The organism is Microbulbifer sp. SH-1, assembly GCF_011326135.1.
In the GTDB taxonomy this organism is placed as follows: domain Bacteria; phylum Pseudomonadota; class Gammaproteobacteria; order Pseudomonadales; family Cellvibrionaceae; genus Microbulbifer; species Microbulbifer harenosus.
In genome coordinates, this window is the sequence record NZ_CP046948.1 from 2,470,449 (window position 1) to 2,528,119 (window position 57,671).

41 protein-coding genes (2 of these 41 cut by a window edge) are annotated in these 57,671 nt (G+C 57.1%); 15 read left to right on the plus strand and 26 right to left on the minus strand.

What is annotated here, in order from left to right:
- The 6 genes from GNX18_RS10395 to ectA form a co-directional block, all read right to left on the minus strand.
- A protein-coding gene (locus GNX18_RS10395) for a sodium/proline symporter (protein WP_166217756.1) crosses the window boundary here: on the minus strand, positions 1–1,028 show its 5' portion. It extends 391 nt beyond the left edge of the window; the window shows 1,028 of its 1,419 coding nt (coding positions 1–1,028); its start codon is at positions 1,026–1,028; its stop codon lies beyond the left edge, outside the window.
- Between the two features lie 164 nt (positions 1,029–1,192).
- The gene (locus GNX18_RS10400) at positions 1,193–2,149 is read right to left on the minus strand and encodes a tetratricopeptide repeat protein (RefSeq protein WP_240913963.1); all 957 of its coding nucleotides are present in this window, start codon (positions 2,147–2,149) and stop codon (positions 1,193–1,195) included.
- 53 nt (positions 2,150–2,202) lie between these two features.
- On the minus strand, positions 2,203–3,648 hold the full coding sequence (locus GNX18_RS10405; RefSeq protein ID WP_138237015.1) for an aspartate kinase: 1,446 nt from the start codon (positions 3,646–3,648) through the stop codon (positions 2,203–2,205).
- A 103-nt stretch (positions 3,649–3,751) separates the two neighbouring features.
- The gene (locus GNX18_RS10410) at positions 3,752–4,156 is read right to left on the minus strand and encodes an ectoine synthase (RefSeq protein WP_166217759.1); all 405 of its coding nucleotides are present in this window, start codon (positions 4,154–4,156) and stop codon (positions 3,752–3,754) included.
- A 53-nt stretch (positions 4,157–4,209) separates the two neighbouring features.
- Positions 4,210–5,541, minus strand: coding sequence for a diaminobutyrate--2-oxoglutarate transaminase (gene ectB, locus GNX18_RS10415; RefSeq protein WP_166217762.1), 1,332 nt, complete (start codon positions 5,539–5,541; stop codon positions 4,210–4,212).
- 80 nt (positions 5,542–5,621) lie between these two features.
- Positions 5,622–6,221: a diaminobutyrate acetyltransferase gene (gene ectA / locus GNX18_RS10420; RefSeq protein WP_166217765.1), complete on the minus strand. Its 600-nt coding sequence runs from the start codon at positions 6,219–6,221 to the stop codon at positions 5,622–5,624.
- 470 nt (positions 6,222–6,691) lie between these two features.
- Here ectA and GNX18_RS10425 point away from each other — a divergent pair, with 470 nt between their 5' ends.
- The 4 genes from GNX18_RS10425 to GNX18_RS10440 all read left to right on the plus strand — a co-directional run bounded on the left by GNX18_RS10425 (position 6,692) and on the right by GNX18_RS10440 (position 14,153).
- Positions 6,692–7,225, plus strand: a complete 534-nt coding sequence (locus GNX18_RS10425; protein ID WP_166220547.1) for a MarR family winged helix-turn-helix transcriptional regulator — start codon at positions 6,692–6,694, stop codon at positions 7,223–7,225.
- A gap of 490 nt (positions 7,226–7,715) precedes the next feature.
- Entirely contained in the window at positions 7,716–8,717 is a 1,002-nt protein-coding gene (locus GNX18_RS10430; RefSeq protein WP_166217768.1) for an FHA domain-containing protein, read from the plus strand.
- Between the two features lie 98 nt (positions 8,718–8,815).
- Positions 8,816–11,470 carry a serine/threonine-protein kinase gene (locus GNX18_RS10435; protein WP_166217771.1) on the plus strand — a complete coding sequence of 885 codons (2,655 nt, stop codon included), beginning with the start codon at positions 8,816–8,818 and terminating at the stop codon, positions 11,468–11,470.
- An 82-nt stretch (positions 11,471–11,552) separates the two neighbouring features.
- On the plus strand, positions 11,553–14,153 hold the full coding sequence (locus GNX18_RS10440) for a serine/threonine-protein kinase (protein WP_166217774.1): 2,601 nt from the start codon (positions 11,553–11,555) through the stop codon (positions 14,151–14,153).
- Here the strand turns inward: GNX18_RS10440 and GNX18_RS10445 are convergent, their stop codons facing one another.
- Positions 14,154–14,651, minus strand: a complete 498-nt coding sequence (locus GNX18_RS10445; protein ID WP_166217777.1) for a hypothetical protein — start codon at positions 14,649–14,651, stop codon at positions 14,154–14,156.
- Between the two features lie 570 nt (positions 14,652–15,221).
- On the opposite strand from GNX18_RS10445, the gene GNX18_RS19640 reads away from it, so the two are divergent.
- From GNX18_RS19640 to GNX18_RS10475, 6 genes are all read left to right on the plus strand, one after another.
- Positions 15,222–17,258, plus strand: a complete 2,037-nt coding sequence (locus tag GNX18_RS19640) for a hypothetical protein (protein ID WP_240913964.1) — start codon at positions 15,222–15,224, stop codon at positions 17,256–17,258.
- Positions 17,255–17,809: a hypothetical protein gene (locus tag GNX18_RS10455; RefSeq protein WP_166217780.1), complete on the plus strand. Its 555-nt coding sequence runs from the start codon at positions 17,255–17,257 to the stop codon at positions 17,807–17,809. The genes GNX18_RS19640 and GNX18_RS10455 overlap by 4 nt, the downstream gene beginning before the upstream one ends.
- A 52-nt stretch (positions 17,810–17,861) precedes the next feature.
- Positions 17,862–18,815, plus strand: coding sequence for a hypothetical protein (locus GNX18_RS19645; RefSeq protein WP_240913965.1), 954 nt, complete (start codon positions 17,862–17,864; stop codon positions 18,813–18,815).
- Entirely contained in the window at positions 18,812–19,363 is a 552-nt protein-coding gene (locus GNX18_RS10465) for a hypothetical protein (protein ID WP_166217783.1), read from the plus strand. The genes GNX18_RS19645 and GNX18_RS10465 overlap by 4 nt, the downstream gene beginning before the upstream one ends.
- 88 nt (positions 19,364–19,451) lie before the next feature.
- Entirely contained in the window at positions 19,452–20,369 is a 918-nt protein-coding gene (locus GNX18_RS19650) for a hypothetical protein (protein ID WP_240913966.1), read from the plus strand.
- On the plus strand, positions 20,366–20,920 hold the full coding sequence (locus GNX18_RS10475) for a hypothetical protein (RefSeq protein WP_166217786.1): 555 nt from the start codon (positions 20,366–20,368) through the stop codon (positions 20,918–20,920). Before GNX18_RS19650 ends, GNX18_RS10475 begins: the two co-directional genes overlap by 4 nt.
- A gap of 289 nt (positions 20,921–21,209) precedes the next feature.
- On the opposite strand, the gene GNX18_RS10480 is transcribed toward GNX18_RS10475, so the two are convergent.
- Positions 21,210–24,884 carry a S8 family serine peptidase gene (locus GNX18_RS10480; protein ID WP_166217788.1) on the minus strand — a complete coding sequence of 1,225 codons (3,675 nt, stop codon included), beginning with the start codon at positions 24,882–24,884 and terminating at the stop codon, positions 21,210–21,212.
- Between the two features lie 1,515 nt (positions 24,885–26,399).
- On the opposite strand from GNX18_RS10480, the gene GNX18_RS10485 reads away from it, so the two are divergent.
- From GNX18_RS10485 to hisC, 3 genes are all read left to right on the plus strand, one after another.
- Complete coding sequence (locus tag GNX18_RS10485) at positions 26,400–27,761, plus strand: S1C family serine protease (RefSeq protein ID WP_240913967.1); 1,362 nt, start codon at positions 26,400–26,402, stop codon at positions 27,759–27,761.
- Entirely contained in the window at positions 27,752–28,804 is a 1,053-nt protein-coding gene (locus GNX18_RS10490; protein WP_166217791.1) for an FHA domain-containing protein, read from the plus strand. Before GNX18_RS10485 ends, GNX18_RS10490 begins: the two co-directional genes overlap by 10 nt.
- Before the next feature lie 87 nt (positions 28,805–28,891).
- A complete protein-coding gene (hisC, locus tag GNX18_RS10495) occupies positions 28,892–29,986 on the plus strand; it encodes a histidinol-phosphate transaminase (protein WP_166217794.1) in 1,095 nt (364 codons plus the stop codon).
- Between the two features lie 10 nt (positions 29,987–29,996).
- On the opposite strand, the gene GNX18_RS10500 is transcribed toward hisC, so the two are convergent.
- From GNX18_RS10500 to GNX18_RS10570, 15 genes are all read right to left on the minus strand, one after another.
- On the minus strand, positions 29,997–30,929 hold the full coding sequence (locus GNX18_RS10500; protein WP_138236761.1) for an SDR family oxidoreductase: 933 nt from the start codon (positions 30,927–30,929) through the stop codon (positions 29,997–29,999).
- A 49-nt stretch (positions 30,930–30,978) separates the two neighbouring features.
- Entirely contained in the window at positions 30,979–31,365 is a 387-nt protein-coding gene (locus GNX18_RS10505) for a VOC family protein (protein ID WP_166217796.1), read from the minus strand.
- A 100-nt stretch (positions 31,366–31,465) separates the two neighbouring features.
- On the minus strand, positions 31,466–31,834 hold the full coding sequence (locus GNX18_RS10510; RefSeq protein WP_138236763.1) for a DUF2750 domain-containing protein: 369 nt from the start codon (positions 31,832–31,834) through the stop codon (positions 31,466–31,468).
- 446 nt (positions 31,835–32,280) lie between these two features.
- Positions 32,281–32,985 (minus strand): M48 family metallopeptidase, encoded by a 705-nt coding sequence (locus GNX18_RS10515; RefSeq protein WP_166217799.1) that lies wholly within the window; start codon positions 32,983–32,985, stop codon positions 32,281–32,283.
- Between the two features lie 20 nt (positions 32,986–33,005).
- Positions 33,006–33,437: a hotdog fold thioesterase gene (locus GNX18_RS10520; RefSeq protein WP_166217802.1), complete on the minus strand. Its 432-nt coding sequence runs from the start codon at positions 33,435–33,437 to the stop codon at positions 33,006–33,008.
- Between the two features lie 38 nt (positions 33,438–33,475).
- The gene (locus GNX18_RS10525; RefSeq protein ID WP_240913968.1) at positions 33,476–34,057 is read right to left on the minus strand and encodes a DUF2799 domain-containing protein; all 582 of its coding nucleotides are present in this window, start codon (positions 34,055–34,057) and stop codon (positions 33,476–33,478) included.
- Between the two features lie 59 nt (positions 34,058–34,116).
- Positions 34,117–34,767, minus strand: coding sequence for an MBL fold metallo-hydrolase (locus GNX18_RS10530; RefSeq protein ID WP_166217808.1), 651 nt, complete (start codon positions 34,765–34,767; stop codon positions 34,117–34,119).
- A 238-nt stretch (positions 34,768–35,005) separates the two neighbouring features.
- On the minus strand, positions 35,006–35,893 hold the full coding sequence (locus GNX18_RS10535) for a hypothetical protein (protein ID WP_166217811.1): 888 nt from the start codon (positions 35,891–35,893) through the stop codon (positions 35,006–35,008).
- Between the two features lie 413 nt (positions 35,894–36,306).
- On the minus strand, positions 36,307–37,356 hold the full coding sequence (locus GNX18_RS10540; protein ID WP_205827856.1) for a LacI family DNA-binding transcriptional regulator: 1,050 nt from the start codon (positions 37,354–37,356) through the stop codon (positions 36,307–36,309).
- 131 nt (positions 37,357–37,487) lie between these two features.
- Positions 37,488–38,183 (minus strand): DUF6445 family protein, encoded by a 696-nt coding sequence (locus GNX18_RS10545; protein WP_166217817.1) that lies wholly within the window; start codon positions 38,181–38,183, stop codon positions 37,488–37,490.
- On the minus strand, positions 38,180–39,691 hold the full coding sequence (locus GNX18_RS10550) for a tryptophan halogenase family protein (protein WP_166217820.1): 1,512 nt from the start codon (positions 39,689–39,691) through the stop codon (positions 38,180–38,182). The genes GNX18_RS10545 and GNX18_RS10550 overlap by 4 nt, the downstream gene beginning before the upstream one ends.
- 4 nt (positions 39,692–39,695) lie before the next feature.
- The gene (locus GNX18_RS10555) at positions 39,696–40,724 is read right to left on the minus strand and encodes a cupin-like domain-containing protein (RefSeq protein ID WP_166217823.1); all 1,029 of its coding nucleotides are present in this window, start codon (positions 40,722–40,724) and stop codon (positions 39,696–39,698) included.
- A 21-nt stretch (positions 40,725–40,745) separates the two neighbouring features.
- Entirely contained in the window at positions 40,746–41,495 is a 750-nt protein-coding gene (locus GNX18_RS10560; protein WP_138236866.1) for a SapC family protein, read from the minus strand.
- 241 nt (positions 41,496–41,736) lie between these two features.
- A complete protein-coding gene (locus tag GNX18_RS10565; RefSeq protein WP_166217826.1) occupies positions 41,737–44,808 on the minus strand; it encodes a TonB-dependent receptor in 3,072 nt (1,023 codons plus the stop codon).
- Positions 44,809–45,156: 348 nt separating this feature from the next.
- Positions 45,157–47,328 (minus strand): alpha-glucuronidase family glycosyl hydrolase, encoded by a 2,172-nt coding sequence (locus GNX18_RS10570; protein ID WP_166217829.1) that lies wholly within the window; start codon positions 47,326–47,328, stop codon positions 45,157–45,159.
- 187 nt (positions 47,329–47,515) lie between these two features.
- Here GNX18_RS10570 and manD point away from each other — a divergent pair, with 187 nt between their 5' ends.
- Positions 47,516–48,727: a D-mannonate dehydratase ManD gene (manD, locus tag GNX18_RS10575; protein ID WP_166217832.1), complete on the plus strand. Its 1,212-nt coding sequence runs from the start codon at positions 47,516–47,518 to the stop codon at positions 48,725–48,727.
- A 74-nt stretch (positions 48,728–48,801) separates the two neighbouring features.
- Here the strand turns inward: manD and GNX18_RS10580 are convergent, their stop codons facing one another.
- From GNX18_RS10580 to GNX18_RS10590, 3 genes are all read right to left on the minus strand, one after another.
- Positions 48,802–49,974 carry a lytic polysaccharide monooxygenase gene (locus GNX18_RS10580; RefSeq protein ID WP_166217835.1) on the minus strand — a complete coding sequence of 391 codons (1,173 nt, stop codon included), beginning with the start codon at positions 49,972–49,974 and terminating at the stop codon, positions 48,802–48,804.
- A gap of 130 nt (positions 49,975–50,104) precedes the next feature.
- A complete protein-coding gene (locus GNX18_RS10585) occupies positions 50,105–51,604 on the minus strand; it encodes a tryptophan halogenase family protein (protein ID WP_166217837.1) in 1,500 nt (499 codons plus the stop codon).
- Between the two features lie 132 nt (positions 51,605–51,736).
- Positions 51,737–54,955 carry a TonB-dependent receptor gene (locus GNX18_RS10590; protein ID WP_240913969.1) on the minus strand — a complete coding sequence of 1,073 codons (3,219 nt, stop codon included), beginning with the start codon at positions 54,953–54,955 and terminating at the stop codon, positions 51,737–51,739.
- A 533-nt stretch (positions 54,956–55,488) separates the two neighbouring features.
- Here GNX18_RS10590 and GNX18_RS10595 point away from each other — a divergent pair.
- On the plus strand, positions 55,489–57,671 hold the 5' portion of the coding sequence (locus tag GNX18_RS10595; protein ID WP_166217840.1) for an endo-1,4-beta-xylanase. The gene runs 463 nt beyond the window's last position; 2,183 of the gene's 2,646 nt are visible here — the first part of the coding sequence; the start codon lies at positions 55,489–55,491; its stop codon lies off the right edge, out of view.

Here is a 57,671-nt window from a genome sequence, read left to right on the forward strand (position 1 = left end):
CTGAGGACCAGAGAATCCGCCGTGGACATGGTTGCGGCAAAAATACCGGCGAGGACCAAGCCCACCATTATCGGCGACAGCAGCTCCATCGCCATCATCGGCAGCGCCAGCTCCGCATCAAACGAGCCGGGATCATTCAACAGGATGCGCGACAACATACCCACCGCCGTCGCCATAAAATAGAAAATCGTAAACCACAGGTAATACCAGCAGCGCGCCTGCACCATGCGCTTCGAATCGTTCAACGCCATAAAGCGCACCATCACATGGGGCTGACCCACCACAGAAATACCGGCAAACAGCCAGCTCAGTGCAAACAGAATGCCACCGGCCACGCCCGGCAGTAACAGATCCTGCGGATACCAGTTCAGGAAGCCTTCCACCTGCTCCATCGCCTGCCACGCCGCTGCCAGCCCACCAACGGATTGTGTGGCCACAAACAGCAGCGAGCCCATCGCCACCACCATCACCAGCGACTGCGCCGCATCGGTCCAGATGGACGCGCGGATGCCGCCGGCAAGGCAGTAGGCCGCAACAATCACACCGCCAATCACCGCACCGCTCCACAAAGGAAGATCCAGCACCACATGCAACGCCTTACTGCCCGCCACCAACTGCGCGCTGGCGTAAGCCAGCAGGAACAACAGTGAAAGCACGCCTGCGAGTTTCTGCCAGGCGCCGAAACGGGTTCCCTGCCAGCAGGCGAGTACGCCGGCGTAGCTGGATTCACCGCTGCGTTTGGCCGCCTCCCGCAGGTTTTTGTGTATCCACAGAGAGCCAAGGAAATCCCCCAGAATCCAGCCCAACATCAGCCAGATGGATGCGAGGCCGGTGGCGTAGGTGTAACCAATGACACCGATGAACATGTAGCCGCTGTTATTCGTGGCCACCGCCGACAGGCCCACCAGCATGGGGGAAACATCCTGGCTGGCGAGGTAGTAGTCTTTTTTGGTGCCGCGGCTCTTGCGATAGGAGCTGATGCCGACGGCGGCAAATAAGCTGAGGAAAAAAAGAAAACTGAGCAGCATGGCTGGCCCCCGTATTTTTATAGATTTTTACGGTCGTCATTCCCGCGAATGCGGGAATCCAGTTCTCCTGCAACTGGACCCCCGCCTTCGCGGGGGTGACGAGAACGGATTTTTTAGAGGTACGGTAACGAAAAGGACTCAATGAGCCGCTATCCGCCAACCTGTTATTCGTTATCTTTCGGCTTTGGCTTATCCGACTGGATGCCCATCAACTGGGCGAACTCCTTGCGCTCGTACAGCGCATTGAACGCGGGATCTTCCAACGCCTCGTCGCGATAGGTGGGAGAAATGGCCAGCGCTTTTTTCAGATAATTGATGGCCTCTTCCCACTGCTCAAGGTAGGCATAAGCACAGGCGAGCTGGTAGTAGGCGTTGCCGTTTTCGCCGTCGATCTGCAACGCCTGCAAACACAGGTTGATGGCCCATTGGGGCTCGTCCAGTTCCAGTACCGCATCGGCCTTGTAGGTAAGCGCTTCGCCGTCGTCCTGGCGCAAATTCAGGATCTGGTCGTAAACCGCTATTTTCCCTGTTGGTGTCTGTTCGCGGCCGGCGCGCAGCCACAGGGAGTGAATCTCACGGGTGAGTTCAATTTCATCCCGGTTGCTCTCGATATGCTGGGTCTTTTCCGACAACTGCTCCTCGATACTGCGCAGGCGCGCCTCGTACTGCTCCACCAGTTTGGAAATTTCCTGATTGGCAAGGGTGTGCACTTTTTCTTTCACATCGCGAATGGAAGTCCAGCCCATAATCACCAACAGGGAACTGAAGCCGGCAATCAGATAAAAGAAATAAGTAATGGTATCGGTGGCGTAGGTGATGGCCTTGTCGGCGGCGCTCAGCTGGCGGTCGACGATGTTCTCCGTCAGCGAGACTTTCTGCGCGGCCATATCGATGCGCAGCTGCTTCAGCTCGTCGAGCACATAGCGCTCGATAAACGCCGAGTAGAGCGGTTTGTCGAGGTTTTCCACCGCTTCGGCAACCTTCTCCAGCTCCTGCTGTTTTTGCTGGTTTTGCGCCTTCTCTTCACTGGTGACTTCCGGCGGAGATGGCACTTCGGTTTGATCCTGAACCTGGGATTGAGCGGCAGTGGGGCGAGTGAAAAAAAGCAGTACCCAGGCCACAACGCAAACTGCCGCCAGCAAAGCCGGCGGCAGCAGGGAGCGCCTAAACGGAATCAGGCGGCGCATATGGCGTCGCCGTGCTCGTGCACTTCCACCAGCGCCGCGTGCAGACTTTTGACGGCGCTCTCGTAGTCGCTCTCGTCGATGATGAACTGCATGTCCACCTGCCGCATGGACTGGTGCACCGCAAGAATGCTGATGCCGGAGCTGGCCAGAGCGCTGACCGCACGCGACAGCATACCGGATACTTTCATGTCACTGCCGATGGCGGAAACCACCGCCACCTTGCGTACCTGAATATCGCAATCGGGAAAGCGCTCGTTGATCGCGCTCTTTATCCGTTTGACGGTTTTCAGGGTGATCGCGAGGTAGTGCGTGATCGTATTGGCGTTGATGTCCTTCGTCACCACGGCGCCCTTGAAGCGCGCGATGATTTCGTTGATCGCCCGGTCGTAACTGGTCATGCTGCCCATCATGTCCTGATCGAAACATTCAACAGCATAGATGTTTTTACGCCCCGCAATGATCTCCACCCGCGGTGTGTCGCTTACATAGTCGCCTGTAACCAGCGTGCCGCGATGCTCGGGCTCGAAGGTGTTCATCACCCGCAGCGGAATGGCATTCTGGCGCAGGCCTTTTGCCGCGCGTGGGTGAATGGCTTCCATGCCGAGATTGGCGAGTTGGTCCGCCACATCGTAATTGGTGCGGCCAATGGGCACCGCCTGCTCCTCGCCAACGAGACGCGGATCGGCACTGCTCAAGTGATATTCCTTGTGGATGATTGCCTCGCTGGCGCCGGTCATCACCGCAATGCGGCTGAACGTCATTTCACTGTAACCGCGCGCGAAGGTTTTCATCAGACCATCGGCGGTGTGGGCGTAGCCGGTGGCGATGGGCAGCTCGCGGGCGAAATCCACGTCCGCAAACGCCTGTTCAATGCGTTCGTCCAGCGACTTGTGTTCGCCATCGCGCCAGCCGGTAAGATCCACAAAGCGGGCATTCACGCCCTCCTGCTTCAACAGCTGCACGGTATTCCACGCGCTGTGCGCCTCGCCGAGACTGGCGAGCATTTCACTCACCACGTCAAGGTGTCCTTCCAGCGCGAAGTGACCGTGCTGGCATACCCGTTCGAGGTCCGCGAGACAGCGTGCGGCATCGTCCAGGCGTTCGCCGATGAAAGCGTTGGCCTTGGCGAGGGTCACGTCGTCCTGGAACAGCGATGCATTGATTTCTTGCATGCGCTGGCGCACGCCGCCCATGGCATCGGACCACTCGCGCTCGTCATCGGCGCCGGCGAACAACGCGAACACACCCGGACGGCCGGATTTCTTGTGCTCCAGCAGCATGTCGGTCATGCCGCCATAGGCGGAGACCACAAACACGCGCTGGTACAGCCCCTCACCTTTCGCCCTGCCATTTTTGAAAACAATATTGTCGCGAACTGCGCGATAGTCGCTCATGGACGTACCGCCGATTTTTTCTACCGTATGTGTCTTCATGGAATCCCTGCGTTGACCATCTGCGGATGTCGATTGCGCGGTTGCGGCGAAATAGGCACGGCTTGTGCCCCAGAAATCCGCCGCTGCGTTGAACATGGCCACCTTATTTTTCGTCCTGCACCTCTTCGGCTTCCAGCTCGTAGGCACCTTCGGCGTTGTGCACTTCCTTGCCGTGCAGCGGCGGGTTGAATACACAGGCCATTTTCATTTCTGTTTTGCCTTTGAGTACGTGCTTGTCATGCTGATCTAGCAGGTAGATGGTGCCCGGTGTGATTTCATGTACCACGCCATCCGCCTCGGCCATCACCGAACCCTCACCGGAAATGCAGTACACCGCTTCCAGGTGGTTCTGGTAATGCAGATGCAGCTCGGCCCCCTCGTAAATAGTGGTGATATGGAAGGAGAAGCCCATGTTGTCGTTCTTCAGCGCCAGGCGGGTGCTCTCCCAGCCCTCGGATACGATACGACGGTTGCCTTTTTCGGCGTCTTGCAATTTTCTTACGATCATCGGTTCACTCTTTTCGTCAATTCATCGGGTTCACAGGGGACACAGCAGAGAAATCAGGCAGCACCCGCGAGGCTTTTTACCGCCGGCTCTTCCTCGCTGCTGGCGAAGAAATCGTGTTCCTCCGGTACATCTTCCCCCTTCAATACCTTCGCCACGGCCGCTTCGACGATGTCCAGTGCTTTTTTCAGGTTGTCGTCGCTGATGGTCAGCGGGCACAGGGTTTTCACCACATGGTCGTCGGCACCACTGGTTTCAATCACCAGCCCGTTGCGGAAGGCTTCACTGGTGATCTTGTCGGCCAGCTCGCCGCTCACGCAGTTGAGGCCGCGGAACATGCCGCGCCCGCGGGTGGTCATATTGCCGTCGCCGTATTTCTCGACAATGCGATCCAGGCGCTGGCCGATGTATTCGCCCTTGCGCAGTACTTCCTTGGCGAAGGTGTCGTCGCTCCAGTAGTGATTGATCGCCGCAGTAGCGGTGACGAAGGCCAGGTTGTTGCCGCGGAAGGTGCCGTTGTGCTCGCCGGGCTTCCACTGGTCCAGCTCCGGTTTCATCAGCACCACCGCGAACGGCAGGCCGTAACCGCTCAGGGATTTGGACAGGGTGACGATGTCCGGCTCAATGCCAGCTTCCTCAAAACTGAAGTAGCTGCCGGTACGGCCACAGCCCGCCTGAATATCGTCGACGATCAACAGCACATCGTGCTTGCGGCATACGTCCTGCAGGTTACGCAACCATTCCACGCTAGCAGCGTTGATACCGCCCTCGCCTTGTACGGTTTCCACCAGTACCGCGGCGGGGTGATCGACACCACTGGATGAATCGCTCAATACTTTGTCGAGGTAAGCAGTGGTGTCGATGTCATCACCGAGATAGTTTTCGTAGGGCATGCGGGTAACACCGCTCATGCTCACACCGGATGCGCCGCGGTGGTGAGAGTTACCGGTGGCGGCGAGCGCACCCAGGCTGCAGCCGTGGAAGCCGTTGGTGAAGGAGATGATGTTTTCGCGGCCCTTGTACTTGCGCGCGATTTTCAGCGCCGCTTCCACCGCGTTGGTACCGGTGGGGCCGGTAAACTGCATGACATAGCTCATGTCGCGCGGCTTGAGAATTTTCTCGTAAAAGGTCTCCAGGAATTCCCGCTTGGCCTTGGTGTGCAGATCGAGGCCGTGGGTAATGCCATCCTGCTGGATGTATTCCAGCAGCGCCTCTTTAAATAGCGGATTGTTGTGGCCGTAATTCAGGGTGCCGGCACCGGCGAGGAAATCCAGGTACTGGTTGCCTTCCTCGTCGTACAGGTACTCGCCCTGCGCCTTGTTGAACACCCGCGGAAAAGCGCGGGCGTAGCTCATTACTTCTGATTCAATCTCGTCAAATACTTTCATGTCGACAATCCCTATGTGGTGATTGATTGAGTGCCTGGTGTTCAGGTAAAGCGGTGAAACTCAGGACAACGGAATGCGTATCAGCTGGCGGCAAACGGCCCGATGCGCAGCAGCATTTCGCTATCGTGCTGGCCGTTGAAGTGGCGCTCGCGGTCGAACAGCACCGAGTCGCAACAGTTCGCGTCGAGTTTGCGCGCGAGGCTGCGAAACAGCGCCCAGGAGGCGTCGTTGTCCGGGGTGATGGTGGTTTCCAGGTGACGCACCTGCGTGCACGCGGGGCGGTCGAGAATCTCGCGCAGCATGCGGCCGGCAAGCCCCATGCCGCGGCCCTGCTCCGCCACGGCAACCTGCCAGATGAACAGGGTGTCGGGGCGTTCAGGGATCAGGTAGCCGGAGATAAAACCCACCAGTCTGCCATCCAGTTCCGCCGCCACGCTGGTCGCGGAGAAGTGGCTGGCCTGCAGCAGGTTGCAATAGAGGGAGTTGGTGTCCAGGGGAGGACAATTGCCGATCAGCCGATGCACGGCGGCACCATCTTCACTGACCGGGCGGCGCAGCAGAACCTGGGAAGCTTCGCGCTTGATCACCCGGATCTTTCCCTGCTGCGCCTCGTTTACCTTGTCGTCAATAGAATCTTCTTTTAGTTCGCTGTTGGCACTCAAACCAATACCTTTAGTCATCAAAATGTTAAATCAGTGTCAGATTTCAGTAACAAGTGGATTGATACCAGACAACCCAATCAAGGCGCCGATTAGCACTCAGTTGGCGTTGAAAATTTGACCTGACCCGCAAAAAATTATTTACTGCTCTAAATATTTAAATCCATAGTACTCTAAACATTGCGGAGGGTTCAAGACCAAGACTCATGCAACATGACCAGAATGCGATCAATCGCGACGCCCCCATCGGCGCTCGATCCCACCGCGAATCCAGCAACCACGGGGCTTCACGCACCACCGGAGGTCTGCGAACGCCAAGTCCCGGCAAAGAGAAAAAAGAGACGCGGGAATCCACCCGAGGGGACGGTCAGGATCCGGCCGCCGCGCCAGGCAACGCCGCGGGTGGCACAGGATTTGACAAAAATGGTGCAGCACCTAAAGTCGGGCGCGGGCATATCTGCCACCGCGAAGAAATTGAGACCCTGCTGCTGATGGACAAGATCGAAGAAGTACTAACGACCCTGCGCCGCCTGATCCGCGCCACCGACCTGCATTCCCGCCAACTGGTCAAAACCGCCGGGCTCACCGCGCCGCAGCTACTGCTGTTGCAGGCCATCCGCGAGCACGGAGAAGTCACCATCGGCGCATTGGCGAAGGAGATCAGCCTCAGCCAGGCCACCGTCACCACCATCCTCGATCGCCTGGAGAAACGCGGCCTGGTGTTCCGCGAGCGCTCCGCAGAAGACAAGCGCAAGGTGCACGCCTACCTGACAGAGAAAGGAATGGAAATCATCCGCGACGCACCCACACCACTGCAGGACCACTTCGTCAAACAATTCCGCGACCTGCGCGAGTGGGAGCAGTCCATGATCATCTCCTCCCTGCAGCGGGTGGCGCTGATGATGGACGCCGAGCATATCGACGCCTCACCAGTGCTGGATGTGGGCGACCTGGACCGAAAGGACGAACGCAACCTGCCCGATGACAACGCCCCGGACGACCACGAAAGCGGCAACAACCACTGACGCCATTTGCCACACACTAGGTAGACTCACGCGCCAAAGGGTGGTGAAGGAAGCACGCGGGGACATTTGCTAACAATTCGCATCTGATCATTGCATTCGGCCCTCAGTCCGGTATAAATGGAGCGGCAACACTATAGTGGACGCTCGCCTATTGGTTAGCGCCTACTGACTCAAGACAGCGGCGCAAAGCTCTGTCGCGGCAACAAAAATGAGAAATGGCGCACATTATCGTTCGCGGTAAATGATGTAGCTATTCCACACCGCGACCGCGCCCCGGCGAAAATTGAATGTGTCAGTGAAAGCCCGCATCAGAACGGGCTTCCGTCATGCAATAAGGCACGATCCCTGACAGCTTGCCGCGCACACGGCTGTGCCTGGCGAGCGCCAATCCGGCCGCCCTGTCTTGATAACTTCTGCATCCGATGTCGCACGCCGATCCTATAGCATCAGCGGCCTTTCCGGATGGAGCATTTTGGGGAAGGGACTGAACATGGCCTGCTTGCAACATCCCGACCGGGATCAACCCGTCTATCTGATGGCGCACCACACCGTTGGGCGTCGCCAGGGGGTGGCCGACACACGTATCACTCTGCCGGAAATTTCCGGCATTCACGCTGCTATTCAATGGACCGGAAGCCACTGGATCATTCGCGATATCAGCCGCAATGGCACCTGGGTAAATGGTCAGCAACTGATCCCTGCCAAGAACCAGCAATTACAGATCGGCGACAGAATCACCTTCGGCCGCGCCACCAACCCGGTATGGAAGGTGGAGAATCTCGACGCGCCGGAAAACCTGCTCATCGACATACACAGCGGCGAGGCCACCTCACTCGAGTCCTACCATCTGTTGCCGGACGAACACGACCCGATTGCCAGCCTGCACTTCAATCCGGTGAATGGGGTGTGGATTTACGAGTTGCTCGACGGCTCTGAAAACAGCAGCACCGCCAGGGTTGTGAGGCACGGTGATCGCATCGACTGCGCGCGCCACAGCTGGGAGCTTTTTCTCGGCAACAGCCAGAGCACCACCACCGAGCTCTCATTCAAGAACCTGTGCGTATCGGATTTCCGCCTGCGCTTTTCCGTCAGTCACCACGAAGAGCATATCCAGCTGCAGCTCGCCCGGGACGACATGCGCCTCGACTTGCCGGCGCGCACCCACAATTACCTGCTGCTATACCTCGCGCGTGCGCGCATTCGCGATATCCAGCGAGGCATCGACCACGCGGATCAGGGCTGGATACCTGCCGACCTCGCCACCCGCGAGCTGGGTATTACCGTCAATCATCTGAACACGCAGATTTTCCGCGCGCGCAAACAGATTGCCGACAGCCTGCCGGACGCTATCGACACCTCGCGCCTGGTGGAACGCCGCTCTTACGAGATGCGCCTGGGCTGTTACCTGCTGGACATTTTCAAGGGTTCACAGAAAGAAGAGCTCGAAGCCAGCACCGGGGAATACCAGATAGCAGACGTCGAGACGGTTTAACCAGAAACCGTTTCGACCAAAAGCCGACTCTGCAGGGAACGGAACTTCATCCACGGACGGCGGTTTATCCGTAAAAATCAGTTACCGCAGTCACCAGCATGCAACCAGAGCAGTTACCTTTTTACATCGGCCGCTATCGCGCCACCGTCCGCCTGGGCTCCGGCGGTATGGGCGTGGTGTACCTGGCCACCGATGAACGCCTGAACCGCCTGGTTGCCATCAAGAAGCTGCTGCGCAATCCCAACAGCAGTAACGCCGGCGAGCGTATCCGCCGCGAAGCCCTGTTGCTCGCGCAACTCAACCACAACAATATCGTGCAGCTGTACGACGTTGTGGAGGGTAACGACGGCATCGCGCTGGTGATGGAATACGTAGACGGCTGCAGCCTGGACCGCTGGCAGAAAGAGCGCAGCCCCGGCCTGCCGCAGAAATTGCAGCTGCTGAAGCAGATCTGTGCCGGCCTCACCCGCGCCCACAGCGCCGGTATCATTCACCGCGACCTCAAGGCCGAAAACATCCTGGTGGACAGCGGTGGCAACATCAAGATTACCGATTTCGGTATCGCCAAGAACTGGCAGGAAGACAGCGACCTCACCCGCGAGCAGCATATTGCCGGCAGCTGGGGCGCAATGTCACCGGAACAGGCCCAGGGCAAGCCACTCGACAACCGCAGCGACCTGTTTGCTCTCGGGGTACTCGCCTACCGCCTACTGTGCGGACAGAACCCCTTCGGTGACAACAGCAGTCCTTACGTAATCGTCGATCGCATCGTGAAAAGCCCGCACCCGCCAGCGGCGCGGCTGGCACCGGAACTGCCTCAAGCACTGTGCGCCCTGCTCGACCGCCTGTTGGCAAAAAATCCGCAACAGCGCCCCCTGACGGCCGCCGCCGTCGCCGACGAGCTGGAAACCCTGCTGCTGCAGATTCAGGGTAGCGGCTCCAGCGTTACCCGCACCCATAGCGCGACCGAAACCGTCACGGCCGAGAGCTACTATCACCAGAGTTCCGGCAGCCGCAAGTGGTTGCGGCGCACCGCGGTTGCCGCCCTCGCCCTGTGTACCGCGGGCGCGGCGGCATTTATAGCAATCCGCGAAGTTACCGCGCCACCATCACCGGCTGAGAGCAAATACATCGCCGTGCTGGAACCGCAGGAAGTGGGCTACTCGCAAGATGCCTCAATCGCTCGCGCCCAGCGCCTGCTCGGCAACAATGTGCAAAGTGCCCTGAAGCAGGGCCTCTCGGGGCGGCGGGGACTGCACCTGGTGTCATTTTCTGAGTCCCGCCGGTTGCAGGGACAGCCGCTGCGCGCCCAGGCCGCATCGTTGAACGCCGACCTGCTGCTGATCCCCTCCATCGACTGCGACACTCGCAGCTGCGAACTGTCACTGGAGCTGCTCGACAGCAGCACCCTCGCCGTCATTAACAGCCGCAGCACCCGCCTGGCGATGGAAGAAGGACTTGAAAGCCGCGCCCGCACACTGCACCAGCTGGATGGCCTGCTCGCGGATTTCCCGGCCCGGAACACAGAACACAGCGCACAAATCAGCGCCGAGGATTACCTCACCTACCTGGAGATTTACGAGCGCCGGCATGACTACCTGCATCTCGGCGAGCTGCTGGATCGGCTGGACGCCCTGCAAGAGCGCGCCAGCCACTTCGCGCCACTGTACGATCTCTACGGTGAAATGGTGATGGACCAGGAGTTCAACACCCGCGCCGCCGAGGCAGACGCGCGCCTGGCCAAACTGCTGGAGCGGGCGCCGGCCAGCCTGGCGGACACGCCGGAAATTCTGATCAATGAACTGCGCCTCGCCGTGCTGCGCAACGAACCGGGCCAGGCAGAAGCACTGCTGGCGCGACTGGAGCTGACCCTGCCGGACCAGGCCAGCTACCACCAGCTGCGCGCCTTCTACCACCATCTGCGCGGCGACTACGCGCTGGCGCTGGAGCATATCGACAGCGCACTGGCCCTGCGTACCAGCTATGCCTATCTGTCGCAGAAGGCCCTCACCCTGACATTGAGAGGCGACATGGACGCCGCCAACGACGTGCTGCGGCAGGCCATTGCACTCAATGCCGAGTCCATCGACGCCATCTCCCTGCTCGCCGCCAATATGCTCGACAGCGGCAATGTCGGGGAGACCATCCGCATCCTCAGTGACGCAGGCCTCGACCGCATCGGCCCCATGGATACCTACAATCTGTGCCTCGCTTATTACATCGAGAAAAAGTACGTGGAGTCCCGCTCCTGCTTTGAGCGCGTATCCAGCCTCGCACCCAAAGACGCCGACCCGCTGCTGTACCGCGCGGAAATCGCCCGCGAGCTGGAGCAGCCCGATGTCGCACTGGACATGGCGCGCCGCGCCCTGGAGCTCACCTCCGAGCGCACCGACTGGGAAGGCCTGTTGATGCAGGCCCGCGCCTACGCAGAACTGGGCGAGGCGGAAAAAGCCGTGGAAAACCTGCTCAGGATCCGCCGCGACGCCCCGGACGACCTCTACACCAACTACGCCCGCGCCCAGGTGTACATCAGCACCGGCGACCTGCTCTCCGCCAAGGTGCATATACGCAAAACATTGGAACAAGGGATCTCCCCGATCTGGTATTGCACCGCGCGCTTTGTCAAAATCTGCGGCATCCCCGCCTTTGACGACCTGCGACAGCAATATCCAGGTCTCTGCGGCAGCGGCGATACAAACAATGCGGGCAATTCCCAGATTGCCCGCAACAGCGAATCCAGTGAGAAGCTGTAAGTAATCGGCTTCAAGCGCGATTCGTTGCAACGGGACCCTGGGGTGGCGGGTCCGGGCTCAACCAGAACAAGAATATAAGCAGATGGACATTGCAGATTCCGAGGTTGGACGGCACGCCAGCGCGCCCAATAAATTGGTCGTCGACAGCGACCGCTACGTTATCCACAGCACCCTTGGTGCCGGCGGCATGGGCATCGTCTACCTGGCGGAAGACCTGAAGCTGCACCGCCAGGTAGCCATCAAGAAACTGAAAGACGACGCCGCCAGCCAGAACGCCCGCGACCGCATCCAGCAGGAAGCCCGCCTCCTCGCCCAGCTCAACCACCCCAATATCGTCGCCCTGTACGACGTACTCGAAGAAAACGGCAGCGTCGCGCTGGTAATGGAATATATCGAGGGCGCGTCCCTACGCGCCTGGATGCGCGAGCGCACACCCAGCCTGCAACAGAAACTCAGCCTGCTGATGCAGATCAGCCTCGGACTGCAGCAGGCCCACGACCTCGACATCATTCACCGGGACCTGAAGCCCGACAACATCCTCATCACCGAAAACGCCAAAGGCCAGCCCACCGCCAAGATCACCGACTTCGGCATCGCCAAATCCCAGATGCTCGACGAAAAAACCCTCACCGCGGAAAACCAGCTCGCCGGCACCGTCACCGCCATGTCACCGGAGCAGATCCTCGGCAAACCCCTGGATGCCCGCAGCGACCTGTTCAGCCTCGGCACCATTGCATTTGAATTGCTATGCGGCAGCCGCCCGTTCGACAAGCACGAAGCCGGCGCACTGGCCATGGCCAACCGCATCACCAACGAACCGCATCTGCCACCACAGCAGGCGTGGCCGAGCATCCCCGAACCACTGGCCATACTGCTGGACAAACTGCTCGCCAAAGATCCCGCTCAACGCCCCGAAAGCGCACTAATCGTGCACCAGGGATTCGCACTGTTGCACAAACAGGGGCTCGACACCGAGACCGAAGATTACACCGCAACCCTCACCGACCTGTTCACCCGCCAGCAGGTAAAAAGCCGTCGCCGCTGGCAGCGTGTTGTGGCCGGCATCGCCGCCGCGCTGGTTGTCGGCGCGGGCGGTTACTGGGGCTGGAAGGAAATTACCCGGCTAGAACCGCAATATATTGCGGTGATGCCGGTGGAGATTAACGGCGAAATCCACGGTGAGGAAAATGCCGTGGCGCTGACCCGCACCATGGTACGGCAGGCGCTGATGAATTCGGTTTCACAGCTGAAGGCGAGTGCGCTGGTGAGTTTTGAGCCGAAGGAGGGGATGGATTTTGAGGCGCAGTTGCAGGCGTTGCGGAATAAGGGGGTTACGGATGCGTTGTTTGCGCGGTTGGAGTGTGCGGAGGTGCGTTGTGAGATTGAACTGCAGCGGTTAAATCCGAACAATAGCCAGGTTCAAAAGCAAAGTGGCTTTGCCTTTCTTGCGGACAAGCGGCAGGAGGCAGAGCATAGAATTACGAGCGGCAGTATCGATCTCTTTGCAGAGAGCTACTCCAAGTATATTGCGGCACATGAAACAATGACAGAGCAGGATTACAGCGATTACCTGAACATTCTCAGCCGCCAAGAAAGCAAGGACATCTCTGCAGATGACGTGGAGACACTTAAAAAATTCATTGGTAGTTACCCGCAAAACCCCAACTTATATCGCGCATATACTCAGGTTGCCACAGACTTATTTGTCCTTACGGATAACAAGTCTCACCTTCAGGCCGGATTGGACATGCTGGAACGTGCCAAAACGCATGATATATCTGCAAGCTTGATTCTTGAGCTAGAGCTTTGGCTACAGACATACAATGCCAACAAACCAACACTTGACAAATTAATTGAAAAAATAAATCAACAAGAAGCCCCCTCAGCAGAACTGTTAGCTAAGTTGTCCCGATATCTATTTACGCAGGGCGACTACAAATCCGGTCTGAAATACGCGCGAAAAGCCGCAGCATTAAATCCATCTGCGGACAATCTCTACCTAGTTGCACTAAATCAAATTTCAACCGGAAATTATTCTGATGCGCGCATAACACTACATCAACTGACAAGCAACGCACCTGAACATTGGCCCTCCTATTCCGCACTTGGAGTTATAGAATTGGAAAGCGGAAACTATTCTGCAGCGGAACTAGCCATCGGCTCTATCCCTGAAGACTCGAGAAGCTGGCGCACAAAACAAAATCTCGGCGTAATTTATTTTTTGCAAGGAAAATATCCTGAATCACTTAAAATAAGCCAGCAAATCCTCTCTGTCACGCCTGAAAACATTCCCGTAACTGAGCAAATTGCTGAAATTTATTTACTAACGGGCGACACCGAGATGGCCAAAGTATATTTCTTCAGGCTTCTTGACCTAACAAAAAACAAATCAGGGTTACTTGAACGGCAATATCATGCCCTAGCCCTAGCCAACACCAACCAGCAAGATGTTGCAATACCTCTAGCACATGAGTTACTCAAGGATGCATCAGACGATACGTACGTAAAGCATACTGTCGCTCAAATTTATGCATTAGCCAGTGAATGGCGATCGGCAAATTACTATATTGAGCAACTTCTGACACAAGGCATGAGCGCAGAGTGGTTTAATCTACCGGGATTTCAAAAACTCTGCACTCAGCCAGAGACATCCGAAAAAGTAAAAGTAGCTATCTGTAACTGATTACTGTGGATCGAGCAATGCTCTAGGGTCTCCAGACACAAAATGCGCATCCGCCGAAGGGCTGTAGCAAAACCACAGGAACGCAAATTCATCCGGCACCATATCTTCATCCCGGATACGGATTTTCAGTGTGCGTTTATCCGCAGAAACTACCCGCGAATGGAACTGGTGTCTGAAGCCCCTGGTCAGAGGTATAACGCCATCCGCCTGCAACAAACCCGGGAAATCAAAGAACTGCAGATCGTCAATACCAAACTCGGAAGGGTCCAGTGTGACATTCAAAGTCAGAAACCCCTTGCCGCATTTGAATTTAAAATTCATGTTCCCGTAAGCTTCCGCCTCTCCGGGGTTGCCAGCTTCGTTCAGCTGCCAATAGCTGGGAATACCCTGCTCATTCGCCGGCTTCGGCTTCAGTATCAGATTGATCTCCCGCCCATCTTCCGGAAAGCTCCACTCAAGGACTTTCATGTCCGCACACTTTTGCTCAGTGCTATCCATTTTCCACTCCTGTAATTTTCCGATGCCTTCCCTGCAAACCACCCGGGGGCACTGTTAGGTTTTCAAGATTGATATGCGCGACCTTCGTCCGAAAACCGCACGGCTAGGGTAAAGCAAGGCAATAACGGAATTCCATCACATTATTGACATTTAATTAGGAATCGCTCCAAAGTCAGCTTCTAGCGCGACAAAAATAACAAAATGTCACGTTAGGGAGAACCCTGCGCACAAACTGTGCCGACCTAAATCATTATCCAGGAGACCATCTTTATATCTGGACATGCGCAAAATCCGGATCAGTATATGCACCGGATTGTCATTCCGACCCTTCAGAGAGTGATGAACTTTGCAGGGATCTCTAAATATCGTCATTCCCGCGAAGGCGGGAATCTAGAAAGCCGGTGGCTACTTGCCGCCCGCCCTCGCGGGGGTGACGGGGGAAACGAATTTTTAGAAGTGTTTTTAAGTATTTCTCTACAAAACTTTGGGAAATTTTCCCTCCCCCGCTGCCATGATTCGTGTTAGTTTCTCGCGCTCAAAATTTATCATTTCACGGAATATGACACGGATATGTCGTTCTGCATCCTTACGGATAATTTAGGAAATACGTACCAAATCACCTCCGGTGATCGAATAGAATCCCTGGCCACTACCGATTACTTCACCGCTATAGAAACGCTCGGCCGCATTGACTACCACCAGTTATCGGCCGCTGAAGATCAATTGTTCCGCATCTATGGTGGAGACGTCGAGCGAAGCCTCTTCTGCCAACCGGGGTCCGGCTGGCAGGATATGAATTCCGTTGGGATTTTCAGTACCCAAGCGCACCATCCCCATATCGGCATCGGGTTTTTACCCGGCCGCTGGCCGAGGATTCTCGATGCCATACATCAGGGAAACCTCCGGTTTATCCATACCGGCAGCGCGAAAAAAACCAAGGAAGAACAGCCGCACGATACCCGCAATCTGCTGCGAGTGAAGATTCGCCAGGCGCTGCTTGCGATTGTTGCGGCCGAAAGAGCCGAAGCCGCGCAGCACGCCAGACACCTGCGGCAGGAAACGTCGGTTAATCGCGGGCTGATTTATACCGGCGCCTTCCTCACCGGCCTATGGCAGGCGGGTTCGGGCCTTGCGCAGTGGCTGAAAGACGTCAACGATGTAGTGAGCCCACTGCAACGCAGCCTGCGGGGCGTACAAGCCGCCTACCGGGCATCGCAGCGCAGCGATAACGGCGAAAACCTGATGGCTGCCTATCAGGATGAAATTCTAACCGCGGAAAAGCGTGAGATCGTACAGGTACTCGGCTTCGATCCCACCGCCATTACCCGCGAACAGTTCCAACACGCCACGGAACTCGCCGATCTGATCTGGGAAGACCCAGCCCTGCAGGCCGACCTCCGACGGTTCGTCAAAGACTATGTCAAAGCCCAGCACGCCATTGAAATCACTGAATTCTCCGGTGCCGCGGCGTTTGAAGTCCTGTTCACCATACTCCTCGCGGCGGTCACCGGCGGCGCCGGCCTCGCCGCCAGCGCCGCAAGCCTGGCCCGGCACTTTGCCAAGTTCCGCAAGGTCGGGCAGTTGCTGTTGGAGTTTGGAGAACAGATCAAACAAGCCAGAATGCTCAGGGATCGCCATGCCCCGGCCAAGCAAACACCCAGCTTCGAGGACTTTGAAAGTCTCGGCGAGGTGGAAATTCCCAAGCCTGCCGACGTCGCCTCCGATACCCGGAAGAAGAAGCCAAAACCTCGTGAGAAAACCGATTTCAGCCAACGCAAAGGCATCCCACCCACGTCTCTCGAGGATGCCGTTAGCCGCCTGAACTCTATGGCGGACGAAATTGCCCGCAACGGCTACCACCCCAAATACACAGACGCCGAGCTGAAAGCCCTGGCCGAAACCGGCGATATCTCGAAGGAACGTTATCAGGTCCGCTTTATGGAAAGCCGATATCTGACAAACAACGGCGCACCGGGCATGCTTGGTGCGCCCATGCGAGGCGTCAGCGGCAACGGCGCCAAGTACTGGTCCACCAGCTTCGATCAGTTGGAAGACGCGGATACCAATGCGCGCCTGATTTCGGAAAAGCTTGGCCTCGACTACGACCCCGACGCCGAGTACACATTGATCGTCATCGACACCGAAAAGGCCGAGCCTCTCACCGGTGTGAAAAGCGTGCCGGCCACCTTCGACAAGGTCAGCGAGTTTGCCAACCGCGAGTTGCCGAAGAAATTTCCCAAGCAGTTTACCGACACGGTTATGACGCCCGAGTTTCAGGATCAGTATGGCTGGCATTACCAGGAGGCGGTAGACAGTGGTGCGCTGGAAAATAAATGGTCCACGAAAGTCAATGATTTTGAGGACTATCTGGATACCACTGATCTTTCTGAAACTGAGAAAAAGTTACTGAAACAACGCATGCAAATGCAGGACAAGGTGGGCAACAACCAATACTACGAGGGGAATGGCCTGACCCGGGACAAGATCGCCGGGTCCGGCAACCACTACGGTGCAGTGGAAACGCTGAACTTCGAGCGGCAACCGGTCAATCTGCAACAACTGGAAGAGGTGGGCGCTATTGCCTATGTTTCCAAGGGGTTTAAATGAATTGGTTTCAAAAACCGGAATACCCGGTCAAAGCGCAACTACCCAGAATCGAACACCATGAACAGCTGCCGGAGGGCGCTGTTGAGTTGGCAAGAATAGCTGACCCCAACAGTGAAAGGTACACCATTTTTTTCGTGCGGCAGGGAAAATACCTGAGTGTATTGGAGGCTGGCAGCTGGTTGCTTAAAGATGGCACGCCCCGCTACCGATGCTCACAAGTGGATTTTCCCCTCGGTGTATTACCCTGGTTCGCCGATGCACTTACAGAGTTTCGCAAGCCACCGGCACAGGGCGGCCTGCACGCCGGCGCCATGACCAGCGCCGACGAGGACGTGGAAGGGGAAATGCTGTGTATTGAACGCGCCATGAACGCAGGCCGCGGCGTGGGTGGTTATACAATCGTTAACTGGTCTAGAACCGACCATGGCAAATTGTGGAAGAACGATTATCACCCACAGGAAATCACCTTCGCCGACAACTTCCTCTACGACGCCGGCTTGCTGGATCTGATCAAAGACCTGGGAGAAAAGTATCGCCGTGGCGAGCTGTAAAGACTCAAGAGCGAAGCAGCTGTAGCGGGACAAAAAGCGTGAAATCGTACAGGTGCTCGGCCTCGAGCACTTTGAAAGCCTCGGCGAGGTGGAGGTTGCCAAACCAGCCGAGGTCGTCCCCGATACCCGGAAGAAGAAGCCAAAACCTCGTGAGAAAACCGATTTCAGCCAACGCAAAGGCATCCCGCCCACGTCTCTCGAGGATGCCGTTAGCCGCCTGAACTCTATGGCGGACGAAATTGCCCGCAACGGCTACCACCCCAAATACACAGACGCCGAGCTGAAAGCCCTGGCCGAAACCGGCGATATCTCGAAGGAACGCTATCAGGTCCGCTTTATGGAAAGCCGCCACCTGACCAACAACGGTGCACCGGGCATGCTAGGTGCGCCCATGCGAGGAGTCAGTGGCAACGGCGCCAAGTACTGGTCCACCAGCTTCGATCAGTTGGAAGACGCGGATACCAATGCGCGCCTGATTTCGGAGAAGCTTGGCCTCGACTACGACCCCAACGCCGAGTACACACTGATTGTCATCGACACCGAAAAGGCAGTGCCTCTCACCGGCGTGAAAAGCGTGCCGGCGGCATTCGACAAGGTCAGTGAGTTTGCCAACCGCGAGTTGCCGGAGGAATTTCCCAAGCGGTTTACCGATACTGTTATGACGCCCGAGTTTCAGGACCAGTATGGGTGGCACTACCAGGAGGCGGTGGATAGAAAATTCCTGAAGAGTAAATGGTCTACCAATACGGAGGCGTTCGAGAGATATTTGGATACCACCGATCTTTCCGAAGCAGAGAAAAGCCTCCTTAAGCAGCGCATGGAAATGCAAGGCACCGTGGGCAACAACCAGTACTACGAGGGCAATGGCCTGACCCGGGACAAGATCGCCGGGTCCGGCAATCACTACGGCGCGGTGGAAACGCTGAACTTCGAGCGGCAGCCGGTCAATCTGCAACAACTGGAAGAGGCCAGCGCCATTGCCTATGTCTCTAAGGGGTTTAAATGAATTGGTTCCAAAAACCGAAATACCCGGTTAAAGAGCAACTACCCAGAATCGAGCACCACGAAAAACTGCCAGAGGGTGCCGTGGAGTTGGCGAGAACAACGGACCCTAACGAGGGTGATACCGTTGTCTTTGTACAGCAGAGAGATCACCTGAGCATATTGAAGGCTGACAGCTGGCTACTTAAGGACGGCACTCTCAATTACGTATGCTCGCAGGCCGATTTCCCCCTCGGGGTATTGCCTTGGTTCGCCGATACCCTCACCGAGTTCCGCAAGCCACCGGCACAGGGCGGCCTGCATGCCGGCGCCATGACCAGCGCCGACGAGGACGTGGAGGGCGAGATGCTCTGCATTCAGCGTGCCATGAACGCGGGCCGCGGTGTGGGTGGCTATATAATCATCAATCGCTCCAGAAAAGACCACTCAGCGCGCTTAGAAGAACATTTTTCGCCCCACAGAATCACCTTCGCCGACAACTTCCTCTACGACGCCGGCTTGCTGGATCTGATCAAAGACCTGGGAGAAAAGAATCGCCGTGGCGAGCTGTAAAGAATCGGGAACGAAGCACCTGTAGCGGAACAAAAAGCGTGAAATCGTTCAGGCGTTCGGCTTCGAGGACTTTGAAGGTCTCGTTAAGGTGGAAATTCCCAAGCCTGCCGACGTCGCCCCCGATACCCGGAAGAAGAAGCCGAAACCCCGTGAGAAAACCGATTTCAGCCAACGCAAAGGCATCCCGCCCACGTCTCTCGAGGATGCCGTCAGCCGCCTGAACTCTATGGCGGACGAAATTGCCCGCAACGGCTACCACCCCAAATACACAAACGCCGAGCTGAAAGCTCTGGCCGAAACCGGCGATATCTCGAAGGAACGCTATCAGGTCCGCTTTATGGAAAGCCGCCACCTGACCAACAACGGCGCACCGGGCATGCTTGGTGCGCCCATGCGAGGCGTCAGCGGCAACGGTGCCAAGTACTGGTCCACCAGTTTCGATCAGTTGGAGGATGCCGATACCAATGCGCGTCTGATTTCGGACAAGCTTGGCCTCGACTACGATCCCAACGCGGAGTACACACTGATTGTCATCGACACCGAAAAGGCAGCGCCTCTCACCGGTGTAAAAAGCGTGCCGGCCACCTTTGCCAAGGTCAGCGAGTTTGCCAACCGGGAGTTGCCGAAGGAATTCCCTAAGGAATTTACCGACACGGTTATGACGCCCGAGTTTCAGGATCAATATGGGTGGCACTACCAGGAGGCGGTAGACAGTGGTGCGCTGGAAAATAAATGGTCCACGAAAGTCAATGATTTTGAGGACTATCTGGATACCACCGATCTTTCTGAAACTGAGAAAAAGTTACTGAAACAACGCATGCAAATGCAGGACAAGGTGGGCAACAACCAATACTACGAGGGGAATGGCCTGACCCGGGACAAGATCGCCGGGTCCGGCAATCACTACGGCGTGGTGGAAACGCTGAACTTCGAGCGGCAACCGGTCAATCTGCAACAACTGGAAGAGGTGGGCGCTATTGCCTATGTCTCCAAGGGGTTTAAATGAATTGGTTCCAAAAACCGGAATACCCGGTCAAAGCGCAACTACCCAGAATCGAACACCATGAACAGCTGCCGGAGGACGCTGTTGAGTTGGCAAGAATAGCTGACCCCAACAGTGAAAGGTACACCATTTTTTTCGTGCGGCAGGGAAAATACCTGAGTGTATTGGAGGCTGGCAGCTGGTTACTTAAAGATGGCACACCCCGCTACCGATGCTCACAAGTGGATTTTCCCCTCGGCGTATTACCCTGGTTCGCCGATGCACTTACAGAGTTTCGCAAGCCACCGGCACAGGGCGGCCTGCATGCCGGTGCTATGACCAGCGCGGACGAGGATGTGGAGGGCGAGATGCTCTGCATTCAACGTTCTATGAATGCTGGTCGCGGTGTGGGCGGCTACGCAATCGTCAATCGCTCGAGAAGCGACCATGGCAAATTGTGGAAGAACGATTATCACCCGCAGGAAATCACCTTCGCCGATAACTTCCTCTACGACGCCGGCTTGCTGGATCTGATCAAAGACCTGGGAGAAAAGTATCGCCGTGGCGAGCTGTAAAGACTCGGGAGCGAATCACCCGTAGCGAGACAAAAAGCGTGAAATCGTGCAGGTACTCGACTTTGCCCCACCGCCATTACCCGCGAAAAGCTCCAGCCCGCCACGGAACTCGCCGATCTGCCCTGATACCTCCGTATGTACTTAAGGCTCGCGCGCTAGAAACCGCCTTACGTTGGCCGTAGTATCAACATGTGAGTTGGAGGATTTCCTGACGATACGGAGTAACCCGGGGGGTATTCTTGTTAAGAATTCCCCCCCGGGCCGTATCGCGCTCCGAAACTGGAGTTAATTACAGGTCTTCAATTGTTACTGGTGCGCTTTCGCCCAGGCGGAAAGCATTCAGTTTGCCACATTGTGCGAAATGGTTGCCGGAGTCCCACGGACGGCCGGGTTGATCGACGTCGGCTTCCCAGCCGGGTCCGCCAGAAATATAAGATTTTACTTCAAACCAGCCGTTGACCGTTTTCGAGCAATCCATCTCTACATCCAACATCCAGTAATGTTGCCCCCAACGGTTCAGCGGGGTCTCACCAAATCCGTCTACGCTTACTGTGCGCTTGGTGCCCCAGCTATCCGGCCACAGGTTAGTGGTCCAATCCAAAGGCGTACCCATTGCTTGGGTACTTTGCGCGGGCTCGGGCCCATACCAGTCGAGATAATTGTCGCCTGATTTCCACGGGGCGGTAGTAGCATTCAATAGATTTAAGTGCCGAATAGGAATCGAGCACTCGAAGTTACTGGTATCACAGTTTCTTCCCAGTACAGTGTTGGCATAATTGTGATCTATGCCGCCGAGAACAAACATATCCTGGCCGGATTGAGTGTCACCGTAAATAAATACCACCGTACGCTGCCATGGGTTTATTTCCACATCAGTGGGAATCACGTTTGTGCGCTGGTTGTCACCCCAGAGGGTTGGCCACTCCGTAGGTTCTTCAACACCGCTTGGTGTATCCAGCTCCCATATGTATACACGTCCGTCCAACGCATTTATGCCTACCTCCAGGCGACCGTCGTTATCCAGGTCCGAAACCGCTGGGGAGCTGAATCCTGTGTCCACATCCTTATACAGGTCGACAATTTCATTACCAAGGTTATCGTAAAAATGCAGACCTCCCTCCCAGTACGTACCGTTACCTATAAGGACGGTTCCGGAAGAATCTGCGATATTGGCGGAGATAAACTCAGTGGGAAATCCTTTGTTGACAACATCCGTGGGAAAGCCATTCACCATAGATCCGTCGGTCTCGAACGCCATCATAGTATTGCGACCTACAACTTCGACAATCTCCAGTTGTGGGTCACCATCCAGATTTACGGCTATGGTTCCATTCTGCGTATCCACAATATCCGGATAGCCCACTGGCCAACCGGGCAGGAGATTGCCATTTCGGTCTATCAGGTAGCCTTGGGTAGAGGATTCGTCGGAGGTGGTACGCCGCACACTGGCGGAAAAGAAAATTTCGTAATTTCCGTCACGAGTAAAGTCGGCAACTTGGAAGTCGCGGAAATGAAATACTTTATCATCGAACGTGAATTCGCGTTTCACGTTACCATTTACATCGTAGTAACGTAAGTAACGGTAAGCGCTGAAGCCGGTCTGGCTTGGAGGTGAATTGACACCTACGATAATTCCCTTCTTACCATCATGGTCCATATCCACCGCACTCATGTGCACAATATCATAGCTATGGTATTCGTCCATAAGTAGTGGATAGCCGGATTTGGAGCTTCCATCGGCATTCAGGACGCCAAGCCAGTGCTGCCCTTTGCGATTAAGGTCCGGGTCTTGCTGCTGGAATTTTATGTTGTAAATTAATTCTATCTGACCATCGCCGTCGAGATCAGAGGCGATAACCGGGGCCTGATTAAATAGCTCTGTTGGTGCCTGATTCTGTGCCGGGCGGCCCGCTGGGAAACCAGGCGCGATACTGCCATCGTGTTGGAACGCCCACACTGGGCCGGCCTGTGAGGCGTCCGTCCAAACACTGACCACAATTTCTTTAAAGCCATCGTTATTGAGATCTGTAATAGTAGGGCCGGCAAGCACTGGGGTAGGTAATGTGACCGGGAAACCGGGACGCGGTTGACCGCTGGCATTCCACACATTTACCGTGAAATCTCCGAATGTAATGACTTCTTTGGTTCCATCATTATCCAGATCTTCGAAGGCAATAGCTCGGTTAATTCTGTACCCAAAGCTGTGGCCGTTTTCGGATATGACTTGAGCCCAGCCAGGTTTTAGTTGATTGTCTACACGCACCATCACGCGCGACTCATTGAATCGGCCATCGGTATTGAAGGCGCGCAAGCGGAGGATATAAAGGGCGCTTGGCAGACTGGAGATGTCCCACTGGCTCAGTAATTGGTCTTCTCCCTCCGCCGTACCTGAGGTGATAGTTACAAATGCCAGCTGATGATCTGGCGTGTAGTGAGCGTACGCCAATTCATAGTGAGAAACGTTGGTTCCTACAATAGTGCCCCGCACTTCTTGACTATGGCCCTTGGCGGACCAGGGTTCGGGGGAGGTAATCTGAACGAGAATATCCGGAGGAGCACCCACATAATTCAAGGCTGACTCCGCGTTAACACGACCATGACCAGACATTGCATCCCAGCCAGGATTCATTACGTCGTCAGCGGTTTGAGTAATGATATGCCGCACTTGCTCTTGATTGAGTGACGGGTTCTGTGCAAGCAACAAGGCTGCAAGACCGCTTACATGGGGTGCAGCCATTGAGGTTCCGTCGATTTCCAGGTAGTTCTGACCTACCACGCGATTTCCACTTTGGGAAAACCCAGAGTCGGCGGCAAGCAGAGAGAGTATGCTTGTTCCGGGAGCGCCAACGTCAATTTTTGCTCCCCAATTGGAAAAGCCAGCCCTGACGTCACTTTGATCAACGGCGGCCACGGAGATCACCAGTGGATGGTTGGACGGGTGAGGCCATGCTGCAGGCCTGTCTTCATTCCCCGCCGCTGCAATCAATACAGAGCCTTGCCCATAAGCGTATTCGAGAGCGTCATGAATTAAGCTGGAATCTCCGTACCCGCCCCAGCTGTTATTAATTACCTGTGCGCCATTATCTGCGGCATAAATCAATGCGTTTGCGAGGCTGGTTGCCACGCCGCTGCCGCTGTCATCCAATCCTTTGACCACCATGATTTTGGCTTCGGGGGCAACGCCGATAACGCCCGCACCATTATTGCCGGTAGCTGATATGGTTCCGGAAACATGTGTGCCATGGCCATGACCATCGGTGGGATCATTATCAGGATTGGCGCCGGGGTTTAATGGGCTCGATATGCTTTCCCCGATGAAGTCGTACCCATAGACATCATCAATATAGCCATTGTTATCGTCATCTATGCCATTGGATGCGATTTCGTCGCTGTTAATCCAAATCTGCCCCTGAATATCCGGGTGATTAAAGTCCAACCCAGTATCAATTACCGCGGTGACAACCCCATTGCCTTGAGAATTATCCCAGGCATTCTCCATGGACATTTTTTTCAGCCCATATAGATCGTCGAAACCTTGCCCCCAGGAGTTGAAGGAGCCAAAGTAAGGGTCATTGGGAGTATAGCTTGTAGTATAGATATAGTTCGGTTCGGCGTAATCAACGTTCGACTCTGTACGCAGGGTATCAACAATCTCTCTCACGTCGGTGTCAGACGAAAATTTGAGAATGAATACATTTTCCAGCGCCGACTTTGCTGATCTGGAGGCGGATGTTACTCGCGATGCATTGCCTGGCAAGTTTTTAAACACTTTTTCATTGCTCTTCGCTTTGTACTTACGCGAAAGCTCGCCAATGGCTGAATTACTCCTCAGTGATGGAGACTGTGCTCCATTTTTGTTCGGTTCACCTTTTAGCCGAACAATTACCTGGTTAGGAACGAACTGCAGTTCATCCCCCAACGGGCTTTGGACGTTTTGTGCAAAGGCGGCCGGAAATGCAAGCATACCGACAATCCCCGTAGCCAAAGCTTTGGATCCAATCCGGAACCGACACCTAGAAAACATAAATCCCCTCTAAGAAGTGAAGTCTCTTTCAAAAAAAGTAATTTTTGGTAGAAATGAAATAATTCTTACAAAAGCGTTTCAAAAATATTAATAGCCAGATGTCTTTAATATTTTGAATATACTTTTTTCAGGATGACAAAGATGGGATTGACTTCCATGCCTACTGCTTGACTACTACTCCTTCAGAGAAGGGAGTAGAGGTAAAAAGGGCGGTTGTGAATACCCAAGCTGCTGATGCAGTTTGCGTAGCCATAGAAGCATCCATTCAAAATCTAACCTGCTACCGGGTCGAGACTCTGACACTCATGCCAAGGGGGTGCCTCCTCCCCTCTTGGGGGCGGAGAGTGAAATATGAAGCATTCCTCATTTCTCGGAGACAACTTGCTTGAGCCACGTAGTTTCGGCTGAGTTGGCTCGCTAATAACACGAGCTTTCGAATTGAGCTGGAGGTAGAGCGTCGATGGCTTTCAGAGCATCCCTGCCCACATTGCTGATATGTATGAGATGGAGCTGTTCGTTGGTGTGATCGCGGATAATTTACCGCGCCTCCGCGGATATAAAAAAAACCGGCAGTAAGCATCCTTACTGCCGGTATGAATCAGATGGTCCCAGCCATCTACGGTTACAACAACACTATCAAGAGCGAAATGAGGCATCCGTGCCTCTGCCAGGCCCTCCCACATTCCCGGCTTCCTAGGCTCTGTGGTTACCGGGCGGCCTGACTGTTCAGCTTGCGCCGAAGTCTTCCTGATCTGTTGCCTGCATTCCCTATTGGCTCTGTGGGAAATAGGCAACTACCAATCCTTTGGCAAACTGGCTGAAGGGCGCTGTGCTGTTGCCGGTGAGGGAAGCAGTTCCGTCGCTTCCCTTGTTTGTTCCACCTTCCATGATGGACACCGGTAACAGGGTGACTGCAATCCACCTTGCCGCGACTCCTGTGACGGCCGGGCATCGCGTCCCCTTCAACCTTGAAGCTCAATTTACGCAGAAGTCCATTACAGGTCGATCACACGCCATTACACGCCATTACACGGAGGTTGCTATGGCGCCGGCTCTACTCGTCATCCCGGCGAATGCCGGGATCCAGGTGCTGGAGTCTGGATGCCGGATCAAGTCCGGCATGACGGGAGATGCGGGAGCTGGATGTTGGATCAAGTCCGGCATGACGGGTGTTGCGGGGGCTGGATGCCGGATCAAGTCCGGTATGACGGGAGATGCGGGAGCTGGATGTCGGATCAGGTCCGGCATGATGGGAGATGCGGGAGCCGGATATCGAATCAGACCCGGTATGGCGGCGCGACGCGATGCTTGGGCTTTCACTACACTTTAAAATTGGTGCTTAACTTACCGCGGCTGGTTTATGTGCTGGCCGCCATTTGCTTGTTGGGCCGCAGCCGATCCCGTAATATCGGCGGCCGTTTCGTCCATAAATTAAACAGCGCTGACCTATCCACAATGTCGAGAATTTATACGCGCCCCAATTACCGCGCCATTATGTCGGTTATCGCGCTACTTTTTATCGCGAGTTTTGCCAATGCGCAAAGCTATGAGCAACTTTACAGCGATTACCGCGGCAGTCTGTACCAGATCCGCCTGATCGAAAAGTCCTCCAATTCCAAGGCGGGTCTGGGCTCAGGTTTCCAAATTTCTGCTGATGGACTGATTGTCACCAATTACCACGTCGTGTCGGAAGCGGTGCACGACCCGGAACGATACATTCTTAGATACCTGTCGGTGGATGGAAAAAAAGGGGATCTCGAGCTGCTGGATGTAGACGTGATCAACGATCTGGCGATCCTGCGTCAAAAGGGCGAGCCGGGACCGGATTCCCTGCGCCTTGCGCAGAATCCACCGAGCAGAGGAGAAACCATCGTTTCCATGGGCAACCCGCTGGATCTCGGCATGACCATTGTGCCGGGCACCTACAACGGTATTGCTACCGGCAGCTTTTACGACCGCATCCATTTTTCCGGTTCCATCAATCCGGGCATGAGCGGCGGCCCGGTGGTCAATCGCAATGGGGAAGTGGTGGGGATCAATGTGGCCACGGCAGGCAATCAGATCAGTTTCCTGGTGCCAGTGGACAAGTTGGTTGCGCTGCTCGCGGATTTCCGCAAAGAAATGACTGCGGGTAATGGTCCCATCGCCCTGCAGCCAGTGATTAACCGCCAGTTACACAACAATCAGCAGCGCATCATCGACCAGATTCTGAACGCCGATTGGCAACTGCGTCCTCTGGGCGATGCGCTGGTAGTGGGTGAAATCGTGCCGGCGATACAATGCTGGGGAAACTCCACCGACGATGAGGACGAACCCATCCAGCAGGTCGCCAAGGGCTGTACCGGCCAGGACGTGGTGTACCTGTCGGAGACCTTTGATACCGGGAGGGTGGAGTATGAATTTTTCTGGCTGGAGTCCGACGACACACTGGCCTCTTCACGTTTTTACAGCGCCTATGAAGACGAGATGAGCGGCTTCTACCCGGGTAACAGTGCCGGCGAAGACGATGTGACCGAATTCAATTGCAAGCAGCAGTTCACCACTCACCCGCGCAATGGTGCGGACCAGAGCACCGATGACAGCAGTGCACAGAAGCCGCCCAGGGCCAATGGCAACACGAAGCCCGCCATCGCGCGCACGTCTTTTTGCGTGCGTCGCTATAAGGAATTTCCGGATCTCTACGATGTGTTTTACGTAAGCCTTACCGTGGACCAGGCCAACCGCGCGCTGGTAAGCCACTTTACCCTGTCCGGATTCACCAAAGAGTCTGCCAATGCGTTTACCGACAAGTTTGTGAGCGAGATTCAATGGCACTGATTATCGAAGAAATCAATCGTGCCCACCGGGTAAGTGCCCGCTATCGCATGGATGGTGACCGGGCCACCATCGGGCGCTGTTACGACAACGCGGTGATGCTGGAGGACCCCCACGTGGATCCAGTACACGCGGAAGTGGTGAGGGATGAAGACGGCTGTTATGTGCTGCGGGATCTGTCCAGCCTGAATGGCCTGCGCCTGGTGCGTAATTTTCGCGACAAATCCATCAAGCCTGCGGCAATCCGCGAGCGCCAGATACGCTGCGGCGACGAAATCCAACTCGGCAAGAGCCGGGTGCGTTTTATCGATACCGACATGAGTGTGGCACCGGCCGTCCCCCTGCATTCGGCGGAAACCGTGTTCGACCGCCTGGCAACGCCGCTTGTGGCAGCGACACTGTGCCTGTTGGTGGCGGGCCTCAGTCTCTGGCTCGCGTGGCTCGGCACCAGCAGCGCGTTGGAGTGGACCGGCGCGGTCAAGGTGCTCACCGATGCAGTCATCGGTCTGCTGATATACGCCGCCGCCTGGGCCTTTATCGGCAAGGTGGTGAAGCACGAGGCGCATTTCCTCGCGCATCTTTCCATCGCGGCTGCTGCAGCCCTCATCTATGCGGGCTGGCAGTGGTTCGGCACTCTGCTCAACTTCAATTTCAACCTGAGTCAGGTACTGCCACTGCTCAATATCCTCGCGCTGGCGGTGTTGTTGCCGGTGATGCTGTGGTGTGCCACCTATCTGGCGCTGAATGTCGCCCCACACTGGCGGCTACTGGGCTCGGTGCTGCTGCCTTGGAGCTTCCTCGGCTTCGCCGCGGCAGTAGAGGTCGGCAATATGGATGAATTCAGCGAATCACCGCAGGTGTCCACGGAGCTGAAATCGAAAGACTGGCTGTTCCGTACGCCGGTACCACTGGAGAAATTCCTCGCCGACGCGCCGGAGCTGTTCGACATACCGATAGAGAAGTCGGACGACAAGAAAGGCAAGAAAAGCGCAAACAAGGATTCCACGGAAGAAGATCCGCACGACGAGGAAATTCGCGGCGAATAGCCATCGCAGTCTGCGCGCACACGGCATAAAATCTCCGCCCGCCGATCCAGCAACGCAATGATCCTCGGCGCCCAAGGAGTGAATGCCATGACCGAGCCCACCAATGATCAGATCCCCGGCCACCCGTACTGGAGCCCGGCGGTAGCCCGGCTCCACCCCTATGTGCCGGGTGAGCAGCCGAAAACTACCGCACGCCTGATCAAGCTCAATACCAATGAGAGCCCCTACCCGCCCTCGCCCAAGGCCCAGGCGGTGCTGCAGGACCCGCAGTTGCCACAGCGCCTGCGCCTGTATCCCGATCCGGAATCCACCGAGCTGCGCGAGACCATCGCCGCGCAGTTTGGCCTGGCGCCGGCGCAGGTATTTGTGGGCAACGGCTCCGACGAGGTGCTGGCGCACGCGTTCTACAGCTTCTTTCAGCGCCCGGAAGCGCTGCTGTTTCCAGACATCACCTACAGCTTTTATCCGGTGTATTGCGAGCTCTATGGCATCGAGGCGCGCACCCTGCCGCTGCGGGAGGATTTTTCCATCGCGGTGGAGGATTACGCGATCGACAATGCTGGCGGCGTGATCCTCCCCAATCCGAACGCGCCCACAGGGCGCTACCTGCCGCTGGCGAAGATCGAAAAACTGCTGGCACTGCACCCCGGGCGCGTGGTGGTGATCGACGAGGCCTACATTGATTTCGGTGGCGACAGCGCGGTTTCCCTGATTGAGCGCTACCCCAACCTGCTGGTGGTGCACACGCTATCCAAGTCCCACGCGCTGGCGGGCCTGCGGGTTGGCTATGCCCTCGGCCAGGAGCACCTGATCGAGGGGCTGAACCGGGCGAAGAATTCCTTCAACTCCTACCCCATCGACGGCATCGCGCAGAAGGTGGCGACGGCGGCGATTGCGGATCGCGAGTGGCTCGCAGACAACTGCGCAAAAGTGATCGCCACGCGCGAGCACACCTGCGCACAGTTGCTCGAGCTGGGATTCGAGATTATTCCCTCCACGGCCAACTTTATCTTTGCCAAGCCGCCGAAAATTTCCGCGGAAGCGCTGTTTCTGGCCCTGCGCGAGCGCAACATTATCGTGCGCTATTTCAACAAGCCGCGCATCAGCGAGTACCTGCGGATCAGTATCGGCACGGATGAGGAGATGACGGCGCTGGTGGAGGCCTGCCGGGAAGTACTGTAAGTGGCCGCGCTTACGGATTGGTGAGCTGCAGCCGCTTCAGCCCAAAGCGTTTGGACAGGATGCGGTCGCGCAGCCAGCGCGGTAGCCAGCGCGCCATCCACGGCAGCAGGCTGCTCTTGTTGCCGATCCTGAGCAGGGTGGACGGACGCTTGCGCAGCAGCTCGGCCGCCAGGCGCTTGGCCAGATCCCGCGCCAGGGTGGCGTTCTGCTGGGATTCCAAGGCGCGGGCGCGCACATGGTCTTCACTGCGTTTGTACCAGGAGTCCGGCGCCAGCAGGCCTCGCAGCGAAGTCTCGGCGTGACGGCCAAATTCCGACGCGATGGCCCCCGGCTGCACCGTGACCACACGGATGCCGAAGGGTTTCAGCTCCAGACGCAGTACATCGGACAAAGTGTGCAGAGCGGATTTGGACGCGCAGTAGGCGCCGGAGAAGGGTGTCGGCATCACCCCGGACACGGAGCCGATATTGCAGATCACACCGTGGCGGCGGGATTTCAGCAGCGGCGCACAGGCCCGCGCCAGCGCCATCGGCGCGAATACATTCGTGCGGAACTGGGCTTCCAATGCGCGGGTATCCAGCTCCAGCAGCGGCCCCATCTGGCCGTAGCCGGCGTTATTGACGAGGATATCCAAGCGCCCGTAGGCGGTCTTGATGGCGTGCACCACGCGGTTGATGTCCGCCTGATTGTTCACGTCCAGCGCCTCGGTGGCGATGCCCACATCCGCCAGTTCCTGCAGGGCCTCGGCGCGGCGGGCGGTGGCGATGACGATGGTACCGCGCGCGTGCAGCGCCAGCGCCAGTTCGCGGCCAATACCACTGGAGCAACCGGTAATCAGCGCCACCCGGTCCGGCACCACATAGCCGCGGCCAATCTGCGCCAGGCTTTCGGCGGCGAAATTCTGATCAGAGAGGCGGAACCGGTTGGCGGGGGGCTTGCTCACGTTTCTATTCCCAAACTGCGTCCAAAACTGCGCTGTGTCTAAATCCGACTCAATCGGACAGGGCTGGTGTCAGTTGGAAGTGGGGATTCTGAATCAGCCCGAAGACGTTGCCAAAGGGATCGAGGAAACTGGCCATGAGTATGCCCTCTCCCACGTCGACAATTTCTCCGTGCTGGCGCGCGCCGAGGCCGTTCATACGCTCGACCTGGGCGGCGATATCGGCAACGCCCCAGTAGGCGACGACGCCGTCGGCACGACTGATCACATTGCGCGCATTGGGATCGAGTCCCAGCTCGAATCCGCCGATATTGAAGCCGACGTAGCTTTCCGCTTCAAAGTAGGGCTCCACTTCCAACAGGGTGGTATACCACGCTTTGGCTTCTTCCAGATTACTGACGCCGTAGATGACGCTTTGTACCCCTGAAAACTGACTCACCTCAGACCTCCTTTTGGAGATTTGTTTCCTGCGTTGCGATGTACTGCTTGTTGGTTGTCACCGCTTTATTTTTGTATGCTTTTCGAACAACGCTTTGGCGTTATTCGAGTTCCTGCTCCAGTTGTTCGAGCAGGTCGAGGGGTTCAATTTCTTCCCCTTCGAGATCGTCGTTCCAGTTGATGCCGACGAGTAGTACGTCATCGTGCATGCCGGTGAGCCAGTCGTCCATGAATTCTTCGAGGTCGATGGCGACGACCTGGTATTCGGCCCAGTCGTCGGCGATATGCGCTTCGGCGAATTCGCGCTGGGACCAGAAGGGCATGACGTCGGTGCCGGGGCGGGTTTCTGATTCGCACAGGGCAAACCCTTCTTCCCCTTCCAGCGCCCACACGCACCCCTGATCTACCGCTTCCGGCAGAAAGCGCTCACAGTTGTCCTCAAAATCGTCTCCGAGTGGTTCCAATTCCATACCGGCTTGCCTTGAAAATGATTTGGGGAGTTTACGTCAGATTCCGCCGGATAAGTAGAAACTTGCGCAGTGTTGTGGGGTTTGTGGTCCCAAGTCGGCGGAGCCTGTGGCGCTGGATCACTGGGTATGCGTTTTTGGAACCGCTGTGAATACATCCCTGTACGCTGCGTCGGCGACGTCCCTGTCGCCGACGCTTCCAAAAACGCATACCCAGCACTCCAGCTTAAATTCGACCGACAGTAGTACTTGGCAACAGTAAGGACAGCGCGCTTACGAAGTAGATCAGGTCAAAATGAAGCCCGGGTGACGGGGGAGGGTTTTCAAAAGCGTCGCAAACAGGGATGTTTGCGACGCAGCGTACAGGGACGTATTCACAGCGGTTTTGAAAACCCTCACCCGTTGCCCGGGCGCCACCAAACCAGCTTTAGAGCACCCATAACCCAACTTCAAAGCTGCAACCGATGCCCGTTTTCCTTCAACCAGCGCCGCAATGTCCGGTAATCGGGACAGAGACTGGCTACAAGATCCCAGAATGCCCGGCTGTGGTTGTGGTGCCGCAGATGGCAGACCTCGTGGATCACCAGGTAATCCACCACAGGCTCAGGGGCGAGGCAGACCAGCCAGTTGTACTGCAGCTCGCCGCGAATGGTGCAGTGCCCCCACTTGCTGCGGGTGCGCCGCACTTTTACCGAGGAAAATTCCAACCCCAGAAGGCCGGCAAAATAGCGGGATTTTCGCGTAAGGGTATCCAGCGCTTCGCGCTGGTAGAGCTTCTGCAGAGCAGCCTGTATCTGCCCGTCATCCGGTTCGCGGTTGCGGCAGTAAAGCTGGATATAGCCATCGCGAATCCCCGCATCCCCCGCGCAGGCCGCGCGGTCCAATTCCAGGGACTTGCCCAGCCAGGGGAAACGTGCACCAAACGCAAAATGATGCTCCGGCACCTGCGCCTGCCGGCGTTCAAGCCCGCGCAGCTGATCTCGCACCCAGGCGATATTGTCACGCAGGAACTGGTGACCGTGCTGCGCGGCGCAGCGTTGGGGAATCCGCACTTCCGCGCCCTTCTCCGTCACCACCAGCCCCAACCGCTTGCGCCGCGGTGAGCGGGACAGACGGTAGGAGACTTCCTCGAAGGTAAACAGATCCGCGGTCACGACAGATTAAGAATCAGCAATTACTGCGAAGGCACCGGCACCACCGCCATGGTGATGCGGGAAATGCAGTTGAGCTTGCCCTTGGGATCCTGGATACGGATTTCCCATACCTGACTGCTGCGGCCGATATGCACCGCGCTGGCTTTGGCGGTAACCACGCCCTCCGGCACGGGGCGTAGGTGGTTGGCGTTGATCTCCTGGCCCACACAGTAAAACTTGCTGTTATCCACCACCATGTTCGCAGCCAGCGAGCCGAGGGTTTCCGCCAGTGCCACGCTGGCGCCGCCGTGCAGGATGCCAAAGGGCTGACGGGTGCGGTCGTCAACCGGCATGGTGCCAACGAGGTAGTCGTCGCCCACTTCGGTGATTTTCATGCCCAGGTAGCCGGGCATGCAGTTGCCCATGCTCTGATTGATTTCGTCCAGGGTGGGGTTGCCGTGCCAGATTGCCATTTGATCACCTGATTGATTTCATAACACTGAGCGCAATATCAGTAAAACAGCATCGGATTGAAAGCACCAAAGCCGCCAAAGCGCATCATCTCAGCTTCCAGGTGGCGCATTTCCCGCAGCAGGCCGCGGCGCTGGCTGCGCAGGGCGCGAGCTTCCTCCTTGGATTCGGCGTCCTCCAGCGCGTGCTCGACCCGAGCGACCTCGCGCTCCGCTTCGTAATACTGGCGCTCCAGCGCCGCATACTGCTGCTCGGCCTGATATACCGCGAGGCCGCGCTCGTAGTTGGCGAGGAACAGGTCGGCGGTGGGGCCGGTACAGACACCTTCATAGTTGTTTCCGCGGCGCCCGACCACAAACCCGTTCTCCGGGGTGCAAAACTGTTCGATGCCTGCTTCGTGACCGCGCATCCAGGCGGCGGTATCGGTGCGCACGCCATATTCGTGGCACTTCTGGGCGATCTGGTAGACGGTGGCCTGGCTGCGGCCGCGGGCGCCATCTTCAATGCCGCGCTCGTACCAGAGGCCGGCCTGGCATTCATTTTCGGAAATCACGGCGCAGCCGCCGGCGAGGATGAGCCACGCGGGAAGTGCCATAAGGGTGAGCCGTTTCCAGAGTTTCATGTTGTTATCCACCGTTGTACGGCTTTATTGAACGCTCCTGCCGGTGAACCTGTGCTGAATCAGCCAAAGCGCTTGTCGGCCACGAAGGGGTTGGTCTGGCGCTCCTGCCCGAAGGTGGACATGGGGCCGTGGCCGGGAATGAATTTTACGGCGTCGCCCAGGGGCCAGAGCTTTTTGGTGATGGAGTCGATGAGGTCCTGGTGATTGCTCATGGGGAAGTCGGTGCGGCCGATGGAACCGGCGAAGAGGACGTCGCCCACCAGTGCGAGGTTGCTTTCGCGGTGGAAAAAGATGACGTGACCGGGGGTGTGACCGGGGCAGTGCACAACTTCAAGCACTTCGTCGCCGACGGTGACGGTATCGCCGTCGTTGAGCCAGCGGTCGGGGGTGAAGGTTTCCACCGGCGGAAAGCCGTACATCTGAGCCTGGACGGCGATTTTTTCGATCCAGAACTGGTCGGCCTGTTGGGGCCCTTCCACGGGAAGATTGAGCTGGCGCGACAAGGGGGCGGTGCCGCCGACGTGGTCGAGGTGGCCGTGGGTGAGGAGGATTTTTTCCAGTTTGAGGCCGCGCTCGTCGACGGCTTTGAGGATGCGGTCGATGTCGCCACCCGGGTCAACCACGGCCGCGCGCTTGCTGTCGTCGCACCACAGGAGGGTGCAGTTTTGCTGGAAGGGCGTGACGGGGACCGAGTGAAATTGCAGAGCCATGGGAGTACCTGTTTAGTCTTCGCGTGCGGAGTATAACCTCGCCCGCCCCTATCACTGAATGGGAGCTCCGAATTTGCCCATGTGGCGGGACCGCTACCGGGCGGGGGCTTGCGAGACACGAGCTAGGCGCCCCCCCCTCAACCCATCCCTGGGGGCTCTTCCGCGAGGCCCCTCTCGCGGAAGGTCTCGCAAGCCCCCACCCGGTATCGTTCCCTTCGCATTGAGTTCTTACCCTTGCTCAGGCTATCGCGGTCGCGCGCTGCAGCGGGCTCGGCCGGCGTGCTGTGGTTTTTTTAAGCACCTCGGTGACATCCTCGACCAGATTCCTCAGCACCATCTCGCTCTGCCAGTAGCCGTCGTGGGATACCAGTTGCGGGCCCCAGCTGGCGGCGCTCCAGTCGGCGAGGGGGCGGGTCTCGAAGTCGCGGTAGACGGCCTGGTTGTAGGAGGGGCTGAGGGGTTTGAGGGGCCAGCCGAAGAGGTCGTCGGGGTGGTAGAAGTTTTTCCAGCGGAAGTTGTAGCCGCGGGTGTCGGAGGTGACGGCCTGGATCTGGTCGCGGGCGAGGCCGGCTGTCCACAGGGGGTTGCTGGCGCCGAGGGTGTACCAGTGGGCAAGGGTTTTGCCGCGCAGGAAGAGGTCTTTGGCGGAGCCTTTGTGGACACCTTTCGGGCCGCCGTCGCGCCAGATACCGTGGTTGATGGTGGCGCGCTGGGCGTCCCATAAATAATTGGAGAGGATGCAGCAGCCGATGGAGTGGCTGAGCAGGATAACTGGGGCGTTGTCACTGGTGGCTTTAGCGGCGCGCTCGAAGGTCTGGTAGATGGCCTGCTGTGTTTTTTCGTAGTTGCCACCGCGCTGGTGGATGTCCGCCATCTGCGCAGAGGCTTCGGCGAGGCCGTAGAGCATGAATTTGCGCGCGCGCAGGTAGTCCATATCGCGCTTCTGCATGGCTTCGAACACCCGTTCGAGATTGGGTTGCAGGTGACCCTGGCAAAGGATGGTGTCGGTGTGAATACGGGACCAGTCGGCCCCCAGATGGTCTTTCAGCGCCTGAAACAGCGGCTCGGCAAAGCCTTCGTCCACGGCCCCCATACCCGGTGCCGCCAGGATGACCAGATCAGCCATTGTTCGCTCCCCGCAAGTGTTTTTCTTCGCGTTGTTTTCGGTTTGCTTATTGGATGCGAATACCTCGCCGGGGTTTTCCCGCGCATCGTGTCACTGTGGAATTTGTGCGGTCTGCCTACAAACAAGCTGTGACTCGAGTAGCACAATCACGGGAAACTACCACCGGATGAGGCGCATGGGAAGATTTACGCCATAAAAGATGTAAATTGCGCCACACCGTAGGCCGAGTCTTAGGGCAAAAAAGAAACTCCGGCTCTTTTTGCGGGTGCCGCGGAACTTCCCTGTCAGCACCTCGTCAAAGTAACCAGTTCCCCCAGATCACAATGTGTGAACGCGTAGTGATCGAACTCTCTCATCGTAACTCTGCTTGAAGCCGGCCTTGCGCCGGCTTTTTTCTGGCTGCAAAAGTACGATCAGGGTCTAGGCGGAGCGTCTGAGCGGCGGCGGATCAGGGTGAAGTCGAGTTGCACCTGCTGGCCCTGTTCGGCCTCTCCAGCCCGCATGGCCCGTACCTTTTTCACTAACAGATCCACCGCGGCACGGGACATGTCCACTACAGGCTGGTGAATGGTGGTCAACTCCGGCCAGATGGTGGTCGCCAGGGCGGTATCGTCGAAACCGCAAACCGTGAGATCCCTGGGCACGTCGAGCCCGCGGCGCTGGGCTACGGAGATGGTGGCGGCGGCCATTTCATCATTACAGGCAAAGATAGCGCTGGGTGGGCGCTTCAGGTTCAACAATCCCTCCGCAGCGTTGAGGCCGGAGCGGTAGGTGAAAATCCCCTCCTCTATCAGCTCGTCGGCCACGGGGAGTCCAGAGTCTTTCAGGGCCTGCCTGTAACCTTCCAGACGACGCTGGCTAACCTGCTGACCGCAGTCGCCGGTAATGAAGCCGATACGCTTGTGGCCGAGGGAGGCAATATGCCGGGTCATTTCGTAGGCGGCCTGGTAATCGTCGATCTTGACCACGGAAATGTTGCTGCGCGGCTGCTCCGAGGCAATCAGCACCGCCGGGGTATCGCTGTTTTCCAGCACTTCCAGCACCGTGGGCAGATCCGATAACGGCGGTGGCAACAGCATCGCCTCTACTCCGCCGCTCAGCATGCGCGCCGCCACCGCTTCGGCATTCAGCGCCACATCGCAGTGCTCCACCACCAGCTGGATGTTGTAGCGGCTCGATTGCTCCAGCGCGCCGATCAGAAAGGCGCTGAGGTAGGAAGCATTCAGGTTACTGTGCAGCAGGCCAATCTTGATCTGCGCACCGCCGGCAAGACTGCGCGCGGCGCTGTTGGGGGTGTAGCCAAGGGACCTGATCGCCGCATCAACGGTCTCACGGGTCTTCGCCCGCACATTGTCCTCGCCGTTGATCACACGGGATACGGTCATCGGCGAGACGCCCGCCTCGCGGGCGACGTCGCTGATGGTGGGCGCATTGCGCTGGCGGCGGCTCTGTCTCTGCTTCACGTTACTCTCGATCGGCCAAGCGGGTGAACCGGCATTGTATAACGGATTCAAACGTAACGATAAAACTCTGTATGGGGCAAACCTATTGACAGGGACCGGCATAAAAATGCGGCCTCCAAAGGAACGGATCGCTACTTCGCATCGATAAAGCTGTTGATCGACAGGCGACCACTGCGGGGATCTGTGTCGGGTACGAAGTCTTCGCCGATGGAACCAGAGTGCAGGGAATTACTGCGGTAGATCAGCATGCGGTTGAAGAGCCCCTCTTCGGCGTGCACCTGTTCAAAGAATGGCGTGTCGCCATTGATATAACCGCCTCCCGTAAACTTCGGATCAGCGGCCTCCTTCTGGAGAGTGGAGAAATAATCCTGTCGCCGGCCTTCATTCACCACCTCGTAGCCGGTGGATCTATGCCGGTAAAAAGCCGTACCGCCGTGAGGCTCACGAAATAGGTAGTGGATAGAAGCCAGGCTGGTGGATTGCACCGTGTCAATATGCGGAATACGTTGTATCCACTCAAGTTGCTGCGCGGGCTTGGTTACCATTGAATAATGGCACATGGAGAGTGACAATCGCATGCCACCGAGCTGAAAATAATCAACCAGCAATCCGCTCAGCTGCTCCAGCAAGAATTGCTTGTACTGCAATGGAGCCCTGGCGCGAATACCGGGATAGAAGCGTCCGCCATCCACGAAGGATTTGCTCACCGCCCTTTCCACCATCCGCTCGGGATCTTCAATGCAATTATCCAATACCAAAAGCGGCGCATTTTCGCGGCCAATCGTCAGCTTTTGAATATGCACTTTCGGGTGTAAACGCAGACTCATTGGACCAATGTATCCCGATCGGCTGACCTACAATACTGGTCGATAAAGTCCTGGTGCGCGGGAAGTTCAGATACAACGCTTCTTATACTGGATTTTAATCCCTCTTGAAATTTCTGCATTTCTGCCTCGCTCATCAAACGCGGTAGCGGATGATAACCCTTGGGCTTCAAGCCCTGACCAAGCATTACCTGAACCCAAGAATCCACCCGGAAAAGCTCACCGCTATCCTGATAGGCATGCGCTCGTTCCTCAAACAGCGCGACACGACGAGCGAGGGTTTCAGGAACCTGCATATTTTTACAATGGCGCCAAAAATCACTCTCTTCACGCTCGGTCACATGATAATGGAGCACAATAAAATCACGCACTTTTTCCAGCTCTTCACGAGTCTGCTGATTATATTCATCCACAAGTGAAGGAGAGACACCATCAAAAGGAAAGAGCTGCATCAAGCGCGTAATGCCTGTGACAATCAAGTGAATACTGGTAGATTCCAGTGGCTCCACAAAACCACTCGCCAGCCCCAGAGCGACACAATTCCTGCTCCAGGCTTGATGTCGCCGCCCAGTCTGATAGCGAATCACTCGAGGCTCGGTGATCATTTCACCTTCAATATTGAGCAACAGCTTCTCAATCGCCTCGTCATCGGACATAAAATGACTGCTATAAACAAGACCATTCCCCACCCGATTCTGAAGTGGTATTCGCCACTGCCAACCGGCCTCATGAGCAATCGAGCGGGTATATGGCATCGCCGGACCAGTCGCCTCGGTTTGCAGAGGTACAGCACTGTTACAAGGTAACCAATGGGACCAGTCCTCAAAGCCGACACCCAGGGTCTTTTGCATTAAAAGCGCCCGAAAGCCAGTGCAGTCGATAAACAGATCACCGTTTATTCTTCGGCCACCCTCCAATACCAAAGACTCGATATTGCCGGTCTCGTGGTTCTGCTCCACTTCGCTAATTTTCCCCTCTACCCGCGTCACTCCGTAACGCTCGCTAAAAGTCCGCAAAAACTTTGCGTACTTGCCCGCATCGAGGTGGTAAGCGAAATTAACCGGTGACTTCGGCGAAGTCGCAAACTTTCCGGCCTCGGCGGCTTGCAACTCCAGACAAAAGTCGCCAATGTCGGAATCAAATCCCATTTCCCTGCCGTGCAACCAGAAGTGGTGAAAGTCACACATCCAGGCGGTGGCACCCATTTTCCCGAAGGCATGGATATACCGATCGCCTTTTTTGCCCCAGTTTTCGAAGGCTATACCCAGTTTCGCCGTCGCCTGGGTCGCGCGCATGAATTGCTTCTCATCAATGCCCAATAGCTTGTGAAAAGTACGAAGAGGTGGGATTGTCGCTTCACCCACACCCACGGTTCCAATTTGCTCAGACTCCACCAGAGTGATATCCAGCAATTCGCCCAACTTCTTCGACAGGGCCGCGGCGGCAATCCAACCAGCCGTTCCGCCTCCGGCAATCACAACTCTCGAGATTTTATTATTATCTTGACTCATCTCACTACCTGTTAAGCTTGTGCAGCAGCATCGCTCGCAATTGTCGCACTTTCATATCATCCATCTTTCCCAAAGCACCTTCCGCATGGGCTGGCAGGTGGGCGCGTGGGCGCTCCGGATCTCCAAAGATGTAATAGTCGAAAATATGCTTCCAACCAGCCCGCTCATGTTCCGGCCTGTCGCGCAAACTCATTAATGCGTGATACAACACATTCATGGGTGTTCCCAGATATTGCGGCGAGGTGCTCCACCAGTAATTGATGAGCACATTAAACGGCGAAAAAGCCTCCACTTGATGCCACCAGAGGCTGGGGTAGAAAACAGCATCTCCCGGTTCTAAGTCCGCCACCTGAGCTGACGCAAGCGCCTCGCGAAAACGGGGATATTGATCAAAGTCCGGATTAGAGAAATCCACCATGCTCACCGCCTGACCACCGGGCGTCGGCTCCAATGGGCCGGGATAAAGGTTGTCAATCTGATCTGGTGGAAAGAGAGTAAACCGGCGCTTACCGGCCACACAACAAGCGAGATTATTGGGTGCATCGTAATGCGCGGAGGCGATTGACCGATTGCCAATCCAGATGCTGGTAAGTGGCGCTCCGGACTCAAACATAGGGTCATCGAAGACCAAATCGTTTTCTGCACGAAGACCCGGCAAACAGGCATCCAGAGTAGTTGACCCCACATAAATAGAAGGTGGGTTGTCGTTTTCCAGATACTCACCGATCCGATCCAGAACCTGATCCAGAAGGATACGATGATTATCAAAATTCAACCCACTTATATCTTTATTGTAGAAATATTTCCCCTTTATATCCGGCGCTCCCTGATACGCAGAGACGGTCTTCCCGTTGTGAAATGATTTCAGGTAGTTTATCGCTTCTTGCGCTGATTTCTTACCGGCCCTGCACAACGCCCAATTCCTTGCGAGCCCCTTCAGAACAACCGGCTGACAATCTTCCATCAGACTCTGCCAGGGAATACTATCCGGGCAAACACCATCAATAACTTTTGTTTTTCTCTGTATTTCCATAAGTACCACCCAGAGCCTTAACTAAGCGTGCTCGGAGGCGGACAGAAGTCGCCATCTTTTCATCTGGATCAATTTCTGGATATTGCCGAGCGATGCAACCAACAAAAATGCACCCTGCAGGAAGCCCGCGCGATTAAGCCTCTCAAGCGACTCCGCATCCAGACTGGAGAGCTTTACTTCACTAACAGTATAGAGCCCCTGAAGATCGTACTTCTCGTCCTCGTGTACTTCTATCTGAATCTTCACCGGCTCTATCAGACCCAGAGCATCGAAAGCCTCGAACATCGAGCGCTGAACCGATATGCCGTCACTTATCCCTCTCAGGATAGTGGACACACGCTCCAGATAGGGGCTGTTCCCGCCATGGGGAAGAAATACGGGTTCGCCTTCCCTCTCACTGACCCTCGGGTTATCCATGTCGACATGAATTACCGGCTCGTGCAGAACTTGGCCGCCCTCTTCTCGCTTCTGAAAGCCGATCAGGAACGGGCCTCGCGCGACGACCCCAGGAATATAACCCGCGTTCCATCTGCCGTCTTCCAGGAAAAGGTTTTCCCCCCGGGAAAAACCGAGTAATGCTATAGACTGATATTCCCCATCGCCCTTATCTTTGCGTTTGCGCAATAGAATCGGATACTCCCGTTGCACATCAGCGTACTCGGTTGGGAATACGGGCACCTGGTTGACGCCATCTCCAAACTCTTTTCCATAGCGAATAATGACCCGCAAGTCCTTGTGCGTCACATTGTCCAGTAATACAGGTTTGCTCATTTCAAACACCAATGGATTCAGCGCGGTGGTCCACACTGGTAACAGCCTGCGCTTTTATCTTTGTTTCAGATGAAAGTACATGAAAGCCCCGACAAAAAAAAGGCCGCTGTAACCAGCGGCCAATTCAGTCAAAGCAGCAAAAACTTCATCTTTCACATACCTCGACACAATTGTCCAGAATGCTTATTGGCGGATTTCCGCTGCTCCGAGTGTTCCGGAGCAGCGGCTTCACCCGAAAAACTTAGAACGCGTAGCGGGCACCAATCTGATAGCGCGCTCCCAGTTCCTCGGCAAACCAAAGCTGCCTGGTATTGCGAGAGTAGTGGCGAACATCTTCCTCGGTCAGGTTGATCCCCTCGAAAAATACGTCAAGGTTATCATTGACCTCGTAGCTGACATTCAGGTCCCACTGCGAGTGGGCCTCCACAAAGCGCGCGTCGGTAGCGCCCTGGGTAATCGACATCAGGTAATCATCGCGCCAGTTGTAGGCCAGGCGTGCCTGGATACCGAAGTTGTCGTAGATGCCCACGACGTTGGCAGTATCACTCAGGCCGGGAAGCGCAAACTGGATTTCACTGGGATCTGCATTGACGTCGTAGCCGACATCGCCACGCACCGTGGTGTAGTTGGCCTGAACACCGAACCCACTGTCACCGAAGAAATGCTGCACGGCAAACTCGAAGCCGTGAATGCTGGCGCTCTTCTGGTTGGTGGGGAAGGTGGTTTCAAATACCATCAGCGGGTCGTCGCTATTTGGACTCAAATCCAGTGCATTTCCATCAGCATCTTCGAGGCTGCCGATCTTCGCTCCGCAGTCCGGATTCGCCAAGCCAGCCAGGCTTGATGTCAGGTCTCCACACTCCGAGGGGAAGGTCACACCCGGCTGCCCCTGGTACTGCTTAACCACCATCGCTGAAAACAGTGTTGTATCGTCGATGGGAACGCCGTCAGCCTCCAGCGCCGAAATAGCTTCTTCAGCGCGCGGGCCGGCGGTGACATCGCGCATATCAAAGAAGGTGCGATCCTCTTTTTCGTTGCCGATGAAGTTATCTACCCGCTTCTCATAAAACCCCAGGGAAACGTAGCTGGAGTCGCCGTAATACCACTCCATGGACAGGTCCAGGTTATCGGATTCGAAAGGTATCAGCAGCGGGTTGGTCTCGTCTGCAGCAGGGTTTGCACCATTCAGGGTTGAACCGTTGGTTGCCCAACCGCTCGGAACAGCGGCAAGACTGCCCAAACCTGCACGGGCGATCGTCTTGCTGTAAGAGAAGCGCCCCTTCAAGTCCTCGCGCAGATCGATCGAGAAATCGAAGCTGGGCAACAGGTGGTCATAGTCATTTTCGACGGTGAGCGATACTTTTTCGTCGGTATCTGTTCTCGAGAAATCGTTATTGTCTTGCCACAGCAAATGAGCCGGTTTAAGAACCTCTGAGGTTGAGGTGGAAGTCGTGCTCTCGTAGCGGATACCAGTCAGATAGCTCACTGGGAAGTCGCCCAGCGTACTGTCTACAGCCACCTGGAAATAGACGCCTTGCACGTCTTCCTCAACCTTATTGTTGGAATTCCAGTTATCAGTGTACGAACAGGCTGCGTCGCCGTCACGCGGATAGTTTTCCACCGCCCAGTTGCACAGCCCCATCGGGTCAGAAGTGCGGAAGCCGAGATTGGTGGCATCGCCGGCAAAACCCAGGTCGTCAAACTGGCTGGAGAGACTGAAAGGCGCCAGCAAATCGGCGAGTCCCGCGGCACCGGCATCATTGATACCCCAGTCACCGAGCGTCCACTGACGGTTCGACTGTCGCGACAGGAACTCCGTACTCCGATCCTCAATCCCGAAATCGAAACGGCCGTTGTCAAACTCGTAGCTGCCGTCCAGCTTGAACTGGGAGATGTCGGACTTCTGGGATGCGTACCAGACCCGTGCCACCTGACTGCCGAAATCTCCAGCATCAAGCTGACCCGGGGTATTGCCGCCGTTGGCTTTACCGGAATCGTCTAAGTCGAAATTAGCACCCGGCACGTCACCCCCGAAATTCCAGCTCTGCCCCGCAACAACTGGCGCACCGAGACTTATATCGATAGAGCCGCTGTTACCTGGTCCTACGGGAAGGCTCTCCATACTGGAATCGTGTACATCTAATGCCAATGAGAAGGCGTCATTCACCTCCCAGTCCAGGTTGAAACCGATAGAATTCAGTGTGTCTTCCTGTTCGCGCCACTGCTGCTCGAAACCCATATCCTTGTCAGTCAGGTTGGTCTCACGAACAAACAACGGTGTGGCCACAATATTGTCGTCAAACTCTACTTCGGCGACGCTGCTGCCGTTGGCCATCCACAGGGTCTGTTCGCTGCGGAACTCGGTCAGCCGGTTCTCTGCGTAGGTGTAATCCAGAGTACCGGTGATGTTATCTGTCGGGCGGAACTGGAAAGTCGCTTGGGCGTTGGTACGCTCGCGCTCGCGATCAGACCAAGTGTATCGGATATCATTGGGACGAACATATAACTGCCCCTGTTCGGGGGCGTTTGTTATTTGCGCGTCGTCGGTGAAGCTATACAGGTTGTCCTGCCCCCAGCGACCAATATTCCAGTCGTTGACTGTAGCGCCAGCCGAACCGGAATCACGCTCCTGGACACTGCCGGAGAGGGAAACGCCCCACCGCTCGCTATCGTCTGTCCAGCTAAAGATACCCGAAACTTCTGGGGTATAGTCGTCGCCGTTCAGGTTAGTGGTATCGCTCACCGCCTTGGCGCCGAGGCTCAGTTTGAAACCCGGATCCTCTAAGGGGCGGGCAGTGTTGATATTGATGGTACCGCCCATCCCACCGGAGGCAATGTCGGCCTTGCCGGTCTTATAGACCTCGACGCCCCTGACGCTCTCGGAAGCGAGATTGGCAAAATCAAACGCGCGGCTCTGGCCGCCGCGGGTGGTGCCGGCACCGCTGCCGCCACCGAAGGCCGAGCCGCCGGGCATGGTACGCCCGTTTAGCGTGACCATATTCATGTCGGCACCAAAGCCGCGAATGGTGACCTGAGAGCCCTCACCATTAACCCGGTCGATGGAAACACCGGTAATCCGCTGCAGGGACTCTGCCAGGTTGGTATCGGGGAACTTGCCGATATCTTCGGCGGAGATGGCATCCACCACACCCGAAGAATCGCGTTTGATATCCATGGCGCGTTCCATGGAAGCGCGGATACCGGTAACAGTCACCTCTTCCAGGGTGGCGTCCTGAGCCAGCGCCACGGAGGCACAGCTCATGGAGGCGATGGCCGCAACCACGGCGCCCGACAGTTTTTTGCGTTTGAACATTTGCATTTCCCTCTTCGCATTTTGTCGCGGCCGACGCTGCCCAGCTGGACCACTCCGGGAAGGACTTGGCGACTTTTATTGGTTATTGTTTGAAATCTGATTTTTATGGTACCGCTACCATAATAGAGATACCTCCGCCGACCTGATGAGTCAAGCGTTTTCTGCCCTATCTAACTGGAAGACGATTGATTGATGGGGATAGTCCCCCCCGCGGACAAAAAACCGCGGGCAATCTGATTCGACAGCAATGGCGCGGTAGCGTACAGGCGCCACAGCCCGCGCAGTTGTACAACCGCGCGAAACGGCCTGAAACCGCGAGATCCGGGGAGCCGAACCCGACGCCTGAGCTCAATGCCCCGGCGCCCACGGAAATTGCAATTGTTGGTAATACGCCAGACTGTGCTCGGGCTTTGCACTACCACGCGGCAACTCACGTTTAGACACCGACTGGAAGTACGCAATGGACGCATCCCGCCACCACTTTGCCTCGCGGGCCTGTACCGCCAACAGGCGCGCGGTTTTATCGAAACGCTCCGGATCTATCAGCGGTTCCAGCGACTGCCACTGGTTCTGCAGCGCTTGTGCTGCGGCGACTCCGCGGTCGTATCGGTGCACAAGTTCCTGCCACAAATCGCGTCCGGACGGCATAGGATGATCCCAGGGCAGATGGTGAAACCACAGCAGCAAATCGTCGCCCACATCATTGCGACTGGCAAAACGCGCGGCCACGGCGGATGCGTACTGAGCCACCGCGTTACTGCCCTCTCGGGTGCGGTCAAAACCAATGCCGTATTTGTCGGCGCGGTGGTAGTAAGCCGGGTTCCACTCCGGGCGCGCCAGGTCAGACACCCACGGCCCCGGGCCATAGTGGTGGCCGGTGGCCATTAGGTGTGCAAGACCGAGCGGGGTCATGTAATCCACCACAGCCTGGCGCGAGGCCAGCATCATGTCGAGGCCGGTTTCAAGCAGCACCGGATTGTCGGAGAACGTGATTTTCAGCCAGTCCCGGGCAACCTCTTCCGCGCCCAGTCTCGGGTCCCACGCCATGCGCCCAAACACATACCAGTTGGCCTGATTGAAGGTGGAGCCGCTCCAGTCGCGATCGCTGCCGATATTGGCGACCCCGGCAATTCCCGTAAGCCTGTGGCCGTGCAGGCTGCCGTCGATCACTTTTGCCACCGTGGACCCGGGCCCGGCGGCGAAGGTGTCCGCACGCAGCACCTCCTCGTACATGGGGCCGAGATAGGCGAGATGAGAGGCAAACCCCAGGTACTCCTTGGTGATCTGGAATTCCATCATCAGCGGTGTCTTCGGCATGGCGCCGAACATGGGATGGAAGGGTTCCCGCGGCTGGAAGTCGATCGGACCGTTTTTCACCTGCACGATGACGTTGTCATCGAACTGACCATCCAAAGGCACAAAGTCACTGTAGGCCTGCTTGGCGCGATCCTCCGGGTTGTCCTGTTGATACACAAATGCACGCCACATCACCACGCCGCCGTGGGGTTTCAGCGCACGCGCCAGCAGGTTTGCGCCCTCAGCGTGATTGCGCCCGTAATCCTGCGGGCCAGGTTGCCCCTCGGAATTGGCCTTTACCAGGAAACCGCCAAAATCCGGGATATACCGGTAAATTTCCTCCGCCTTCTCATTCCACCAACGCTGCACCGCGGGGCTTTTCGGGTCCGCGGTATCGAGCCCGCCAATTTCCACCGGTGCGCTGAAGCGGGCCGACAGATACACGCGAATGCCGTAAGGGCGGAACACGTCCGCCAGCGCGGCGGCCTTGGCCAGATACCGAGGGGTAAGACTGTCGGCGCTGGCATTCACATTGTTCAGCACCGTGCCGTTGACACCGATGGCGGCGTTGGCGCGTGCATAGTCGATGTAGCGCCGGTCGAGGATATCCGGCAGGTTCCACCAGTCCCAAATCGACTGCCCGGCGTAGCCGCGCTCCACACTGCGGTCGAGGTTGTCCCAGTGGTTCAGCACACGCAGACCGATTTGCGGGCGAGTTTCAATGTTCACACCCTCAAGGGCGCTGCGGGTCTGCAGTAGCCGCAACAGATGAAAGCTGCCGTAGAGCAAACCGCGCTCGGAATTTGCGGTGACCACTGTGCCCTTGTGGCCGCGGATAGTGGTGGCGCGGATCAGGTAACCTTCTTCCCCCAACGACTTCAGTGGGAAATTCTGCGCGCGCACATCGCGCGAGGACTGCGGTGTGGCCACCAGTACAAAACCATCGTCACTGATGCGCTCCTCAATCACAGGCCTACGCTCCAGCAACCCGCCGACACCACGCACCAGCTCGCGCTCAATAGCCTTCAGGGTTGGTGACTGTTCACTCTTGGGAATTACCAGTCGCTGCAGCTGCGGTCGGTACTGGTCCCGGATATCCTTCTCCAGTGGCGGGTAGCGCAGCCAGAGATCGTAACCGTCTTCCGCCCGGGCCGCCGTTGCCGCACCGAGCAGTAAAGTGAATAGCAGTAGGATTCTGGTCAGTGAAAAAACATCGCTATACATGGTGAACTCAAGGTTTTTTATTATTTCCGCGACTGGTTCCGCAGCCGCGGGACTTTCTTTACGCCGGTACCCAAGGCTAAAATGGTAGCGCTATCAAAACAAGACCATAACACAAAATTTCTCGGTGTTTGACACGTTGACACAACCTGCCACTAAAACATGCTTATCGGAGTTGAGGGAACATCGCATGCTGAAGATTAAATCCGCCCGGGTTATCACCACTTGTCCCGGACGCAATTTCATCACCTTGAAAATCGAAACCGAAGACGGCATCTGCGGCCTCGGCGATGCCACCCTCAACGGTCGCGAACTGGCGGTGGCAAGCTATCTGCAGGACCATATTGTTCCGTGCCTGATCGGGCGCGACGCACACCAGATCGAGGATATCTGGCAGTACCTGTACAAGGGCGCCTACTGGCGCCGCGGGCCAGTGACCATGTCGGCGATTGCCGCCGTGGATATGGCACTGTGGGATATCAAGGCCAAGGTAGCCGGCCTGCCACTGTATCAATTGCTCGGCGGCGCCTGCCGCAAGGGCAACCTGGTGTACGCCCACGCCAATGGCGAAAGCATCGATGAGACCATTGCCGAGGCAAAGAAATACATCGCACTCGGCTATCGCGCAGTGCGCCTGCAGTGTGGAGTGCCGGGGCTGAACTCAACCTACGGCGTAACCAAAGACAAGGAGCGCTACGAACCGGCGGACGCCGATCTGCCTACGGAAAATATCTGGTCCACGGAAAAATACCTGCGCATAGTGCCGCAACTTTTTGCCGCGGCACGGGAAGAACTGGGCTGGGATATCCACCTGCTGCACGACGCCCACCACCGCATGACCCCCATCGAGGCGGCGCGCCTGGCCAAAGATCTGGAGCCCTACCGCCTGTTCTGGCTGGAGGATGCGGTACCGGCGGAGAACCAGGCGAATTTCCGCCTGATCCGCCAACACAGCACCACACCGCTTGCAGTAGGTGAAGTGTTCAACAGTATCTGGGACTGCAAACAACTCATTGAAGAGCAGCTGATCGACTATATCCGCGCAACCGTAGTACACGCCGGCGGTATCACCCACCTGCGACGCATCGCCAACCTGGCCGCGCTGTATAACGTTCGCACCGGCTGCCACGGCGCTACCGATCTGTCGCCAGTCACCATGGCGGCGGCGCTGCATTTTGGCCTGTCGATTCCGAACTTTGGTATTCAGGAATACATGCACCACACCGATGAAACCAATGCAGTGTTCCCCCACGCCTACAGCTTCGACGATGGCTACCTGTATCCCGGCGATAAGCCCGGGCTCGGGGTGGATATCGACGAAGACATGGCCAAGGAGTTTCCCTACCAACGCGCGTTCCTACCGGTGAACCGCCTGGAAGATGGCGGCATGCACGACTGGTAAATCGCCCGGCAGGTGAAAAAAAGCCAGCGGAAATCCGCTGGCTTTTTCGTTGTACCGCCGCTTAACCGGAAAGTTTATTCACACACATTCCCGGTAACTTCCGGCACTTCGGCGCTGGTACCGCCCTTGGTGCCCTGCATACCGAAACTCACGGTCTGGCCGGCGCCGATGGTGTCGTTCCAGCCCATGCTGGTGGCGGTAAACGGCCCCATGCCGTTAACCACAGCATTCCAGGTATTGGTCAGCGCGGTGCCGTCGGAGTAGCCCCACTGCACTTCCCAGCCACTCACCGGCTCGCTGCCGGTATTGGTCAGGCGCACTTCCGCGGTGAAGCCGTCGTTCCACTCATTGGATACCACGTATTCGCAGTTCACGCCGCTGCCGGTGCTGCCGCCTGAGCTGGAGCTGGAACCGCCACTGCTGGAGGAGCTGCTGCCTCCAGAAGAGCTGGACGAGCTGCTGCTGGAAGACGAGCCACCCGAGGAAGATGAGCTGCTGGAGGATGAACTGCTGCTCGAGGAGGAGCTGCTACTGGACGACGAGCCTCCACTGGAGCCGCCGCCATCAAATGCGACATCCACGCAACCGTGGAAGCGCTCCCAGGTAAAATAGTTGCGACCCCATTCACCGTAAATGATGTGCCGCCCTTCGCGCTCCGGCACCTCACAGGTGGTGTGGAACAGACTGCTGGCCTTTTCTGCCACCACATTCGGATTGGCGGTGGGATTGCTGTCATCGTAATTCAGCACACAGAAAGCTTCGTCTTCAAAGTCGTCCCAGGTCAGGGTTCCTCCCACCTGATACACGAAATCCGGCTTAGTGATCCAGTAGCGGAATTCCTCGGTGTCATCCCAATGCGGGCCCCAGCTGATATTCCAGGTAAATGTCTGGGTACCACCGCTCATCGGACTGGTGGGCCAATCGAGCTGGTGGTCCCAGGGCGTGGGGCCACCGTTCCAGGTTTCACTGTCAAAACCGCACACGTTGGTGCTCTCTGCCTGCGCGCGTCCCTGGGCGTGGGTGAGCACGCTCATAAACTGGTAGCCGCCACTGAAGTCTATCTGCGCGGCTTCCACACAGGCGGGGGTAGTGGCCTGATCAGGCTTTTCGTTCATGCCGCAGTGGGCATTGCGCGCCGGCGGCTCAACTATAAGACCGTGCCCCAGCGCACTCCCCGCCACCAGTGACAGGCCGATCAGGCCGAGCCCTTTTTTCCACAACCCGTTTTTCCACGAAGTATTTCTCATCATCGTTGTCCTCATTTTCTACCTATTATCGGTTTACTGCTGAGAACGAGACGAGGGGGAACCCAAACCGGGCCCCCGTCGCCTGCGACAAGTTGTCACAGTGTGGATAAATTCAAACTAATGGGGGGATTTAGGCGCAGTGACTAGCAATAAACGCTTTGTGTGATGGCATCGCCTCCACCGAGCGCTCGATGACCGACTTGATTTCCCGCATTCGAGCGACGAACATTTCTTCCGGCATGGCGTCGACAAGAGGGTGGTAACCGCGCGGTATTACCCCCTGCCCCAACATCACTTCCATCCAGCTCAGCTCATTGAACAGTTCACTATTGGCACGGACGATACGTCCGTTTGCACGGAACTGCTCGATTTTCTGCGCGAGGGTATCGGGAATTTCCATGTTACGGCAGTAGTTCCAAAACTCGCTGTCGTCCCGCTCCGTGGCACAGTAGTGGAGGATCAGAAAATCGCGGATGCGGTCCATCTCGAAATGCGTTTGGCGGTTGTATTCGTCGATGTCGACCCGATCGAAATTTCGATTGGGGAACAGACTCAGCAGGCGCGCAATCGCCGACTGCACCAGGTGGATACTGGTGGATTCCAGCGGTTCCATAAATCCACTGGCGAGGCCGAGAGCCACGCAGTTCCTGTGCCAGAATTTGTCCCGCTTGCCGGTAGTGAAACGCAGCAGTTTTGGATCGGACAGCGGTGCACCGTCGAGATTGCGCAGAAGTATCGTTCGCGCGTCCGCGTCGTCCATAAAGCGGCTGCTGAATACGTGCCCGTTACCAACTCGATGTTGCAACGGAATACGCCACTGCCAACCAGCAGCGTGGGCAGTTGAACGGGTATAGGGTATAGGGTTGCCGTCGCCCTCACAGGGTACTGCCCAGGCGCTGTCGCAGGGCAACCAGTGGCGCCAGTCCTCGTAGCCAACACCCAGCGCCTCACCGATCAGCAAACCGCGAAAGCCGGAGCAGTCGATAAACAGGTCGCCTTCGATTGTGCGTCCATCGTCGAGATGTATGGATTCGATAAATCCGCTGTCAGGGTGCAGTTGCGCTTTTGTCACCACGCCTTCGCTGCGGACGACGCCGCGCTGCTCGGCGTACTCGCGCAGGAACTGCGCATACAGGCCGGCATCGAAATGGAACGCGTAGGCGATGTTGGAGAGCGGGGAATTACCGGCGTCGACCGAGCGCATAAAGCGCCCCTGCAGAGCCGCCAGCGCGGTGAGGGTATATTCGCCGATGTCTCGGCTTCCGCCCCGGAGATGCTCTTTCAACCAGTAGTGGTAAAACGGGATGCCTTCCATATCCCGGCCAACTTCACCGAAGGCGTGGATATAGGAATCCCCTTTCCTGCCCCAGTCCACGAACTGGATACCGAGCTTGAAGGTGCCGCAGGTTTTGCGCAGGAACTCGTCTTCATTGAGCCCCAGCATGCGGTTGAACACCTGGATCTGTGGAATGGTGGCTTCGCCTACACCGACGGTGCCGATACTTTCCGACTCCACCAGTTCGATGTCGCAGAACCGGTTTTTCATTACTTTGGACAGCGCCGCCGCGGCCATCCAGCCGGCGGTGCCGCCACCGACGATCACGACTTTACGGATATTGTTATTGTTCACAGTTTACCCGCCTCTGACAGAACTTCTGCGCCAAACTTACCGCTCGCACTTCGCGGTTTCAAATAAAAAAAAGAGCGCACTGCTTGCACAGTGCGCCGACGAGAAGGCACAACAAGACGTCGTGCGAAAGCGTTAGAAGTTTGCGCGGGCGATCAGGGCGAAGCGGCGGTCCTGGATAAACCAGGAGCGACCGGCCTCAGTGCCCGCGTCGTCCAGCTGCATGATGGTTTCGGTCTGGGTATCGAGCAGATTGGAAACCTGCAGCCCGACGGTTACGCCGTTGTCGAAGTTGTAGAACACGGAGCCATCCATATACCCGGCATCGTCATTGAAGATCGGGTATTTACTGATGGTATCGCGGGTAGTGAGCAGGTACTTGGAGCGCCAGTTGTAAGCGAGGCGCGCCGACCAGGGCCCTTTTTCATACATACCCACGATATTGTAGGTGTGCTCCGACACACCGCGCAGCGGCAGCAGGGTGATATCCGGCAGCGGGTAGCGGTCGGCCTCTTCTTCCTCACCGGTGGCGGGCTCGGCGCCACCGCCAACACCGCTGTTGGTGAGACCGGAGTCGATCCAGGTGTAGTTCAGCTGCAGGCCGAGCCCGTCAAACGGTGCCGGCAGGAAATCGTAGAACTGCTGATAGGCGAGCTCCACCCCCTGCATAAAACCGTCGCCGCCGTTTACGGTGGATTCAAAGTCCACGGTCTGCACCTGGCCAGTGATCGGGTTGGCGAATTCCCGCGGGAAGGCGCCGGTGATAAAGGTGTCGCTCAGGTCTTTGTAAAACACGGAGGTGGTGAAGGAACCCACCTGGGCAAAATACCATTCGACGGACGCGTCGTACTGAATGGACTCCATCGGCCACAGGTAGGGGTTGCCACCGGAGCCGACCCAGTCCACCGGCGCGACGGACACGATGTTGGTGCCGTTGTCTTCCGCCTCCTCGCCCTCTGACGGCGGCTCCACCGGACCGTCCTCGCGCACCACACCCAGCTGACGCGCGCCGATCACGGCCTGATTTTTCACATCCGACATGTCCGGCAAGGCAATGGCCTTGGAAACGGCGAAACGCGCCAGCAGGTCGTCGCGCAGTTCCAGTTTCAGGTTGAAGCTCGGCAGCACGGTGGAGTATTTGCTCCAGCCCTCCTCCAAAGTGAAAGCGTCGTTGCCGAAGGCTTTCTCTTCCGGGGTCAGCCAGTTGTTGGCATCGCGGGCATAGGCCATCGCCTCTTTTTCAGTGGCGAAGCGTCCATCCAATACCGCCTGGACGGCCCACTTGTTGATAGCGTCGTAGTCGTTCAGTACCACCGGGGCGCCGTCGGGGTATGGCAGGCCGACGAAATCCGGGTACTGCACCGAGCCCAGAGCTTCGCGCTCGATCTCTACATAACGCAGGCCGACATTACCGGAGAAGCGCAGTGCGGTTGCATCGGAGCCAAAATCCAGACGCAAATAGGCGGCGCGGTTGGTTTCGGTGGTGTCGAAAACCTCGGGCGCCTGGAAAATGCCCTCGGCGACGATGTCATCGCGAGTTGGGTAGGGTTCCCACGGATCACCGGAGGGAGAGATAAACAGATCGCGATGCCCCTTCGCCACCCCTTTCACATAATCCGCATCCGGGAACAGGAAGCCGCCGCCGGGTACCGAGAGAACGCCGCCGCGGTGGAAGTCGCTAAAGCTCACGTATTCGTAGGGCTGGCCCGCCACTTCCGGGTCAGTGAGGTAATAGGGGGTATTCCATTCCGCACCGATGGTCCCCCAGTTGTAGGAGGTCAGGCGCACCGTCTGGTCGCGCTCCGCCAGGCGCGCACCGAACCTGGCCGCGCGCAGCAGGCCCAGCGGCTCTTCGCTAAAGTGATAGGTGCCGTCAAAGCGGGTGGCGAAGGATTCCCCCTCGGAGCGCTCGTAGTGATCCATCGCGGAACGCCACCAGTAATTCTGCGGATCCCTGAACCAGTTCGGATCGCTGCTGCCGTCGTAAGGGACGTTGGGGTCTTCCACGACCAGGGTAGGTGTCTCGCCGCTGGCGTCGTACGCCTGCGCCATCCACTGGCCGAGAGCAATCTGCAGGTCATCGTCGGCGGTTTCCGCCTGGATATACTGGAAGTCGACGCCGTACTCCCAATTGTCGTTCGGCGTAAACCGCAGATTGAAGGCGAAATCGTCCACCACCGTGTGGGTGTCTTTGACCCGGGTGTCGGTCTGAAACTTGGAGCCGTACTGTCCGTCGTCGGGCGCATAGCCGCCGCGCCAGCCGGCCTCGGTAACCATGGCGCCCTGTTCGAATACACCGTTGTCGTCGAAGGAGAATTCGGTACCCGCCAGCGGACCGACCGTGCGCGCGGCATCGTAGGCATCCCCATTGTATTTCACCGCATTTTCGGTCCAGGACAGGCGCGAGTCCGAGCGCATGAACTGCGCTGTGGCCAGAATTGTTTCGTCGGTGTCCGCCCACTGGAACGCCGCCGCGTAACCTTTGCGGGTGCGTTCGTCGTTCTTTTTGAAGAAGTTCGAGGCGTTGGGGACCCATACAGTGTCGAAACCTTCCGCCCCGGCGATGCCCTCCGCGTCGTACTTGATAAAGGTATCGGACTGGATGCCGTGGGAGGTGCCCATCAGTTCCGAGTGGGCGACGTTGAACAGCACTCCGAACTCGCCAGCGCTGGTGGTCCAGCGGTCGCTGAAGAGTGCCGACACGCTCGGGGTACCGTCTTCATCCAGGTCACCCTGGGAATAATCCGCCGAGATGGAAATGGTCTGTTCCGCGAGGTCGAAGGGTTTGCGGGTGCGCAGGCTTACTGTGCCGCCGATACCGCCCTCGATCATATCCGCGGACTGGTTCTTGTAAACATCCACTCCGCCCATCAGCTCTGGCGGCACATCCTGGAACGAGAGCCCGCGGCCGGAGTTGGCGGTAAACGAATCGCGACCGTTGAATTCGGAACGGGTAGCGGTCATGCCGCGGATAACCGCACCGGAACCCTCCACGCCGAAGTGATCCGGATCATCGGCACCGGCAAACCGCTCGATGGAAACACCCGGCATGCGCTGCATGGCTTCCAGCACACTGCGGTCCGGCAGCGAGCCCATATCATCGGAGGAGATGGAATCGACGAAGGTGTCGGCCTCGCGCTTGATATCCTGCGCATTCTGCAGGTTGTAGCGCACGCCGCTTACCACCACTTCCTCAATGGCGCTGGGAGACGCGTTGTCGGCATCCCCGGTTTTTTGCGTATCCTGTGCGAGTACCTGTTGAGCACTGAGCGCGGTAGCCGCCAGCGCCATAATCACTTCAGACAGGTGGTTTTTCTTAAACGGGCTTTTCTTGAATTTATTGTTATCGAACACGGAAGTGCTCCCATCTCGCGTAGCGCCTGCGCACCCGTTCACTCTCCGCGAAAGATCGGCAGAGATATCGGGACGGCTGCTGCGGCTTGTTATTGTGAGTTTTATGACCAGGGGATAAACGCCCGGTTTTATTTTTCTAACGTTTTGTTACCGCTAACAATTTAAAGGATTATTCAGCCGGCCGTCCGCTGTCAAGCACTTTTACCCGTCGAAAATACTGGATCCGCCCGACAAAAAAGAGATTTTAACGCCATGTATTGTAAACGTTTACATCGAATGGTAGCGTTACCGTAAATATGTGTCCGGAATACCAGACCCGCACAAACCAACCCGCGCCACCTCTCCAGCGGAAGTGCACCCACGGTTTGAGCCAATAGAAAAATAAATCTGAAATAGCGATGACCCGAGCGACAGCACCCACATCCGAGTGACCGTTCCGCGTCAACAGCCCGCGGGCAGGCCAACACTGCCCCGCATACCGTATTTACAACAAAAAAGTCCGGAAAACCGGACCAACGGCAAGGGTAACGACCATGAAAACCTCTCTGTTTCCAATCGCAGTGCTTTCGCTGGCCATAGCTTCCGCGGGCTGTACCGACAGAAAAATCAAAGGTCCGGACGCAACGCTCGGCACCGACAATAATGTTGCGCCCGTTGCAGAGGCCGGTGCCGACCAGGTGGTAGCCGCCGGCAGCAGCGTCACTCTGGTGGGTGTCGGTAGCGACGTGGATGGCAGCATCACCAGCTACAACTGGAGCCAATCTTCAGGACCCGCCGTTACCCTGGCAACAGACGACAGTGGCAGCGCCAGTTTTACCGCGCCGGCCACAGAGGCGTCCGTCACCCTCACCTTCGAGCTGCGTGTCAGCGATGACGGCGGCGCCAGCAGCCCGGCGGATGCCGTCACCGTCACCGTGCTGCCGGCGCTGGATAAATTCTTCGGCGTCGCCACCGAGCACCCGGACGACTACACCCAGCTCACCACCTACTTCGATCAAATCACTCCCGGCAATGCGGGCAAGTGGGGCACAGTGGAGTCCACCCGCGACGTCATGGACTGGACCGATCTCGATACCGCCCACACCTTTGCCGGGAACAACGATCTCAGCTTCAAGTACCACACCCTGTTCTGGGGTCAGCAGCAGCCGGCATGGCTCGCCGACCTGAGCGCGGAAGAGCAGCTTGAGGAAATCAACGAGTGGTTAGCTGCGGTAAAAACCCGCTATCCAAAGCTTGAAATGATCGATGTGGTCAATGAACCGCTGCACGAAATACCCGCCTATAAAGAGGCTCTGGGTGGCGATGGCGACACCGGCTGGGACTGGCTGATCACGGCATTCGAACTGGCCCGCGAAGCCTTCCCCGAATCCAAGTTGATCCTGAACGACTACAACATTCTGAGCCTCGACGCCGCCACCGAAGATTATCTCGCCCTGATCCAGTTGCTGCAGGCGCGCGAGCTGATCGACGGTATTGGCGTGCAGGCGCACTTTCTCGAGCAGTCCCTGGCAGCGGATATAAAAGGCAACCTCGATCGTCTCGCCGCCACCGGCCTGCCGATTTACGTCTCCGAACTGGACATCAATTTTGCCGACGACGCCCGCCACGCCAATAAACTGCGCGAGCTGTTCACGGTGTTCTGGGAACACCCGGCAGTGGCGGGTATCACTCACTGGGGCTACCGCCAGGGTCATATGTGGCGCAGCGAAGCCTGGCTGCTGGCGAGCGATGGCAGCGAGCGCGCGGGCCTGCAGTGGGTGAACTGTTACCTCGCCGGAGAGACAGAGTGCGATCACCTGGTGCCGGAATATATTCCCGGCGGCTGGAGTGGCAGTGACGACCTGATCACGCTGGAGGCGGAACTCTACGACCAAGGCCACGGCGTGCAGGCCGCCGGCAGCGTGGTGGCGCACACCGACATAGGCGACTGGATTATGTTTCAGGACGTGGCGTTCAAGGACGCCTGGGACAGTTTCAGCGTGAGTTACGCCAAGGGCGCGGGCAACACCGGCAGTATTTCGATCCGCCTCGACAGCTTGGAAAACGCCAACGCACTGCAGGTACAGCTGCCTCCCACCAACGGCTGGAGCGATTTCCAGACCAGCACGGTGGACTGGGCACCGGTGTCCGGCAGTCACGATGTGTATGTGCGCTTCAACGAGGTCTCCGGCGTTGCCAACATCGACTGGCTGCGTTTTGGTGTCGCGGGAGCCAAACCGGTGGCGAACCTGGTCAGCAACGGCGACTTCGAACAGAGCGCGGAAGGCTGGGGCGCGGGCTGGGGGGGCGGCGCACTGAGCACCTCGGCGGAATACGCCAAGACTGGCAACCGCAGCCTGCTGGCCGCAGGTTTCAGCAGCGGCGCCTACGCGACCTACGACCTGACCGCGCTGGTGGAACCCGGCACCAGCTACCCGGTGATTGCCTGGGCACTGCACACAGGTGCCGCTCCGGTACCGATCCGGTTGGTGACCAAGCTCGCGTGCGAGGGGCAGGGAGATCAGTATCTCTGGCTCTCCGACAATGACGCGGTACCCGCACAGACCTGGACCGAACTCGCGGGCACGCTGGAAATACCCGCAGATTGCCAGGTGAACGAGGCGCTGATGTATTTTGAAAATACGCCCGGGGGTACCGATGTTTACCTGGACAGTGTGCAGGTGATCCCGCCGAGCACTGGTGAGGAAGAGGAGACCGACAACCTGATCAAGGACGG

Bases quoted from the DNA above. Each gene is read 5' to 3' on its own strand.
- GNX18_RS10525 (WP_240913968.1), bottom strand. From the start codon at position 34,057: ATGAAACTCTGGAAACGGCTCACCCTTATGGCACTTCCCGCGTGGCTC.
- GNX18_RS10520 (WP_166217802.1), bottom strand. From the start codon at position 33,437: ATGGCAATCTGGCACGGCAACCCCACCCTGGACGAAATCAATCAGAGC.
- GNX18_RS10560 (WP_138236866.1), bottom strand. From the start codon at position 41,495: ATGAGCAAACCTGTATTACTGGACAATGTGACGCACAAGGACTTGCGG.
- GNX18_RS10445 (WP_166217777.1), bottom strand. From the start codon at position 14,651: ATGGATAGCACTGAGCAAAAGTGTGCGGACATGAAAGTCCTTGAGTGG.
- ectA (WP_166217765.1), bottom strand. From the start codon at position 6,221: ATGACTAAAGGTATTGGTTTGAGTGCCAACAGCGAACTAAAAGAAGAT.
- GNX18_RS10435 (WP_166217771.1), top strand. From the start codon at position 8,816: ATGCAACCAGAGCAGTTACCTTTTTACATCGGCCGCTATCGCGCCACC.
- GNX18_RS10465 (WP_166217783.1), top strand. From the start codon at position 18,812: ATGAATTGGTTCCAAAAACCGAAATACCCGGTTAAAGAGCAACTACCC.
- GNX18_RS10490 (WP_166217791.1), top strand. From the start codon at position 27,752: ATGGCACTGATTATCGAAGAAATCAATCGTGCCCACCGGGTAAGTGCC.
- GNX18_RS10485 (WP_240913967.1), top strand. From the start codon at position 26,400: ATGTCGAGAATTTATACGCGCCCCAATTACCGCGCCATTATGTCGGTT.
- GNX18_RS10530 (WP_166217808.1), bottom strand. From the start codon at position 34,767: ATGGCTCTGCAATTTCACTCGGTCCCCGTCACGCCCTTCCAGCAAAAC.
- GNX18_RS10510 (WP_138236763.1), bottom strand. From the start codon at position 31,834: ATGGAATTGGAACCACTCGGAGACGATTTTGAGGACAACTGTGAGCGC.
- GNX18_RS19640 (WP_240913964.1), top strand. From the start codon at position 15,222: ATGTCGTTCTGCATCCTTACGGATAATTTAGGAAATACGTACCAAATC.
- GNX18_RS10475 (WP_166217786.1), top strand. From the start codon at position 20,366: ATGAATTGGTTCCAAAAACCGGAATACCCGGTCAAAGCGCAACTACCC.
- GNX18_RS10550 (WP_166217820.1), bottom strand. From the start codon at position 39,691: ATGAGTCAAGATAATAATAAAATCTCGAGAGTTGTGATTGCCGGAGGC.
- GNX18_RS10480 (WP_166217788.1), bottom strand. From the start codon at position 24,884: ATGCTTGCATTTCCGGCCGCCTTTGCACAAAACGTCCAAAGCCCGTTG.
- GNX18_RS10425 (WP_166220547.1), top strand. From the start codon at position 6,692: ATGGACAAGATCGAAGAAGTACTAACGACCCTGCGCCGCCTGATCCGC.
- GNX18_RS10580 (WP_166217835.1), bottom strand. From the start codon at position 49,974: ATGAGAAATACTTCGTGGAAAAACGGGTTGTGGAAAAAAGGGCTCGGC.
- GNX18_RS10410 (WP_166217759.1), bottom strand. From the start codon at position 4,156: ATGATCGTAAGAAAATTGCAAGACGCCGAAAAAGGCAACCGTCGTATC.
- GNX18_RS10570 (WP_166217829.1), bottom strand. From the start codon at position 47,328: ATGTATAGCGATGTTTTTTCACTGACCAGAATCCTACTGCTATTCACT.
- GNX18_RS10555 (WP_166217823.1), bottom strand. From the start codon at position 40,724: ATGGAAATACAGAGAAAAACAAAAGTTATTGATGGTGTTTGCCCGGAT.
- hisC (WP_166217794.1), top strand. From the start codon at position 28,892: ATGACCGAGCCCACCAATGATCAGATCCCCGGCCACCCGTACTGGAGC.
- GNX18_RS10455 (WP_166217780.1), top strand. From the start codon at position 17,255: ATGAATTGGTTTCAAAAACCGGAATACCCGGTCAAAGCGCAACTACCC.
- GNX18_RS10565 (WP_166217826.1), bottom strand. From the start codon at position 44,808: ATGTTCAAACGCAAAAAACTGTCGGGCGCCGTGGTTGCGGCCATCGCC.
- GNX18_RS10535 (WP_166217811.1), bottom strand. From the start codon at position 35,893: ATGGCTGATCTGGTCATCCTGGCGGCACCGGGTATGGGGGCCGTGGAC.
- GNX18_RS10405 (WP_138237015.1), bottom strand. From the start codon at position 3,648: ATGAAGACACATACGGTAGAAAAAATCGGCGGTACGTCCATGAGCGAC.
- GNX18_RS10440 (WP_166217774.1), top strand. From the start codon at position 11,553: ATGGACATTGCAGATTCCGAGGTTGGACGGCACGCCAGCGCGCCCAAT.
- GNX18_RS10545 (WP_166217817.1), bottom strand. From the start codon at position 38,183: ATGAGTCTGCGTTTACACCCGAAAGTGCATATTCAAAAGCTGACGATT.
- ectB (WP_166217762.1), bottom strand. From the start codon at position 5,541: ATGAAAGTATTTGACGAGATTGAATCAGAAGTAATGAGCTACGCCCGC.
- manD (WP_166217832.1), top strand. From the start codon at position 47,516: ATGCTGAAGATTAAATCCGCCCGGGTTATCACCACTTGTCCCGGACGC.
- GNX18_RS10430 (WP_166217768.1), top strand. From the start codon at position 7,716: ATGGCCTGCTTGCAACATCCCGACCGGGATCAACCCGTCTATCTGATG.